Below are 55,022 nucleotides of genomic sequence, written 5' to 3' on the forward strand. Positions count from 1 at the left end.
TTATCTGGCCCGATTTTGTGAACTGGGACAAGGCCATCGACGAAGAGGCCAGCATTTCCGCCGTGGCCTATGCCATGGGCCTGCGCGCCAAGATCGACGAGGAAACGGGCTGGCACAAGACGCTGTCGAACGTCGTCGTCAACGGCCCGACCGGCATCAGCAAGGATGTCTTTTTCGACTTGCAAGACCCGGCCACCGATGCCGGCATGCTCAACGCCAAGGAAGTGACCACCCTGATTAACATGGGCGGCTATCGTTTCTGGGGTTCGCGCACCTGCGAGGCGCCGGGCGGCTTTTTCTACTTTGAAAGCTACACGCGCACGGCCCAGGTGCTGGCCGACACCATCGCCGAGGCGCATTTCGCCTTTGTCGACCTGCCCTTGCATCCGTCCCTGGTGCGCGACCTGCTGGAAAGCATTAACGCCAAGTTCCGCGACCTGAAATTGCAGGGCTACATCATCGACGGCCAGGCCTGGTATGACGAGCAGTACAACGACAAGACAGGGCTGAAAGACGGCAAGCTGGCCATCGACTACGACTACACGCCCGTGCCGCCGCTGGAAAACCTGCGCTTCCAGCAGCGCATTACCGACCGCTACCTGGCCGACTTCGCCTCGCGCATCGCCGCTTAACCGACCCCGTGCCCGCCGTGCGCGGGCGCAACTGACCACTGGAGAACACTATGGGCATGCCCCACAAACTCAAGCAATTCAACGTATTTCAAAACGGCGTGCTGTTCATGGGCATGGTGCCCGAAGTCACCCTGCCGAAACTCAGCCGCAAGATGGAAGAGTACCGCGCCGGCGGCATGAGCGGCCCGGTGTCCGTCGACTTCGGCAATGAGGCGCTGTCACTGGAATGGAGCGGTGGCGGCCTGATCGCCGAAGCCCTGAAACAATATGGTGCCCACTCGCACGGTGCCGTGATGCTGCGCTTTGCCGGCGCGTACCAGAACGACGAAGACGGCAACGTCGCTGCCGTCGAGGTTGTCGTGCGCGGCCGCTACAAGGAAATCGACATGGGAGGCGCCAAGATGGGCGACGACACCACGCACAAATACACCATGGCCTGCAGCTATTACAAACTGATGATCGACGGCGCCACGGTCATCGAACTGGACTTCATGAGCGGCATCGAGAACATCGGCGGCGTCGACACGAATGCCGCCATCCGCAAGGCCAGCGGTCTGTAACCCTTTTTACTTCACCACCCACACACAAGGACAACACCATGAACACCGAAAACAACAATCAAGCCGTCATCGAGCTGGACGAGCCAATCAAACGCGGCGACGGCTTCATCACGTCGCTGACCGTGCGCAAGCCCAAGGCGGGCGCCCTGCGCGGCATTTCCCTGATCGAGCTGGCCAACCTGAACGTGTCGGCCCTGCAGATCGTGCTGCCGCGCATCACCGAGCCGACCCTGACCGCGCACGACATCGCCAACATGGACCCGGCCGACTTGCTGGCCGTGGGCGCCGAGGTGGGCGGTTTTTTGGCGAGCAAAGCCGATCGCCTTTCGGTATCCCCGGCCAAGTAGAAGACGCCATGGCCGACATTGCCGGCGTCTTTCACTGGACGCCGGCAGCGATGGACGGCTTTACGATTGATGAACTGATGGCCTGGCGCGAACGCGCCCGGCAACGAAGCGGAGCGGAATAGATGGCTGGTCGGGATCTGAAATTACAGGTGGTATTTGCGGCACTGGACAAGATTACCGGCCCGCTGAAAAAAATCATGGGCGGCTCCAGCGACACGGCCAAGGCCTTGAAGGCCACCAGCGACCGCTTGCGCGACTTGAACGCCCAGCAGAGAAACCTCGGGAAATTCCGCGAACTGCATAGCGGTATTCGAACAACGGGGGTTGAGCTGAAAGAAGCTCAAAAAAAAGTAAAAGAGCTGGCCGCAAGCATAAAACAGACCGAGTCTCCTACACGCGCCATGACGCGTGATTTAAAGGCGGCGACGAAGGTCACGCAGGCCTTGACGCTGAAAGGCCGCGAACAAAGCCAGCAATTCCGCGTCCTGCGTACCAGCCTCAAGGAAGCCGGCATTGACACGCGCCAACTGGGCAAGGCCCAGGAATGGCTTAAGAACAGTATCCAGTTGACCAACGTTGAGCTGGCGTCGCAACAAAAGCGCCTGGCCGCCTCAAACGCCAAGCAGCAGCGCGTCACCAACGCCACCCAGCACGCCGACAAGCTGCGCAACAAGGCGGGCAATCTGGCCATGGCCGGCGCCGGCGCGACCGCCACGGGCGCCGTCATCGGCGCGCCCGTCGTCAAGGGCCTGAACGAGGCCAAGCACTATCAAACGGAAGTGGGCCGCGTCAACGCGCTGGGCCTGGGCGACAAGGTATCAGCCGAGGCCGTCGCCTTCGCGCGCAACATGAAGACCTATGGCACGAGCCAGCTCGACAACCTGCAGCTCATGCGCGACGGCATGAGCGCCTTTGCCGACGTGCACCACGCGGAAATGGTCGCCCCCACCCTGGCCAAGATGAAGTTTGCCAATCACGCCTTCTTTGGCGAGGCCGAAGGCGCCGATAACGAACGCAAGTTCATGGACATGCTCAAGGTCATCGAGCTGCGCGGCGGCCTGGAGAGCAAGGAAAAGTTTGAAGCCCAAGCCAATATCGTGCAGCAGGTCATCACCGCCACGGGCGGGCGCGTCGGCCCGAATGAATGGCTGAATATGATCAAGACGGGCGGCATCGCGGCCAAGGGTCTGAAAGACGATGCTTTTTACTACCAGATGGAACCGCTGGTGCAGGAAATGAGCGGCAACCGCGTCGGCACGTCCCTGATGAGCGCCTACCAGAACTTGTATCAGGGCCGCACCACCAAACGCTCAGCCAAGAAACTGGAAGAATTTGGCTTGATCGGCGACAAAAGCAAGGTCACGCATGATAAAGCGGGACAACTTTCCTTCCTCAATCCTGGCGCGCTGCTGGGTTCCGAGCTGTTCCGCGAAAACCAGTTCGAATGGATGGAAAAGGTGCTGTTGCCGCAATTGGCCAAGAAGGGCATCACGGAAAAAAAACAGGTGCTCGATGCCATCGGCAGCATCTTTTCGAACCGCACCGCGTCGAACCTGTATTCGCAGATGTATTTGCAGCGCGGGCAGATCCACAAGAACGAAAAGCTCAACCGTGGCGCCGCCGATATCGGTCGACTGGAAAAGCTGGGGCGCGACTCGGCCGCCGGCAAGGAACTGGAGGCGCAATCGAAGCTGGCCAATCTCAAGCTCACCATGGGCGAAAAAATCCTGCCGCTGTATGCGCAGGGGCTGGAAATGGCGATTTCCGCCGTGCAGCGCCTGAATGGTTTCATGGAACGCAACCCGACCGTGGCCAAGGTCATGATTACCGCCTTTGCCGTGCTGGCCGGCCTGCTGCTGGTGCTCGGCCCGCTGATGCTGGGCATTGCCGCCATGATCGGCCCGTATGCCATGCTGCACGTCATGTTCGCCAAGATGGGAGTGACGGGCGGCGTGCTCACGCCCATCCTGCGCGGCCTGGGCGGCGCCTTCATGTGGGCGGGCCGCGCCGTGCTGTGGCTGGGCCGCGCGCTGATGCTCAACCCGATTGGCATTGCCGTCACGGTCATCGCCGGCGCCGCCTTCCTGATTTACAAATACTGGGAGCCGATCAAGGGTTTCTTCACGGGCATCTGGTCGCACGTCAAGACGGCGTTTGCCGGCGGCATTGGCGGCGTCAGCGCCCTGATCGCCAACTGGACACCGCTCGCCCTGTTCTATCGCGCTTTCGCGGGCGTGCTGGGCTGGTTCGGTATCGCGCTGCCGGCCAAGCTCACCGACTTTGCCACCAACATTTGCCGCAGCATTGTCGCGGGACTGGCGCCGCTGGCCGGGTTCGTTGCTAATCTGTGGTCGCGGCTGCAAGCCACATTCAGCGGCGGCATGGCCAGCATCAGCGCCCTGATTATCAACTGGTCACCCGTCGGCGTGTTCTACCAGGCGTTCGCGGGCGTGTTGAGCTGGTTCGGCATCAAGCTGCCGGCCCAGTTCACGGAGTTCGGCGCCAACATCCTGCGCGGCCTGGTCAACGGCATCACCGGTTCCATGGGCGCAGTCAAGGACGCCATCAGCAATGCCGGTTCCAGCACCATTGCCTGGTTCAAGGAAAAGCTGGGCATCCACAGCCCCAGCCGCGTGTTTGCCCAGCTCGGCGACTACACCATGCAGGGCCTGGCCGTGGGCCTGGATCGCAGCGAGGGCGCGCCGATTGCCAAGGTATCGGGCTTGGCGCAACGCCTGACGCAACTGGGCGCCGGCATCGCCATCGGCACGGCCACGGCGTTACCCGCCAGCGCCTTCGACACGCGCGCACCGCTGTCCCAGGGCGGGTTCGGCGCCGGATTGAGCATTCAGGGCGACAAGATCGAAATCACGATCCAGGCACAAGCCGGTTCCGATCCCCAGGCCATCGCCCGCGCCGTGTACGCGGCCATGGAACAGCGCGACCGCGAAAAGGCGGCACGCATCCGCTCGTCCCTGCGCGACCACGATTAAGAAAGAAACACACCATGATGATGATTTTAGGAATGTTCGTGTTCAGCCTGCCCACCTTGGCCTATCACGAGCTGCAGCGGCAAACGGAATGGAAGCACGCCAGCACGGCCCGCGTGGGCCTGCGCGACGCGCACCAGTACGTGGGGCCGGGCGACGACACGATTACCCTGTCGGGCTGGGTGGCGCCGGAACTGACCGGCTCCTTGTATTCGCTCGATGCGCTGCGCATGATGGCTGACACCGGTAAATCGTGGATTCTGATCCAGGGCACAGGCCGCATTCTCGGCTCGTACCGCATCACCAGCATGACGGAAGGGCGCACCATCCTGGACGGCAGCGGCGGCGCACGCCGCGTCGAGTTCAGCATTGCGCTCAAGCGCGACGACGACGGCGTGCTGGCCATGGTCGGCCTGGGCGACATCGGCGACCTGAAAAACATGCTCAGCATCGACGGCATAACCAGCAGCATTGCGGGCGCGGCCAAGAATGCCGTCGGCAGCGTAGTGGGCAATGTGGTCGGCGGCATCACGTCAAAATACGGCGGCGTCGTCAGCGAAATGAAAGACAAGATCGGCGGCAGCATCAGCGGCGCCATCGGCAGCGCGGCGGACAGGTTCAAATGAGCGAGCATATCCCCGCCTTCAAGGTCAGCATCGAGGACAAGGATTTGACGGCCATCGTTTCACCGCGGCTGATCAATCTGACGTTGACCCTGTGCCGTGGCGACGAGAGCGACCAGCTCGACATTTCCCTGGACGACAGCGACGGCAAGCTGGCCATGCCGCCGCGCGGCGCGCAGATCGCCCTGGCGCTGGGCTGGCAGGCGTCCGGCCTGGTGGATATGGGCAAGTTCACCGTGGACGAAGTGGAGCACAGCGGCGCGCCCGATACCATTACCCTGCGCGCCAGGTCGGCCAACCTGATCGACACGTTTAAACAGCAGCAGGAACACAGCTTTCACAAGACCACCCTGGGCGCCATCATCGAGGCCATCGCCTTTCGCAACGAGCTGGCGTCGGGCGTGTCTGCGCGCCTGCGCGACACGGCCGTCGAGCACATTGACCAGACCCACGAAAGCGATGCGGCCTTCCTGCGCCGGCTGGGCAGGAAATACGATGCGGTGGCCACCGTCAAGAACGACACGCTGCTGTTCATCCCCATCAACCAGAGCCGCACCGCCAGCGGCAAGGCGCTGCCCGTTATCCCCATCACGCGCGCCCTGGGCGACGGCCACCGCTACCACAGCGCCGAAAGCGACGCCTACACGGGCGTGCGCGCCTTTTGGCACGACGAGCGCTACGCGCGCCGCCGCAGCGTCGTGGCCGGCGTACCCGGCAACAGCAAGCGCCTGCGCACCACCTTCGCCAACGAAACCGACGCACGCGCGGCGGCCGTCGCCGAATGGCAGCGCATTTTGCGCGGGCTGGCCACCTTTGAAATGAGCCTGGCCTTGGGCAACCCGGCCGTATTTCCGCAGTCGCCCGTGACCGTACAAGGTTTCAAGCCCGAGATCGACGCCACCGAATGGCTATCGGTCAAGGTCACGCACAGCCTGGGCGGCAACGGCTTTACCACACGCGTGGAGTTCGAAACGAAAACGGAGGCGGTCGAGGCCGAGCGCGAGGAAGAGAAAGACCCGGACGAAGGCGTCACGGGTGTGGTGGCCAAGTGGAAGGATGTGGCAGCGAAGAAGAAAAAAGCGGGGCAGGAGCAGGCCGGGGCCACGGGCACGCTCAAGACTCTGGAGCATCTTTACAAGAGCAAGCAGGCCGCGAAGCGGGCGGCCCTGCATGCTTGGAAGCATATTGAAGAAGTGCGAGACATCATCCGAGAGAATAGCGAGGAACCAAGGGCAATTACGTAAAAAATCCGCAATATCGAGAAAACATAAAAAAGGTGCACCATTTATTTACATGAGATAGTGCTAGGCAGAAATAACACTATCTCTGTGGCCAATAGAAACATCGAGAGGGCTTATTTATTGCAAACCAAATGTTTTACTTCCTCTTATTCAAGCCACGTTTGAAGGAAGCCACGCAACGTTGTCAACGCCTCCTTGTGCTCGGGAAAATTTTCAGGGTCTATCGAGTCGCACCTAATCTTTGCCACATCGATGCCAATGAAATCATCGATTGCCGATTTATTGAATATGTTGTGCGATGTGGAAACACGATCACCTGACGTGTGGCTTCTGCCGCAGATCATCAGACGCGTGGACATCGTTGCAAAACCCTCGTCCGTCCTAATCACCTTCATCACCCAATCACGTGCTTCATTAAGCGACTCCGAGTAATCCCTCCATCTGTAGAGCAGAGATAAAAGATCTGGCTCTTTGATCAATGTGTCGCCATCCTCTGCGCGGATTTTCATAAACTGCAACCATTCGCTCTTCATCTCCTTAACGGTGCTGATATCGAGCACCGGATCAATGACAGCACCCTGCCTTTGATCAGAAGTGTCATTCAGATGAATTAAGATCGCAGCGACGGACAGTGCCTTGGTCTTCTTAAACGCATTGAGTACCAGAACACCTCGCTGGAATTCCGATATCTGCGCAATGAAACAGCTCGTCGCTCTCCAGGCCGAATACCAAAATGCATCGAAGGGGCCGAGATCACTTCGACCTGCGAGCTTCTGCGCAATCCCGAACATCGCGGGTAGTATGACACTAGCATTATCAATTGGGAGACGATAGTAGAACTCGTCGAGCCTTGAGACGAGCGAATGTAGAAGGCCATCGGCCTCGATGGAAGTGATTGCCGCAGCTAGACTCGCCTCAGTAACCGTTGCTTCAAGAAATTCGGAGAAGCGGCGCTCCGACAATTCGGCGACAGCCGTTTGGAGTTCGAAATAGCGCGGGAAGTAACGCCCAGTACAAGCCCGTTTTTCAGCAAGCCACGCATTACGAAAGCCGATACCATAGCGCTTCCCCTCATATGCCCATGCAAGAGCGGGAAAAAGGTCCTTAAGCACATCTTTGGCGATATCCCTGCGTTCAACTGACGCGAATTCAAGAAACTGCTCTGCCGCCACCTTGGTTTCCTGTTCAGCTACGGAGCCTGGGGTGTGATACTCGTGGAGAACCAGCTCTCGTTCTCTAAATAACGCTTGGTGGAGGTCGGGTTCGAAGACCCGGAGGGTCTCCAAAAGGAGGAAATCGACTATGTTAATCTCAAACACGTCGCCGTCTACATGCAACGGCAGATGCACGGAAATAGACGAAATCAGTCGGCGCACGTCACGCACGTTACGCAACAGGGGCTGGATGCAACCGATGAAGGCGTTGCCCCAGCGCTTCTCTGAAAACCCATTCGCCTCAATCGCGTAGCCTCCAACCAGCGCAGAGAGCTCCTCCGCGAAAATCCGATGCACAATCGACACAGGGACTGCTGGTAGGTCGAAGTTAGTCTGCACTATTTTCTCAAGAAAGGCTCTTCCGTGACCATGAGCTACCGGATCAAGTGCACGCTCTATAATGCTGGGCTGATACATGAGCACAAAAACGATGTTGGGTAAGTTCGTGTTCGCTTTTACCTGCCTGAGGAGCATCCTGATTTGTTCAGGCTCAAGCCGATCGATATCGTCGATAAATACAACAAGCGGTCGGTCGAGTTCGCGGAGGCGACCTTCCAGCCCCTCTCTCACTTTATCGAGCGGCTCTCCGCTGCGGTCATGCCCGAAATGTGAAAGCACACGTCCCCCTAAGGACGCAGCGACCGAAAGCACGGCAAGAAAAGCCGCCACCTTTGCCACAGTCGGAAGATCGAAACCTATGGCCGAGGCGACCGCGAGTACCGACACGTTCGTCAATACCGTCAGGATTTTGTCACTCGATCCCCCTGCCTCTTTAAGTGGCGCGCTAGCTCCTGTGAGTATGCGGCCATATCGCCGTAAGGCCTCAGCGCGGTCGAGCTCTGCTTTTGAATGTTCTCCACCCAGACGATCCGCTAACTGGCCAAAGAGGGCGCGAGCGATCGCGTCGCCATCGCCCCACTGCCAAGGATTGAAGTCAACCCAGTCCGCTCCGTCAGTCCTCGCGGCTAGTCTCTCGGTGATTAAGTTCTTAAGAGAAGACTTTCCGAAGCCCCAGCCACCGCGAATTGCGAATACTCTTCCTTCGCGCAGGCTGAGTTCCGAGAGCACACTGGCTATGCGCCCTGCGAAATCCGCCCGCCTCATGCGATCTTCTGACGCTTTCCGGATCGGCGCCTCCGCTCCAATCCCAACGTCCTGTCGTTCCGTCCTCGTAGCATCCGATTGCCCCCCCACAACGCGGGCAAGCCACGCCGAAAAACGGGCCACCTGCTGCCTCACCACGCAGTGACTCTCATGTAGTCAACGGTGTTCCGAAACAGGCGGCGCTGTGGAGTCGGGACAGGATGTAACGCCTTATGCATCTGTATAGTTACACTTAAATACCTCCTGCCAACTCTTTCTCCGCGAACACTCCCAATGTTTTTTCGACACATAACTATGTTCCTAATGGCACTCAATCAAGTTAACTTAGGTGAGCCTCAATCCAGCTGGCCGCAGTATCACGGGCAGAGGAGCACTCACACTTAATGCCTGGCGCTGTTTCGATGACAATGCCAACCGTATAGGCTTTCCCGTCGTAAAAGCATGTATTTTTAAGTGACCAAGATAGTAGATCAATCTTGGTGGTACATTTGTAGATTGGCCAGCCATATACAAACGCACACACGATGACGTGCATTAAACTCCAAGTTAGAGCGTGCCCAAAACGCGAGTATTTATCACCCATCAGCCCAGCACGTCGTTCATTTTTTTTTGCGGCCAGCTTTAATAGTCTGAGGAACCACAATATCGCCAGTGACCTGTTGCGCAATATTGCCTTGGAAGATAATTTTCTGCTTTCTCTTAGCTACCGGTTGCGCAAGCTTCAGACCATCTAACATACCAAAGACCCCTGCTTTTCCGCGGTCATCAAGTTTCCGATATGCGGCCAATACAATCTTTTCTTCGGTCGTAATGGGAACCGATGCCGCCTCTCCCGTGAGGATGTAGTGCACATCCATCCCAAGCGCATGAAGACCATTTAAAAAAAAGGCATCAGGTGCCGTCTCGCCAGACTCATACTTTATTAGTGTTCTTGACGACATATCAAAAAGCACTGCTAAAGAGCGCTGTGTATGCCCAGTTTTCAAACGCTCTTCCGCCAATCGGCCGCCGAACAGGAATAAATATTCACTTTTTTCATTTGACATATGCATTATTCTTCACGTATATTTACGCCATTACCATGTGACGTATACAAATCATACCTTATGACAACTATTGCTCCAGTGACGCGGCAGCCAAAGAGTCCACTTTCGCAGCCCATCCCTATTCGCTTGCTCCCTCCTGAGATTGAGCGCGTTAAAAAGTTTGCACAACAAGAGTCCCGCTCACGAGCGTCTTTCATGCGTTTGATGCTACTGCGTGGCCTAAATTCTTATGAGGCCGAACTCGTCCAATTGTCCGTTGTTCATCACGCTTAACTGCAGAGGAGCAGGCCCATGTACCCCGATGCAAAACGTATCCGCAGCCACCGCGTCATGCTGCGCCTCGACGACTATGAGCACCAGCTTGTTTCCTCGATCGCCAATTACCAGGGCGAAGAGCTTGCGGTGCTGGTGCGCCAGATCGTGATGCGTGAAGCCTTGGCCGTGATCGCCTTGGATGACGCCACTATCGACAGCGTACAGCGTCGCAGCGTTTAAACCGAGTCACTTTTGAGCAACTCTAAAGTTACAGAAAATGCCAGACCATCAAATTAACCTCAACGACGAAGAGCGCGCGGTGCTGGAACTCGTGCGTCGACGCCAGGGGCTGGCGAGTATCGATCAGGCGGCTGAATGGCTCGTCAAGTCGCGCTTACGCAAGCAGTCAAAAAACATGACAGGTCGCGGTCGCGCCCTGTACCAAGTGGAAAGAAAGCTGAAATGAGAGTCATCGGCCTGCCCTGCCCGCATTGCGAATACACCGTCCGCGCCGTCAAAAGCCGCACGATGTCCGCCATGTTCAAGGAAATCACCTACATGTGCCAGAACCCTGACTGCGGGCACTCCTTCGTGGCAGGCCTGGAAGTGCTACGCACCCTCTCGCTGTCCGCCATGCCCAAGCCGGATATCCGCATCCCGATGTCCCAGCATGCGCGCGCGGCAGCCACCAGCCAGCTGGCCCTGGACCTGACTGCGGGCTGCTGATGACTATCCCGATCCTCGCGCCGCCGTAAACCGGCCGCCGTAACTCCCCTCTTTTGCTGTGCCCTGCAGCGCTCCCTTTTGAGCGTGCGGGATTCGTTCAACCAAAAATAAGGAAACCGATGGAAACCACGCTGCACGCCACCAGTCATGCCGACCAATCCATGGCATCAAGCACGATCCGCCCGACCTTGCAAAATTGTATTGTCTCCGTGGCGCCAACGTGTTTTCTGCTGCAAGCCGGCGCGGACATCGGCATCGCGGCGCTGACCGCCCACATCCATGAGATTGCCAAGACTTATCACGCCTACGGCGCAGCCAATCTGACCTTCATCGTCAGCGATGCGCAGGCACTGGAGCGTGACGGCTTTTTCGCGCCAGCCAAGCAACGCGCCCTAGTCGGCAAGCTGCCCATCGAGGTGAACTACATTTTCGCCACTGAAGCGGGTTCCCGGCACTGCTGCGGCGCATCGCACACGCTCCCGTACTGGGCAGAACACTTTCTCAAGGCAGGGGCGCGCTGATGCTGCGCCTGGCCAAAACCTGCGGCATCTGGCTGCTGTCGGTCTTGATCCTCATCACCCCCAGCGTGCTGCGGGCCGTCGGCGCCATCAAGGACTGAACTATGCCGGCGTCCCTTATCGACAACCACCTGTCCTTCCAGCCTGCCGCCGAAATTCTGGCCGCGCGCGACAAGGACATGCCGACGCCACCAGGCGCCGGGCATGCGCTGGCCGCCATCGCCGAAGCCAAGGCCCAGCTACGCAGCATCAAGCCGCGCAACCTGGCGCCCTTCATGGCGCAGGCGTGGGGATTGTCGCCGCGCGGCGCGCGCCGTTCCGTGCTGATCGCCGCTGGCATGGACGCCGACCGCTGGGAATCGCCCATCCATTCATTTACCGAGGAAGAGCGCATTGAGTTGCGCGCCGCTACCTCTGCCGCTATCCGTGTGTACGAAAGACTGTTGAATGCCATCTAAAGAAATTCTCAAGCCAGCCCAACGCCACGAGGCGTTTTTGCGATCCCCGTACTTCGCGCCCGAGCTGGCCCGTATCCCGTTCAAGTGGCGCAACCGCGTCATCACGGCGGCCATGGCCAAGATGGCCTGGTCGTCCTGGTACAAGGTCTATGAATCCATCGCCACCAGCTTTGTGCGCGAGTTCGCCGAACAGTACGTGCCGGCCGGCGTCGACCTGTCGCAAAGCGACGCCGACATCGTGGCCACCGCCGAACGCGCGGCGGCCGGCGTGACCAAAATGCTGTGGATGGCAGTATCTGACACGCACGCCCTGCAGATCATGGAAGACGAATGCGCCTCGTATGGCATCGAGCTGCCCGAGTTCGACGCGCTGGCCGACACCATCGCCCGACTGGTCGATGCCCGCTGGTGGCGCCGCCAGTTACGCAAGCGCGTAGGCCGCGCCTTTGAGGCCGGCAATATCCGCCTGGGCTACGTGAACTATCGCGGCGAACCCTACGCCAGCACGGAGGCTGTTCTAGCACGTCTGGCGCAAAACCGTCGCAACGCGGCAGCACTGGCCGCCACCCTGGTGCAGAACGAAAACGGCCAGCAATTCAGCATTGCCGAACTGGCCGAGAAGACGACCGCCAACAAGGCCATCCGGCGTGGCGAACTGATGCTGCGCATCAACGGCTTTGAGCAGATCGCCCGCGAGTGCGGCGACCAGGGAATTTTTATCACCTGGACGTGCCCATCGCGCTTTCACGCCGTGCAGCACAGCGGCAAGCCAAACCCAAAATACGACAACTCGACGCCACGCGAGGCCAACGCCTACCTTGGCAAGATGACAGCCCTGTGCCGCTCCGCACTGGCGCGCCGTGGCATCGGTCTGTACGGCTTTCGCATCGCCGAACCGCATCACGATAGCTGTCCGCATTGGCATCTGCTGCTGTTCGTGCGTCCCACCGCGAAATACAAGACGGCCCACCTGCGCGACGTGGCGGGCCGCGCCATTCGCATCATGAAGCGCTACGCCTGGCGCGTAGACCGTGGCGAACCGGGCGCCTTTAAACGCCGCCTGGACGTGAAACGCATCGACTGGGCCAAGGGCAGCGCCGCCGGCTACATCGCCAAGTACGTGGCCAAGAACATCGACGGCGTGGCCGAGCACAAGACGAAAGAAGGCTATGTCGTCACGGCCGACACCGAAGGCGATGTCGAGCTGACGCCATCGGCGCGCGTCGAGGCATGGGCCGCACGCTGGGGCATCCGTCAATTCCAGCAATGGGGCGGAGCACCCGTCACGGTCTACCGCGAACTACGTCGCATTGAGGAAAACATGCTCAACGAAGCCCCGCCCGCCATGCGTCGCGCCTGGGATGCTGCGCAAAAGATCGAAGGCGAAAAGCGTGCCTGTTGGGCCGAATACCTGCGCGCCCAGGGCGGTGCCCTGGTGCCGCGCAAGGAATTGGTCGTCACGCTGGCCAAGGACGAAAAGACCGTCATCGGCCGTTACGGCGAAACGCTGCGCACCACGCCATACGGCGTGCGCTGCAGCGACCTCATTGGGGTGGTCTTCAAGTCCGTGCGCCATACGTGGACGCCCGTACAGGCCACAGGCGCTCGCGCGGTGGCTGTTGGGGTTGCCGTTCCTCGGACTCGTGTAAATAACTGTACGCACCCTGACCGCCCTGCCCCGGCCACGCCGCCAGCGGCGCCCATACCGAACCTATCGGACGAGGCAAAAACAGCACTGATTGCCGCCTGGGCGGCCGTCAACGCCTGCCCATATCCCCGGCTGATCGTCACAGACAACCCACCCCATGAAGGAAATGGCACATGAGCACCTTTGCCGTGATTGTTCGCACGCAAACCGAACGCTTTGAATGCGCCGCGATTGCCGCTTCCAGCGGCGACGCGATCCAGGCCGCCATCGACCACTTCGGCGTGTGCGGAGTTACCGCCAAACTGAAAGGAGCACCGCAATGCTGAACACCTCGACCAATTCGCCGCGGCAAATCGCCTTGGGCGACCGCGTGACATTCGATACCGACGAAGGCTACCAGGCCGGCACCGTCAACGACTTGCGCCGCGACGTGGGCAATGGCGAGCTGCACGCCTGGGTGGAGCTGGACCACCAGTGGCCGGGCATGTTCCGGGCGGTGCCGCTGGGCGCCATCGAAGCGGTCAAGAAGGCTGTCGCTCCTGTCGGGTGCCCAGCATGACAGCGGAACGCTCATTACCTGCCGTGGCGGCCTTGTTCGTGCGCGCCAATTCGATCTACAAAACCATGCCGGCGGTCGATGCCTGGGATGCGGAGCGCGACGCCCGCGCCTGGCCGGGTGGCGTGCCGGTAGTGGCCCATCCACCGTGCCGCTCCTGGGGTACGCTGCGCCACCTGGCCAAGCCGCGCCCGGACGAAAAGGACCTCGCGGTGTGGGCCGTCGCCCAGGTGCGCAAGTTCGGCGGCGTGCTCGAGCACCCGAAGCGCTCGACCCTATGGCCACACTGCGGCTTGCCAGCGATCGGCGAGCGGGACAAATTTGGCGGCTGGACGTTGCCAATTTTCCAAAGCTCGTTTGGCCACCGCGCCGAAAAGGCTACCTTGCTGTACATCGTCGGCTGTGCGCCTGATCAAATACCGGTCATGCCCATCGTCCTGGGCGACGCCTCACATGTAATCGCCGCGGCTGGCCGCAACCGCGCCGGCGAGCGGCGCCGGAAAGGCGATCCTGGTTGGCGCCCGGAATGCGGCAAGGCAGAACGCGAGCACACGCCGCCCGAGCTGGCGCATTGGCTGGTGGCCCTGGCTCAACGCTGCGCGGTGCAAGCATGAGGAAATCCATATGAGCACGTTCCTGTCCATGGACGAAATCTGCGCCCTGACCGGCCGCAAGATGAAAACGAAGCAAATTGAGGCGCTGCGGAAGATGGGCCTCCCCTTTTGGGTCAATGCCATCGGGCGGCCGGTTGTTGCGGTCGCTGCAGTTGAGGGGCGCAAGGAAGCGCCACGGGAAAAAACATGGGTAATGCCAAGGATCAATAAAAATGGGCCGACGAAACACACGTAATTTGAACATGCCGCCTTGCATGCACCCGCGCACCCAGCGCAGCGGCAAGGTGTACTACTACATGTACACGAAGGACAAGCCGCGCAAGGAAATTCCACTTGGACCAGACTTCATCCTCGCACTTAGGAGGTATGCCGAGCTGAACATCGTGATGGAGCCAACAGCCGGCGCGACGTTTTCCGACGTGCAAAAACGCTACCTAGTCGAGGCCGTGCCAAAGCTGGCCGTCAGCTCAGCCCGCATGTATCGATCAGACATCAAGCATCTGCTGGCCGCCTTTCACGAGGCGCCGCTGGACCAAATTAAGCCGATGCACATTCGTCAGTTTCTTGATGACCATGCAGACAAGCCGACCACGGCGAACCGCTGTAAGCGCGTGTTTTCCACCATGTGGAATCACGCCCGGGGCTGGGGCTATACGGATCTACCAAACCCATGCGAGGGCATCCAAGGCCATTCTTTGGCAAAGCGAACCGTATACATCACCGACGAGGTGTTTGCTGCGGTACGCAAACACGCAAGTGCGCCTCTACTAGATGCGATGGACTTGGCCTACCTGACCGGCCAGCGTCCTGCCGATGCATTGCGCATGACAGTGCGAGACATCGTTGATGGCTACCTGATCATCACGCAGCAAAAGACCAAGCAGCCGTTGCGCATCACGATCACAGGCGAGCTGGCCAAGCTAATGGAACGCATCAGGGCGCGCAAGGCGACGCACAAGGTTTTGACAGGTGCCCTACTGACCAATATGTATGGCAAGCGCCTAACGGCGCCGGCACTGCGCACCCAGTTCGACGCGGCAAAAAAGCAGGCGGCAGTGCACTTCCCCGAACTGGCGCAGGACATCATGAAATTTTGGTTTTACGACCTGCGCGCGAAGGCGGCCGACGATACTTCGGATGACCGAGGCGACCAAGCCGCCAGCGATCTTTTGGGGCACGACAGCGTGAAAACGACCCAGCGGCACTATCTGCGACGAGGGAAGATTGTGGCCCCGACGAAATAGCTCTATGCCCCGTGTATGGTAACGAATCATGGGATTTATTTAAGAACTATCCTACAAGCAGGGTACCGAGACTAAGACAACTTAAAGGTAGACTTCTAATCATCGGCATAAATCTTAGTACCCCACACCAAATAGTCTAATAGATTAAAAATTTCGCATCAACGCATTTTTGGTGACGAAGTACCTTGAATAAGCATTTGGAAGATATAGCAAAGGCCAAATCCAATTCCCACGGAACACAAACCATACACTAACAACGTCCCAACAAATTCGGGCACATAGCTGTAAGAGTAATAAGCAATAAGCAACGCACTAAAACCGGAGCAATAAAATACACCAGTAGCCATAGTTGCAAAGAAATTTAACAAGGAATTATGCTTATGATTTAAACCTGAAATTAATGCAATGGTGAATGCTGCAATGAATACCCACACGAGATATTGCAGAGAAAATAAAAGTAATTTTGGCGAAGACATCGTTTCAATTGGTTTTTGCGCCCAAGGCTTAATTGTTCCATCGTCTGTTAATCCAAACTTCAAGAACACTGCCAGAACACCAACGGCAAGTAGACAAAAACCTATACGAATAGACTCGCGGGACACTGGTGATAATGACCAATACCAACCAAAAAATTTTTTCAAAATTAGTTTCATTTTCGTTATTTTAAATATCCAAGTAATACCATAAATGCAATATAGTTTAGGGCTATACAAATGCGTGCCATCAAGGCTATGCTCCCGGAGAGTCAATACTTATCAAAGCTTGCAACGCAACTCACCGCAATCAGTCTGCGACGACTTAAGAGAATAGCAAATTACTTGGTGGAAATAGTCACACATTGTCACGCCGCAATTGATGGTACTGGCATCTTCTATGCTGAGTTTTCGGTGTTTAAATCAGTGGAGGGTAGCTTTTGGATCAATGCCACTTTGTGCATTCAATCAGATTTTGTGGAGCGGTTTGGCTTTGTGGAGCGGCGAAAACAGTTTTTCGGCCGTTTTTTCACTGGAGCGGGTGAAGGGAATCGAACCCTCGTCGTAAGCTTGGGAAGCTTCTGCTCTACCATTGAGCTACACCCGCGAAGCCTGCATTTTACGCGGGATGGCGAGTACTTGGCAAATTTGTAGAATGCTGCCCATGGCTGCTATATTCCCTCCAGGACTCGGATCAGTGGCAAACATAGATGCCATTTTCAACGATCAGGTCTTCGGACTTCCGGTAGTTGGCCAGCATTCTGTTGGCTCAGCCTGAGCAGCTCGAGACCTGGCTTGGCCCGCTTCTTCAGCTCTACAACAGCCATTATTTTTCTTGCATGATTTATACCCTCAGTCCTGGCATAGCTTCAACGCATCCTGCCAATGCGGCAGTCCGCAGAAGGTCTTCTTCAACCGTTCCGAGGACAGCATCGAATTGGCAGGTCGCCGTGCGGGAACCGGGTAGGCTTGCGCGGGTATCGGTTTGAGACGCGGCCTCTTGGCAACTGAGGCATGCGCCATGATCGCTTCAGTGAAACCAAACCAACTGGTTTGTCCTTGTGCCGTCAGATGATATAAGCCAGAGTGTTTTTCCCACCACACTTGGCGGTTCGCGGCAGCGACACTTTGCGCCACGATATGCGCGGTGGTGTCGGCGATGGTGCGGCTCCAGGTCGGTGCACCGAACTGGTCGGAAACGATACTGAGCTCGTCGCGCTCCTGCGCCAGACGGAGCATGGTCAGCAGAAAGTTCTTTCCATGCGTGCTGTAGACCCAGCTGGTGCGCAGGATCAAGTGCGGGATGCCGGTTGCTTGGATCGCCTGTTCGCCGGCAAGCTTGCTGCTGCCATACACATTGACAGGGCAAGTCGGATCGGTTTCGACGTAGGGGCCATTTTTCGACCCATCAAAGACATAATCGGTGCTGTAATGAATCATTGCAGCACCTACTTTCCTGGCTTCTTCAGCCATGATACCCGGCGCCTCGCCATTGATGCGCATGGCCAACTCTGGCTCGCTCTCCGCCTTGTCGACGGCGGTGTAGGCGGCCGGGTTGACGATCAGTGTCGGCTTGACGCGGCGGATCACGTTGCGTACCTGGTTCAAATCGGCCAGATCCATCTGGCTGCGGTCGAGTGCGATGACTTCTCCCAAGCCTTGCAGGCTGCGTTCCAGTTCGTAGCCAACCTGGCCGGTTTTTCCTGTAATTAAGATACGGCTCATATTTGTTCCTGTGAATGCGACACGGCTGCCTTGCCGTGCTCAGGCGAAGACGTCGGCATTGGCCAGCAATGTCGCGGCTTTGTCCTTGCCCGACAAGAGCGGTTCGCCGTCCAACGGCCAGTCGATGCCGATTGCCGGATCATTCCACAGGATACTACGCTCAAATTCCGGCGCCCAGTAATCGGTGGTTTTGTACAGAAATTCAGCGTTGTCACTGGTTACCAGGAACCCGTGGGCGAAGCCTTCGGGAATCCATAGCTGACGTTTGTTGGCAGCCGACAGCACGACGCCAGCCCAACGACCAAAGGTTGGCGAGTTTTTACGCAGGTCGACGGTGACGTCGAACACTGCGCCGGCGGTGACGCGCACCAGTTTGCCTTGTGGCTGCTGGATCTGATAATGCAGGCCGCGCAACACCCCCTTGGCCGACTTGGAGTGATTGTCTTGCACGAAAGAGCGCGTAATGCCGGTCAGTTCGGCAAAGCGCTTCTGGTTAAAGCTTTCATAGAAAAAGCCGCGGTCGTCACCGAACACGGTCGGCTCGAGTATCAATACATCAGGTATGGCTGTGGTTTGGATTTGCATGGTATATCGGTATCGAATGAACTAGGTGGAACGCGCTGCGCGTCTCAGAATATCTTGTCGTCGAGCAAACGCAGCAGGTATTGGCCATACGCGTTTTTCTTCAACGGCCGGGCTAGCTGCTCCAGTTTGGCGCCATCGATATATCCTTTGCGGTAGGCGATTTCCTCGGGGCAGGCAACTTTCAAGCCTTGGCGGTTTTCAATGGTGGCGATGAATTGGCCCGCTTCGAGCAGGGATTCATGCGTGCCCGTATCGAGCCAGGCCATGCCGCGCCCCATCAGCTCGACGTTCAACTGCCCGCGCTCCAGATAGGTGCGGTTGACATCCGTGATTTCCAGTTCGCCACGTGCTGACGGGGCGATGCCGGCTGCGATATCGCACACCTGGCTGTCGTAGAAATACAGGCCGGTGACGGCGTAGTTCGATTTTGGCTTGAGCGGCTTTTCCTCGATGCTGATGGCGCGACGTTGCGCGTCGAAATCGACGACACCATAGCGTTCCGGATCGTGTACGTGATAAGCGAATACGGTCGAGCCACTGGTGCGTGCCGAGGCTTCGCGCAACTGCGTTTCAAAGTCATGGCCGTAATAGATGTTGTCGCCCAGAATCAGGGCCGATGGCGCATCGCCGACAAACTCTTTGCCGATGATGAACGCCTGTGCCAGGCCGTCCGGAGTCGGCTGCACGGAGTAGCTGAGCTTGATGCCCCACTGGCTGCCGTCACCCAGCAATTCATGGAAGCGCGGTGTATCTTGTGGCGTGGAAATGATCAGGATGTCGCGTATGCCGGCCAGCATCAGCGTGGTCAGCGGATAGTAGATCATCGGCTTGTCATACACGGGCAGCAGCTGCTTCGACACGGCCATGGTGACGGGGTACAGGCGTGTGCCGGAACCGCCAGCGAGGATAATGCCCTTGCGTTCGATGGTGGTTCCCATTATTTTTGCTCCTGGGCCGTGTCGCGTGCCGCGTAGTTTTTCTCTACCCACTTCAGGTAATCGCCCGACTGCACATCGCGTACCCAGGCTTGGTTGTCCAGATACCACTGGACGGTCTTGCGGATGCCGGTGGCGAAGGTTTCGGCCGGCTTCCAGCCCAGTTCGCGCTCGATCTTGCGCGCGTCGATGGCGTAGCGGCGGTCATGGCCTGGGCGATCCTGCACATAGGTGATTTGTTCGCGATAGCTGCCGGATGCCTTGGGATCGAGCGTATCGAGGATGTCGCACAAGGTATGGACGACTTCCAGATTGGCCATTTCATTCCAGCCGCCCACGTTGTAGACCTCGCCCAGGCGTCCTGCTTCCAGGACGCGGCGGATCGCCGAGCAATGGTCGCCCACGTACAGCCAGTCGCGCACTTGCATGCCATCGCCATAGATAGGCAAGGCTTTGCCGGCACGGGCATTGCTGATGATGAGCGGGATCAGTTTTTCCGGGAAATGGAAGGAGCCATAGTTGTTCGAGCAGTTGGTGGTGAGCACCGGCATGCCATACGTATGGAAATACGCGCGCACCAGATGATCGGACGCCGCTTTCGATGCCGAATAGGGGCTGTTTGGTGCATACGGCGTTGTTTCCGTGAATGGCGGATCATGCGGTCCTAAGGTGCCATACACCTCGTCGGTCGAGACGTGCAGGAAGCGGAAACCGTCCTTGGCTTCACCTGTCAGGCCAGACCAATAAGCGCGTGCCGCTTCGAGCAGGCTGAAGGTGCCGTTGACATTGGTCGAAATGAATTCGCCGGGGCTATGGATCGAGCGATCAACATGGCTCTCCGCGGCAAAATGCACGATGGCGCGGGGCTGGTGTTCTGTCAGCAGGCGGGAAATGTGAGCGGTATCGCAAATATCGCCGCGTACGAAGATATGCCGCGGGTCTTGCTCCAGGCTGGCTAGATTGCTTAAATTGCCAGCGTAGGTCAGTTTGTCAAAATTGACCACGGGCTCATCGTTAAGCGCCAGCCAGTCGCGTACAAAATTGGAACCGATGAAGCCGGCGCCGCCAGTCACTAAAATCATATTGCTTTCCTTTGCTCACTTGAACGAATTCACAGGCGTTCCCGAGTGTGCAATCGTCGATGGACGACCTGACTGAACGTGCTAGTACGAGATAGCATTATGTGCTTGGTATTTTTTTGCATATGATGATACTCTCATTCGTGATTAATATGCGCAATCTTTCTTGAAGATGGCTTTAACCGTTTTCAGTAAAATAAAGGCCAATTCTTGACATACCTGGCATCCTCAATGTCAAGATGGCGCGCGACGATTTTAATGAGAAAGTAAATCAGTCGGCCAGCTCCGCCAGACGCTGGCGCACCTGCAGCAAGTCTCCCTCGCGCATGCGCGCCGCCGTCTGGCGCAAGGATTTTTCCGCGCCGGCCACACCGGCCGCCACGGCCATCGACAGCCAGATATACGCCTGCTGCAAATCGAGCGGGCCGCCCTGGCCGCTGGCCGCCATCAAGCCCAGATTCATCTGCGCCCGCGCATGGCCCTGGCGTGCGGCCAGCGCATACCAGTCCCAGGCGGCGGCATAGTCCTGCGGCACGTCCTGGCCATTGTCATGGCGCAGGCCCAGCGCGAACTGGGCCAGGCTGTGGCCCTGGGCGGCGGCGCGGCAGTAACAGGCGCAGGCCTGCTGGCTGTCGGGGGCCGGGCCATCGTCGCGGTCGTGCAGGATGCCCTGCATGTATTGCGCGGGCGCGTAATCCTGCTCGGCGGCGCGCCGGTACCATTCCAGCGCCAGCGACAGATCCTGCGGCACGCCCTGGCCATGTTCGTAACGCAGGCCCAGGTCGAACTGCGCCCGAACATGTCCCTGGTCGGCCGCCTTGCGGTACCAGAAGATGGATTCCTGCGCATCGGCGGGCATGCCCTGTCCATGCTCGTACAACAGTCCCAGTTGATACTGGGCGGCGGGGAAGCCCTGCTCGGCGGCCTGGCGGTAGAACGCTTGCGCCTGCGCGTAATCGTGGGCGCCATGTTCATGGTGCAGGCCCAGGTTGTGCTGGGCCGCCGCATGGCCCAGTCCCGCCGCCTTGACATACCACTCCAGCGCAGCCTGTTTATCGCAGGGCACGCCCTGGCCATTGTCGTAGATCAGGCCCAGATTGAACTGCGAACTGGCGTGGCCCTGCTCGGCCGCGCGCCGGTACCAGGCGATCGCCTGCCGGCTGTCTTGCGGCAGCACATCGCCATTTTCATAGCGCAGCGCCAGGTTGAACTGGGCCGGCGCATAGCCCTGCTCGGCCGCCTTGCGCATCCAGGCCGTTGCCTGCTGGCGGTCCTGGCGCACGCCTTGGCCATTGTCGTAGCGCAGGCCCAGGTTGAACTGCGCGCGCGCATAGCCCTGTTCGGCCGCCTTGCGGTACCAGGCGATCGCTTGCACGAAGTCCTGCGGCACGCCCTTGCCATTGTCATACATCATGCCCAGATTATTCTGCGCACCCGCGTCGCCCTGTTCCGCCGCGCGGCTGAACCACAGCATGGCTTGCCCGCTGTCTTGCGCGAGTCCCTGGCCCTTGGCGTACAGCCAGCCCAGGTTGTACTGGGCCGCCGCGTAGCCCTGCTCGGCCGCCTGCTGGTACCAGTGCGCCGCCTGGGCAAAATCCTGCGGCACGCCCTGGCCCTTCTGGCACATCACGCCCAAGTTGTATTGCGCATGCTCGAGCCCCTGCGCGGCAGCCAGGCCATACCAGTGCAGCGCCTGCGCATAGCTTTGTTCGATGCCCTGGCCATTGAAATACATGAAGCCCAGGCCGTGCTGGGCGTTCGCATTGCCTTTCTCGGCCAGTCCTTTCAGACGTAGGTAGTCAGCCGTGTAGCGGGGATCGGCAAGCAACACTGTCAAGCCTCGATGGTCAGCGTCCGGGACGGCGCGGGCGCGGCTTCGGCGATCAGGCGGTTCTGCTCCTGCAGTACGCCGATGAAACTGCCCAGCGAAATGGGCCGGTGGTACAGATAGCCCTGCATCGTGGTGCAGCCCTTGTCCTGCAGGTAGCGCGCCTGCCCTTCCGTCTCCACGCCTTCGGCGATCAGATGCAGGCCCAGGCCGCGCGCGATCGAGATGATGGCCAGGATGACGGGATAGTGTCCGTGCTCGTCGTGGATTTCCTTCACAAACGACTGGTCGATCTTGATCGTGTGGATGGGGAAGCGGTGCAGGTACGACAGCGAGGAATAACCGGTGCCGAAATCGTCGATGGCCACCGACACGCCCAGCTGGCACAGCGTGTTCAACTGCTCGATCGCATACTGCGGATTGCGGATGCAGATGTTTTCCGTGATCTCCACTTCGATCTTTTCCGGCGCGATGCCGTAGCGCGTCAGCGCGCCGCGCATCTTCTCGAAAAAGTCGCCCCGGTCCAGATATTGCGGCGACAAATTGAGCGACAGGCGCACAGCTTCGCCGCCTGCCGCATCCCATTGCAGCAGGTCGCGGCACAGGGCGCCCAGCATCCAGTCCGAGATCGGCAGCATCAAGCCGTTTTCCTCCGCGAATGGCAAGAATTCGCCGGCCGTCAGCAAGCCGCGCTGCGGGTGGTTCCAGCGCATCAGGCCTTCGGCACCGACGATGCGGCCCGTCATCACGTCCACCTGCGGCTGGTAATACATCTCCAGCTGGTTCAGCTCCAGCGCCTTGCGCAAGCTTTGCTCGAGCGCGATCTTCTGATGCGACACGTCGAGCATGGACTCGTGATAAAAACTGTGGCCGTTCTTGCCCAGCGCCTTGACCTGGTACATGGCAATGTCGGCATGGCGCAGCAGCTCGTCGATGGTCTCGCCATCGCCCGGATAGATGGCGATGCCGATCGAGGCCGAGATATGTACCTGGTTGCCATCGAGGTCGAAGGGCTGGTGCAGGCATTCGAGGAATTTGTCGGCGATCAGGCGCGCATCCTGGCGGTCGCGCAGTTCCGGCAGCACGATGGTGAATTCATCGCCACCCTGGCGCGCCAGGGTATCGCCGCGGCGCAGACAATCCTTCAGGCGCAGCGCCACCTGCTGCAGCAATTCGTCGCCCTTCACGTGGCCCAGGGTATCGTTGACCAGTTTAAAACGATCGAGGTCGATGAACATCACGGCCAGCTCCGTCAGCTTGCGCCGCGCCTGGATCACGGCCAGCCCCAGGCGGTCCTTGAACAGCATGCGGTTCGGCAGATCGGTCAGGATGTCGTGATAGGCCTGGTAGGAGATGACTTCCTCTGCGCGCTTGCGGTCGGTGATGTCGCGCGCCACGCCGTAGGTGCCGAAGTATTCCTGCTTTTTCGCTTCCTGATCGTGGCCGTGCATGCCGATCGAATTGAGCGGAATCGTCATCAAGGTGTTGTTGAAGGTGCGGTCGCTGCCAGTGCCGCTATGGCACTTCAGGCGCAGTTCCACATTGCGCGAGGCGCGCTCGTCGAGGCGACGCTCATTGAAGGCATAGCGCGCCCGCTCCTGGTCTTCATCGTGCACGAGGATGGAATAATGGCTGCCGATCAGCTCTTCGCGGCTAAAGCCCAGCAACTGGTGCACCCTGTCGTTGATGAAGGTGATGCGGCCTTCGTGGTTCAAGGTATAGATGATGTCGGGCGAGCTGTCGACCAGGTAGCGGTACATCTTTTCCGAGTTTTCCAGCTGCAGCGCGATGCGCTCGTTTTCCAGCGCCAGCTTGCGCTTTTGCAGCGCGTTCTCCACCGTCTTGAGCAGCTCTTCGCGGCTGTAAGGCTTGCGCAGATAATCGTAGGCGCCGCGCTTCAGGGCGCCGATGGCCGCCTCGATGCCGACGTCTCCGCTCATGACGATCACGTCGCCCTCGATGCCGCGCCGGTTGATGTGGTCCATGATTTCATGGCCGCTCATGTCGGGCAGGCGCAAGTCGAGCAGGATCAGGTCGAAGCGCAGTTTCGACAACTGCGCCAGCGCTTCGCTGCCGCAGGTAGCCGTGTGCAGCTGGTAGCCGCGGTCTTTCAGCAATTCGTGGAGGGAGGCGAGCAAACGGGGCTCGTCGTCGACCAGCAGGATGCGCGGGCTGTTTTCCAGGTCAAACGGAATGGCGGAGGAGTTCATGGACGTTACGAAGACAAGGCGGTATTGCCGGGCGCGGGCAGCGCGGCTGCAGCGCTCGCCGGCAAGGGAATGGGCAGTAAAATTTCAAACGAGGTGCCGGACTTGCTGCTGCGGCAGCCAATCACGCCATGCAGGCGCGTGACCAGGTCATGCACGATGGACAGGCCCAGGCCGTGATGCGCGCCTTCCTTGCTGCTGCGCACAGGCGAGAACAGATTGGCCAGCACTTCCGGCGCCAGGCCGGCGCCATTGTCGCTGACGCACAGTTCCAGGTACAGGCGGCGGTCGCGGTTGACGTGGCCACGGTTCGCCACTTCGATGCGCCCGCCATCGGGCAAGGCTTCGACGGCGTTCTTCAGCAGATTGAGCAGGATTTGCTTGAGCATGTCGGCATCGGCCTCCACCTCGCATGGCGCATCCTGCATGCGCATGACCACCTCGATCTTGGGCGGCAGGAAGTCGGTGGCGCGGAACAATCGCAGCACATCGTCGACGACGCGCGCGCAATCGGTCACGCCGCTGGCCGCTGCCGGCTGCAGATCGGCCAGGCCGCCGATCAACTGACCGACCCGGTCGATTTCCTCGTTCAGGATCGCCATTTCGCCCGACACCGGCTCCTGCTTTTCCAGCTTGTGATCGAGCACGCTCAGGTAGTTCTTGATGATGGACAGCGGGTTGTTCACTTCATGCACGACGCGGCGCGACGCGGCGCGGTATTCCTCGGCCACGTGATCGAGCTGGCGCCGCGCCAGGCCGCGCGCGCTGATGGCCGTTTCCAGCGCGGTGGCGGCCTGGTTGGCATACGCGCGCAGGAAACCCTCGCGCTTCTGGCAAGCGGGAATCTGCCATGCCGCCACACCGCCAATGAGCACGCCGAGGCTGCGCTGGCCCGACGCCAAAGGCACGCAGACCAGGCTGTCGGTACCGAGGATGCGGAACAGCTGCTCTTCGACGATGCCCAGCGCAGGCATGTCGCGTTTCAGGAACGCCGGCTGGCACTCGAGCGCCGAGGCGGCCAAAGGTCCACCCTTGGCCAACGGGATCGAGAAGCCGGCCAGGCGCTGCTGATGTTCGCCCGCCGCCACGCCGACGAGCGCATGGCCGGTGGCGTTTTGCAGCAGGATGACGGCGGTGTCGAAATCGAACAGGATGCGCGCCGAGCGCGTGATGGCTTCGAGCAGATTGCTCTCGCCCTGCTGCCGGGCGAAGGTCTGTCCCACTTCGGACACCAGCACCATGTTGCGCACTTCGTCGGACAGGCGCCGCTGCACCGGATCGACGGATGGCGGCGCATACGCGGGCGGCGTGGCGATATCGTCGGCGCCGGCCAGGTCGATGCCCAGATGCTGCGCGGCCTGCTCCACCTGGCGCGCGACGCTGCCGGCCAGGTCGTCCAGTGTCTCGACGTCCAGCGCACACAGGCTTGCCGCCTGCGTGATGGACTCGGCCTCGTCCGCATCGTCGGCATGGCAGCACAGCAGGTGCGCCAGGCGCACGATGCGGATCAGGGGATGGCTCGCCTCCAGGCGCGCCAGCGGTTCATGGTGATACAGCACGCTGTCAGCCAGGAAGGAATCGAGATGCCAGCGCTCGATCAGCCAGGCGCCCGCTTCGGCATGCGTGATCTGCAAGGTGCGCTGCTCCACCGCGCACAGGGCGGCATCGTCGCGCGCCGTGAAATTGAAGGCGTATTCCTTCGGCGCCGTGGCCAGCAAGGCCAGGCGGCCCACGTTGTGCAGCAAGCCCGCCAGATACGCTTCCTCGGCGTGCGGATAGGCCATGGCTTTGGCCAGCGCGCGCGCCATGACGGCGGCCGATAGCGAACTTTTCCAGAAGGCGCGCAAATCCGTGCTGCCGGAATGGGGAAAGCTGTTGAAGGTCTGGAAGACAGATTCGCTGATGACCAGGGTCTTGATCATGTCCGTGCCGAGCGACACGAGCGATTGCTCCAGGCTGACGACCTTGCTCTGGCGGTGATAGGCCGAGCTGTTGGCCACACCGAGGATCTTGCTGGTCATGCCCGCATCCTTGGCGATCAGGGCGGCCAGCTCCGGCATGCCGGCATCGTCGGCCTGCAGGTGGGCGATCAGCTTGAGGAGGATCTGCGGCATGGCCGGCAGGCGGGCAATCAGCAGGCGATTGCGTATATCTTGATCAGATTGATGCATCGTATCAGGCATTGCCGGTTCGAAAAGGATGAGCGCTCAGCAGCGAAGCGCGGCCACGTTCAGAGGAATCCTCCACTCCTGTAAGCAAAAAATGTGTTGCCTGAGAGGATGCCGGGAAAGCAGTCATCTTATCATAAGCGCCGGATATTACTTGCAATATAGAAAATTAAGTTGAAATAAATCCAGCGTTCTGCCATGGAAACTTATGCCCTGGAGGAACCCAGCAAACGGTGGCGGAAGCGCCGCGATATCAGCCACAGCGCCAGTGCCAGGCCTGTAAACGCCAGCTGGCCCGAGGCCAGCCACAGCACGGAACCGGACAGCAGCGGCGAGATCACGCCAGCCACCACAGCGCCCAGCAAGGTGCTGGCAAACGACTGGCACGAGGCCACCGTGCCGCGGATATGCGGGAACAAATCGAGCGCCAGCAGGGTCGCGCCCGGCCCCACCAGCGACATGCCGAAGGTGTAGAAGAACAGGGGCAGCACCGACCAGGGCAGCGATGGCGGCAGGAACAGGTGATACACGACATTGACGCTGGCGGCGCACAGCAGGAAGGCAAAGCCGATGCCGATCTGGCGCGCGAACGTGACCTTGCCGGCGATGCGGTTGGCCGCCGCGGCGCCCATGAAGATGCCGCTCACGCAGGGAATGAACAGCCAGGCGAATTGCGATGGCCCCAGGCCCAGCTGCTTGGGCAGCATTTCCGGCGCGGCCGTGATGAACAGGAACAGGCCCGCGAAATTGAGGGCGACAATGCCCGCCTTGATGTGGAACAGGGGCGAGCGCAGGATCTGGCCATAGCTCGACGCGAGAAAACGCGGATTGAACGGCTGGCGCTTGGCCAAAGGCAGGGTTTCGGGCAGGCGCCAGTAGCAGAACGCCAGCAGCACCACCGTGTAAAAGGCGAGGAACAGGAAGATCGAGCGCCAGTCGAACCAGATGACGATCCAGCCGCCGAGAATCGGCGCCACGGCCGGAGCGATGGAAAAGATCATCGTCACCAGCGACAGCAGCCGCGCCGCCGCCGCATCGGCATACAGGTCGCGGATGATGGCGCGGCTGATCACCACGCCGGCGCCGGCCGAGACGCCCTGCATGATGCGGAAGAACCACAGATAGTGCACCGTATGCGCCGAAGCGCAACCCAGCGAGCCGATGGCGAACATCAGCAGGGACACGAGAATGACGTTGCGCCGGCCGAAGGTATCCGAAATCGCGCCATGCCACAGCACCATGCCGGCAAAGGCCAGCATGTAGAACGTCAGCGACTGCTGCACTTCCAGCGGCGACGCCTGCAACGAACCCTGGATCGCGCCAAACGCGGGCAGATACGTATCGATCGACAGGGGGCCCAGCATCGACAGCCCGGCCAGCATCATCGCCAGCGCACCGCGGCTCAGCGGCGCCATGTGGCTCGGCGTGGGAGGCGGAACGGGGGTAACCGGGTCGGGCGGCACATCGGCCGGTGGGGTGGGAAACATGGCGGATCCAAAGTGGCGCGCGGACCGGTTGCCGTCCGCGCGCGGGGTTACTGCGGGTGTCTTGCGGTGAATGCTTACTGCTGTGGCTTCGGTTTCGCTTCTTCGCGGCGGTTATAGCCTGCGACCATATCAAAGCGGAACAAACGGCATTCCAGCGCACCGTTGAAGAATGGCGTTTTGCGCGCTTCCTTCAGGCGCAGCAGCTTGGGCAAGCCCAGGTCGGCCGTAAACAGGAACACGGTCCAGCCGGCGAAACGCTGCTTCAGGGTCGTGCCCATGGCCGAGTAGAAGGACGTCGACAGTTCATCTTCCGGGATGGTGCTGTCGCCGCGCACGCCGATACGCTCGCCGTACGGCGGGTTGGTCAGCATGATGCCCGGCACGTCGCTTGGCGGCTTGACTTCCTGCGCCTCGATCTGTTTCAAGGGCACGTCGAAGCGCACGCCGGCGCAACGCAGGTTGTGGCGCGTCATGGCGACCATGTCGCCCGAGATATCGCTGCCGAAAATCGTCGGTTCGGCCGGCAGCGGATTGACCTTGATAGCGTTTTTCATGGCATTCCATGGCGCCGGATCGAAGTCGTGGAAGTTTTCAAACGCGAACTGGCGCGAGGCGCCCGGAGGTATCCCCTGCAGCATCTGCGCCGCTTCGGCCAGGATGGTGCCGGAACCGCACATCGGGTCGAACAGCACCATGCCAGGCTTCCAGCCCGACACGCGCAGCAGGCCGGCGGCCAGGTTTTCGCGCAGCGGCGCGTCGCCCGTCTCTTCGCGCCAGCCGCGCTTGAACAGGGCTTCGCCCGAGGTGTCGAGGTAGACGGTGAACGTGTGCGCGTCGAGGAAGCCGACGATGCGCATGTCCGGCGTCTTGGTATTGACCGAAGGACGCTCGTTGAACTGGTCGCGGAAGCGGTCGCAGATCGCATCCTTGATTTTCAAGGTCGTGAATTCCAGGCTGCGCAGCGGCGATTTGACGGCCGTGACGTCGACGCGGATCGTGTGGTGCACGCCGAACCAGTCTTCCCAGGATTGCGCCAGGGTCAGGTCATAGATGTCGTTTTCCGTCTTGTAGCCGGAATGGGCCATGCGCATCAGCACGCGCGAAGCGATGCGCGAATGCAGGTTGATGCGGTAGGAATCGAGCAGGTCGCCCGAGCAGTGTACGCCGCCCGGTACCTGGTTGTGGACCTTCATGGTCGCACTATCCTGGGCGATCTCGCCCAGTTCCTCGGCCAGCGCCGCTTCCATGCCGCGCGGGCATGGGCAAAAATATGAAGCCATGGTGTACCTTTTATCCGTTGTAGTGAAGACCCGCAGGCACCTGCTGCGCGGTACGGCGCTCTCCCGGCGATGCTCGCCGTACCTTTGTACGGCTGCGCTTCTCGGACAAGCGGCGATCCGCTCGCGACGGTGCCTGCGGGTATCGTTACTTTTACTACATTAAAAAAACTACTTTGTTAACACTGCTTTTAACTTGCTACCTCGCCAGCCGACATGTGCCGCTGACTGTGCTTGTCGGATTACGCGCGGGGCGCTAATCCGACCTACATCCTTTATTTATTTTTCTTCCAGCGCCCGCTCGACGAAATCGAGACGGTCCTGGCCCCAGTACCCTTCGCCATCGACGATGTACCACGGCGAGCCAAAGATATTGGCGGCGGTGGCCGCTTCCGTATTCGCGTCGTATTCCGCCTGCACGCTGGCCGTCTCCGACGTTTTCAGCAACTGGCGGCCATCGAAACCGGCGTCAACGGCGATCTGCACAAGCGTTTCTTCGTCACCGATGTTGCGCTCTTCGGCCCACAGGCCGCGCATGATGGCGTGCGCCAGGTTCAGCGATGCTTCCACGCCGTGCGCCAGGCGCGTGGCGATGATCAGCTTGGCCGACGCTTCCGGCGACACGGGGAAGAACTTTGGCTGCAAGATCAATGGCACTTGCAAAAAGGCCGACCAGCGGGCCAGTTCGGTCAGGCGGTAGGCCTGGCGCTGCGGCGCGCGCTTGGCCAGCGGCAGGCCGCCGGAGACGCTGAAGACCTTGCCCAGGTCGAAGGGACGCACGTCGATCTGTGCGCCCGTCTTCGCGGCGATGGCCATCAGGCGCGCGTGGCCCAAATAGGTCCATGGCGAGTGGGGGGCGAAGAAATACTGCACGACTTTGTTCTGACTTGCACTCATCTCGACTCCCTTAGAAAGGCTTGACCACGACCAGCACGACGACGGCCAGCAGCATCACCACCGGCACTTCATTAAACCAGCGGAACCAGGTGTGGCTGCGCTTGTTGAGACCTTTTTCAAACTTGCGCAGGATGGAACCGCAGGCGTGGTGATAGCCGAGCAGCAGCACCACGAACGTCAGCTTGGCGTGCATCCAGCCCGGCATCTTCATGCGGCCTTCGCCCCCGCCATACAGCATCCACATCAGGGCCAGCCCCAGCACCATCGCCGGCAGCGCCAGCAACGACATGAAGCGGTACAGCTTGCGCGCCATCAGCAGCAGGCGCTCGGTGGCCACCGTTTCCGTCTCCATCGCCAGGTTCACGAAGATGCGCGGCAGGTAAAACAGGCCGGCGAACCAGGACATGACGAAGATGATGTGGAAGGCTTTGGTCCAGAGAAAGAGCATGGGGTTCCCAGTGTCGGAGGTGGAGAAAAACAGAGCGCGGGCCGCCTTGTGGGCCGCCCGCGAGGAGACTACTTGCGGATTTCGCCGTGGCCGAATACCACGTACTTGAGCGAGGTCAGGCCTTCCAGGCCCACCGGACCGCGCGCGTGCAGCTTGTCGTTCGAGATGCCGATTTCGGCGCCCAGGCCATACTCAAAACCGTCGGCGAAACGCGTCGACGCGTTCACCATCACCGAGGCGGAATCGACTTCGCGCAGGAAGCGCAGCGCATCGCTGTAGTCTTCCGTGATGATCGATTCCGTGTGCTTCGATGAATACTGGTTGATGTGGTCCATCGCCTCATCGATGCCGTCGACGACCTTCACCGACAGGATGGCCGCCAGGTATTCGGTGGACCAGTCTTCCTCGGTGGCGTGTACCAGGTGCGGATAAGCAGCGGCGGCCAGGATCGCATGGCTTTCCGGATCGGCGCGCAGTTCCACCTGCTTGGTCAGGTACAGCTCGGCCAGCTGCGGCAGCACGGTGGCGGCGATGGCGCGCGACACCAGCAGGGTTTCCATGGTGTTGCAGGTGCCGTAGCGGTGGCACTTCGCGTTGAAGCCGATATCGATCGCCTTCCTGATATCGGCCTTGGCATCGATATAGACGTGGCAAATGCCGTCGAGGTGCTTGATCATCGGTACCGTAGCTTCTTCCATCAGGCGCGCGATCAGGCCCTTGCCGCCGCGCGGCACGATGACGTCCACGTACTGCGGCATGGTGATCAGGGCGCCGACGGCGGCGCGGTCCGTGGTGTCGATGACTTGCACGGCATCGGCCGGCAGGCCGGCTCCCTGCAAGCCTTCGGCCACCAGCTTGGCCAGCGCACGGTTGCAGTGTATCGCTTCCGAGCCGCCGCGCAAGATCGTCGCGTTGCCGCTCTTGATGCACAGGCCGGCCGCGTCCACCGTCACGTTCGGACGCGCTTCATAGATGATGCCGATGACGCCCAGCGGCACGCGCATCTGGCCCACCTGGATGCCCGTCGGGCGGAATTTCATGTTCGAGATTTCACCGATCGGGTCGGCCAGCGAGACGATCTGCGTCAAGCCTTCGACCATGGTGGCAATCGCCGCATCGGACAGGGTCAGGCGGTCGAGCATGGCCGGCGCCAGGCCGGCGGCAGCGGCCGCATCGAGATCGCGCTGGTTGGCGGCGCGCAGCAGATCGGCATCGCGCACGATGGCGGCGGCGATCAGGCTCAAGGCGCGGTTGCGCGTGGCGCTGTCGGCACGCGCCATGGCGCGCGAAGCGGCGCGCGCGCGCGTGCCCACGTCCTGCATATATTCTGTGATGTCCATGCTCGTATCCATATAATAAAAAACTAGCCTCGGGCGATCTTCAGACCCAGCTGCAGCATGGCGTCCCAGGCATCGCCCGCGTAGCCCTTGGCGCGCAAGCCCTTGATCATCTTGTCCACCTGCGCCGCCTGCTGCAGCGCCGCTTCCAGCACAGGCAGCGAAATGCGCCGCAGGGCCGGTTCCATCATCCGCTCACGCGGACCCCAGATGCGGTATTCCTTCAGCAGCGCGCCCAATGGACGCCCTTGCGCCATGCCGGCCTTCAATTTTAACAGCGTACGGATTTCCTCGGAGACGGCCCACAAGACCAGCGGCAGCGCCTCGCCCTCGCCTTTCAAGCCTTCGAGCATGCGCACCAGGCGCGCCGGATCGCCGGCCAGCATGGCTTCGGACAGCTTGAAGACATCGTAGCGGGCCACGTTCAGCACCGCGTCCTGCACTTGTTCGTACGTCAGCTTGCCCGCGGCATGCAACAAGCCCAGTTTCTGAATTTCCTGGTGCGCCGCCAGCAAATTGCCTTCCACCCGTTCGGCGATGAAGTCAATGCTGGCCCGTTCGGCGCTTTGCCCCTGCGCTGCCAGACGCTGCGATATCCATGCCGGCAACTGCGCCCGTTCCACATTCGGAATGTCGATATACACGGCCGCCTGCTGCAGGCTGGCGACCCAGGCCGCCTTCTGCGTGGCCCAGTCCAGCTTGGGCAAGGTGATCAGGGTGAGATTATCGGGACTGAGATTTTTGGCGTAGCTTTGCAGCGCCGCGCCGCCATCCTTGCCCGGCTTGCCGGTGGGGATGCGCAGCTCGATCAGTTTTTTATCGCCGAACAGCGACAGCTCCTGGTTCGCCGCCAGCAGTTCGCCCCACTTGAAGCTGCGCTCCACCGTCAGCACGTCGCGCTCGGAATACCCTTGCGCGCGCGCCGCGCGGCGGATCTTGTCGGCCGCTTCCAGCGCCAGCAAGTGTTCGTCGCTGGTGATCACATACAGCTGCGCCAGCGGCTTGGCCACATGCCCATCGAGCGCGTCTATCCGCAATTGCATGGCGTCCCCGTTACTGCTGCGGGGCTGCCGGCGCGACCGGCGTCACGGGCGCCACTGGCGCCACCGACATGGCCGGCAGCACCGGCTTGATGGCGGCCAGGCGGCGCATGATCTGTTGTACCAGATCGTTGCGCATGTCGCGGTACAGCGCCGCTTCCTCGGTTTCCTTGGCCAGCACCTGCCTGTCGTCGAAGGTGATAGGACGCACCAGGCTGATGGTCGTCGGTGCCAGCAACTGGTTGCCGGCCTTGTCCAATACGCGGAAATTGATCGCATAGCCAAGTTGGTACTCTTGTACGCGACCACTGGTATTCAGGGACAAAATGGTCTTGGTACGATTCCTCTCCGGATCGCTGAGCACTTCAAGGACGGCGTCGGCGCCATCCTTGGTATTGACCACCTCCGTGCTGCCAATGGCGCGGATATAGCGTTTCAGGCCGATCGCCAGTGGCGACGAGTCGGGCAAGCCGATGTACATCGTCGCGAACGGCAGCATGAAACTGCCGTTCGAACCGCGCAAATGAAAGCCGCAGGCCGACAGCAAAACGGTCAGGCCCAACGCCAGCACGGCGCGGCGGCCCAACAGCGATACTTGAGAGGAAGTCGTCATGATTACACCACGATGCTGATTAACTTGCCTGGCACGACGATGATCTTCTTCGGCGTGGTCTCGACGTACTTCTGCACACTTTCGCACGCCAGCGCAGCCGCTTCGATGCTGGCCTTGTCCGCATCCTTGGCAACCGTGATCGAGCCACGCAGCTTGCCGTTCACCTGGATCATCATCTCGATCTCGGACTGTTCCAATGCGGCCGGGTCGACCTGCGGCCATGCCACGTTCAACAGGTCGCCGTGCACGCCAGCGTAGCCCAGTTCCTGCCACAGCACGTGGGTGATGTGCGGCGCGACAGGGTTCAGCAGGCGCAGGAAGATGGAGAAGCCTTCGGCGATCAGCGCCTTCGACTGCGCGCTGTCATCGAGCTTGGCCGATTCCAGGGTGTTGAGCATCTTCATGCAGGCCGACACGACGGTGTTGTACTGGATGCGCTTCAAGTCGTAATCGGCTTGCTGCAGCAGCTTGTGCAATTCGCGGCGCAGGTTTTTCTGCGCGTCGCCCGTGGCGGGAGCCGCGCCGCCAGCCAGTGCGGATTGAATCGTGGCCGACTGCGCATAGCCGAAGTTCCACACGCGGCGCAGGAAACGGTTCGCGCCTTCGACGCCGCTGCCCGACCATTCCAGCGTCTGTTCCGGGGGCGAGGCGAACATGGTGAACAAGCGGGCCGTATCGGCGCCATACTGCTCGATCTGCGCTTGCGGGTCGATGCCGTTGTTCTTCGACTTCGACATTTTTTCCGTGCCGCCGATTTCCACCGGCTGGCCGTCGGCCACCAGGACGGCGCTTTGCGGACGGCCCTTGTCATCGAGGGACAGGCGCACGTCGTCCGGGTTGAACCAAGTGGTCTTGCCCGCCGCGTCCTTGCGGAAGTAGGTTTCGTTGAGCACCATGCCCTGCGTCAGCAGGTTGACGAATGGCTCGTCGAACTTGACCAGGCCGAAGTCGCGCATGATCTTGGTCCAGAAGCGCGCGTACAGCAAGTGCATGACGGCGTGTTCGATGCCGCCGATGTACTGGTCCATCGGCATCCAGTAATCGTTGCGCGCGTCGACCATGGCGTCGTTCGAGCCTGGCGAGGTATAGCGCATGTAGTACCACGACGAATCGACGAAGGTATCCATGGTGTCCGTCTCGCGGCGCGCCGGCTTGCCGCACTGCGGGCAGTCGCACTGCAAGAAGGCTTCATATTTGTTCAGCGGATTGCCCGTGCCGTCCGGCACGCAGTCTTCCGGCAGCACCACTGGCAGATCTTTTTCCGGCACCGGCACCACGCCGCAATCGGCGCAATGGATCATCGGGATCGGCGTGCCCCAGTAGCGCTGGCGCGAAATGCCCCAGTCGCGCAGGCGGAACGTGGTTTTCTTTTCGCCCAGGCCCAGTTCGGCCAGGTCGGCGGCCACCGCATCGACGGCGGACGCGAAATGCAGGCCGTCGTATTTGCCGGAGGCGACGCAGACGCCGTCCTTGCTGCCATACGATTCCTGCCAGGCGTCCGTCGAAAATTCCTGGCCCTTGACTTCGATCACTTGCTTGATCGGCAGATTGTATTTCTTGGCAAAGCCAAAATCGCGTTCGTCGTGCGCCGGCACGCCCATCACGGCGCCATCGCCGTAGGTGATCAGCACGTAGTTGCCGACCCAGACTTCCACTTGCGCGCCCGTCAACGGATGGGTGACGAACAGGCCGGTCGGCATGCCCTTCTTCTCCATCGTTGCCATGTCCGCTTCGATCACGGAACCGAGCTTGCATTCGGCGTTGAAGGCCGCCAGCGCAGGATTGCTTTGCGCGGCGTGGATAGCCAGCGGGTGCTCGGCGGCCACGGCGCAGAAGGTCACGCCCATGACGGTGTCCGGACGCGTGGTAAACACATACAGCTTGCCGTCGCCGATCAGGCTACCGTCGGCATCCGCGATTGTGTGCGGGAAGGCGAAGCGCACGCCCGTCGACTTGCCGATCCAGTTGGTCTGCATGATGCGCACGCGCTCGGGCCAGCCCGGCAGCTTGTCGTCCACATAGGCCAGCAGCTCTTCCGCGTAATCGGTGATGCGCGCGTAGTACATGGGGATTTCGCGCTTTTCGATCAGCGCGCCCGAACGCCAGCCCTTGCCATCGACGACTTGTTCGTTGGCCAGCACGGTCTGGTCGATCGGGTCCCAGTTCACGGTACCGGTCTTCTTGTAGATGATGCCTTTTTCCAGCATCTTGAGGAACATCCACTGATTCCATTTGTAGTATTCGGGCTTGCAGGCGGTCATTTCGCGCGACCAGTCGATGGCCAGGCCCATCGATTCCATCTGCTGCTTCATGTGGGCGATGTTCGAATACGTCCATTGCGCGGGCGGCACGTTGTTGGCCATGGCCGCGTTTTCCGCCGGCATGCCGAACGCATCCCAGCCCATCGGCATGAGCACGTTGTAGCCGTTCATGCGCAGGTAGCGGTACATCACGTCATTGATCGTATAGTTGCGCACGTGACCCATGTGCAGCTTGCCCGAAGGGTAAGGCAGCATCGAGCAGGCAAAATACTTGCCTTTTGGGAAACGCGGGTCGTGTTCGACGGCTTTATAGGCGTCGATCGCCTTCCAGTGCGATTGGGCGGCTTGTTCGACGTCGGCGGGACTATATTTGTCTTGCATAATGGATGTGCGACCAGCGTGGCCCGGCCAATAGTGGATATGAACCGAGCATTATACTGGTTGTCGCCGCCCGATAGCGCAGCGCGCTGGCGGCCCGGGCGCGCATATTTTGGCCGGCGCACAATTATGCTGTGTAAGATATACGCAATCTTGTTCTTTGCATCAAAGCCGGCCATGATCGTCTACCAGGAATATCCACCCATCCCCGCCCTGCGGCCCTGGCTGGACTGCGTCTGGACGTGCCGCGTGCAGACGGGCGCCACGCCCTTCACGCACCAGGTCTTGCCCGACAATTGCATCGACATCCTGTGCCAGGACCAGCAGGACGCCAGCTTTGCCGTCGGCATGATGACGGCGCCCATCGCCGTCGTCAGCCAGGGCCTCGTGCAGACGGTGGCGGCCCGCTTCAAGCCGGGCGCGGCGGCGCGTTTCTTCCAGCTGCCCTTGTGCGAGCTCAACGATGGACGCACGGGATTGCAGCAGCTGTGGGGCCGCGAGCTGGCGGCGCGCCTCGGTGACGCGCTATGGTGCGAGCCCTTGACCAATGTGCAACGAGTTTCCATTTTGCAAGAATATCTGCTGCTGCGCCTGCGCACCGCGCCGCCACGGCGTCAGGCTGGCGCGGCCGACCACGCGATCGCGGCCATCGAGGCGGCAGCCGGCCAGGTGCGCGTGGATGGGCTTGCGCAGCAGCTGGGCGTGTCGCGCCAGCACCTGGCGCTGCAATTTCGCCAGCAAGTGGGCATCAGCCCGAAGCTGTTTGCCCGCATCTGCCGCTTTCGCGCCGCCAGCCAGGGCATGCGAAGCCTGGCGGGCCAGCAGGATTGGGCACAAGTGGCCTTGCAATATGGTTATTTCGACCAGTCGCACCTGATCCACGACTTCCAGGATTTCGCCCGCAGTTCGCCCGAGGCGTGGCTGGCGGGCCGGCGCACTTGAATACCTTCCATTTTTACAATCACGCGCCGCGCGCCGGTGGCATGATGACCGTATTCTTCATTCATCAGGAGTAGCACATGATCAAGGGTTTACGCACCGTCACCTATCCTGTCCCCGACCTGGACAAGGCCAAGGCCTGGTACAGCCAGGTATTCGGCACGGCGCCGTATTTCGACCAGCCGTTCTATGTCGGCTTCAATATCGGCGGCTTCGAGCTGGGCTTGCTGCCGGACGGCCAGCCGGGCACGCAGGGCAGCGTGACGTACTGGGGCGTGGACGGCATCGAGCAGGAAGTCGAGCGCATCGTGGCGCTGGGTGGCAGCCTGCACCATCCGATCACGGACGTGGGCGACGGCATCCGCACGATGGAATTGCTCGACCCGTTCGGCAACCAGATCGGCCTGATCGACAATCCCCACTTCGACACGGCCAAGGTCGTCTAGGCCGCCTCGTCTTGCAGCCATTGCCGGAACTGCTGCAAGGCCAGTTTTTCATGCGCCGCCTCGGGCGTGATCAGGTAATACGCGCGCTGGCCGCGCAGTGGGCGCTCGCATGCGATGCGCAGCTCGCCGCGCGCCAGTTCCGCCTCCACCAGCATGCGTGGCAGCAAGACCACGCCCTGCCCTTGCACGGCCGCCATGGCCAGCATGGAAAACAGTTCATAGCGGGCGCCGTAGCGCGCCAGTTCCCCATCGACCTGCATGGCGTCAAACCACTGGCGCCAGGCGCCTGGGCGCGTACTTTGCTGCAACAAGGTCAATTCCAATAAATCCTGCGGCTGCCAGGCGCTGCGCGCGGCCAGCAGACGGGGGCTGGCGACGGGCACGATTTCTTCATGCATGAGCAAGGTGGCGCGCGTGCCGGGCCAGCGCGCCAGCTGCTCGGGCGTGCCCGCGTACAGGGCGCCGTCGTATTCCGTATCGGCAAACATGAACGGTTTCGTGTAGGCGTCGATATGCACGACGATGTCCGGGTGCAAGCCCGCCAGTGAAGCCAGCCGCGGCATCAGCCAGCGCGTGGCAAACGTGGGGACCGAAGCCAGTTGCAAGGCGCCGCCACCGCCTTGGCGCGCCATGGTGTCGAGCGTGTCGCGCTCGAGACCATCGAGACGCGCCGCGATCTGCCGCGCATACGCGGCGCCGGCGCTGGTCAGCAACACGCCATGGCGCGTGCGCTGGAACAGTTGCACGCCAAGAAAGCTTTCCAAGGAGGATATCTGGCGCGACACGGCACTTTGCGTCAGCGACAGTTCGCGCGCCGCATGCGTGTAGCTCTGGTGCCGCGCAGCCGCTTCGAAGCAGTTCAGGGCTTGCAGCATGGGAATTTTGCGTGACATGGGGAGTATCCGGCCGGTGAAAGGCTCCTAGTATGCCGCAAGATATGCGCCACACGCATGTCTGGGTGCGAAAAAATCGTTTGCGCAAGGCTAGGCAAAAACCTACCATGAGCCATATTCAATCTTGCGCCGATCACCGGCGCTCACCTGCGAGGCCTGTGATGAGCAAAACCGTATTCGACTGGAATTCCCCCCTGCTGCTGGAAGAACAACTGACGGGCGACGAACGCGCCGTGCTGGAAGCGGCCCGCGACTATTGCCAGGGCAGCCTGGTGCCACGCGTACTCGAATCGTTCCGCCATGGCCGCACGGACGCGGCCATCTTCCGCGAAATGGGCGAGCTGGGCTTGCTGGGCACCACCATTCCTGAAGAATACGGTGGCGCCGGCCTGAACTACGTCTGCTACGGCCTGGCCGCACGCGAAGTCGAGCGCGTCGATTCGGGCTACCGTTCGATGATGAGCGTGCAATCGTCCTTGGTGATGGTGCCGATCAACGCCTTCGGCAACGAAGAAACCAAACAGAAATACCTGCCGAAACTGGCGACGGGCGAATTCATCGGCTGCTTCGGCCTGACGGAACCGAACCACGGCTCCGACCCTGGCAGCATGGTCACGCGCGCCCGTAAAGTGCCGGGCGGCTACAGCTTGTCGGGCGCAAAGATGTGGATCACCAACAGCCCGATCGCCGACGTGTTCGTCGTCTGGGCCAAGGACGATGAAGGCGCGATCCGCGGCTTCGTGCTGGAAAAAGGCTGGAAAGGCCTGTCGGCGCCGGAAATCCACGGCAAAGTCGGCTTACGCACCAGCATCACCGGTGAAATCGTCATGGATGAAGTATTTTGCCCTGAAGAAAACGCCTTCCCCGACGTGCGCGGCCTGAAAGGCCCGTTCACTTGCCTGAACAGCGCCCGCTACGGCATCGCCTGGGGCGCGCTGGGTGCGGCCGAAGACTGCTACCTGAAAGCACGCCAGTACACAATGGACCGCCAGCAATTCGGCCGCCCATTGGCCGCGAACCAGCTGGTGCAAAAGAAACTGGCCGACATGCTGACGGAAATCACCATGGGCTTGCAAGGCTGCTTGCGCCTGGGCCGCATGAAGGATGAAGGCTCGCCGGCCGTGGAAATCACCTCTATCATGAAACGCAACAGCTGCGGCAAGGCGCTCGATATTGCCCGCGTGGCGCGCGACATGATGGGTGGCAACGGCATTTCCGACGAGTTCGGCGTCATCCGTCACCTGGTCAACCTGGAAGTGGTCAACACCTACGAAGGCACGCACGATGTGCACGCGCTGATCATCGGCCGCGCCATCACCGGCATCGCCGCCTTCAACTAATGGACGCCTTGGCTTCCACCTTGCGGCCCGCGCCGCTGACCGGCTTGCGCGTGCTCGACCTGTCGCGCGTGCTGGCCGGCCCGTGGGCCGGGCAAATGCTGGCCGACCTGGGCGCCGACGTCGTCAAGGTTGAACAGCCGGGCCGCGGCGACGACACGCGCTCCTGGGGTCCACCGTATCTGAAGGATGAAGATGGCCGCGACACGGCCGAGGCCGCCTATTTCCAGTGTGCCAACCGCAACAAGCGCTCCTTGTGCATCGACCTGGCCGCGCCCGAAGGGCAAGCGCTGGTGCGCAAGCTGGCTGCCGAATCGGACGTGCTGCTGGAAAATTTCAAGCTCGATGGCTTGAAGCAATACGGCCTCGATGCGGCCAGCTTGCTGGCGCTCAATCCGCGCCTCGTCTACTGCTCCATCACGGGCTTCGGCCAGGATGGGCCGTACGCGGCGCGCGCCGGCTATGACTTCCTGATCCAGGGCATGGGCGGCTTGATGAGCATCACGGGCGTGCCCGATGGCCAGCCGGGCGCCGGACCGCAAAAAGTGGGCGTGGCGCAGACGGACATCCTGACGGGCCTGTACGCCACCATCGCCGTGCAGGCGGCGCTGGCCGAACGGGAACGCTCGGGCCTGGGCCAGCATATCGACCTGGCCTTGCTGGACGTGCAAGTGGCGGCGCTGGGCAACCAGGCGGCCAACTACCTGTGCGGCGGCAAGGTGCCCCAGCGCATGGGCAATGCACATCCGAACATCGTGCCTTACCAGGACTTTCCTACGGCCGATGGCGACATGATTTTGGCGATCGGCAACGATGGGCAGTTTTCGCGCTTTTGCGCCGTCGCCGGCCACCCGGAATGGGCGCAAGATGAACGCTTCGCCACCAATCCGCAGCGCGTGGCGCACCGGGCGATCCTGATCCCCTTGATGCGCCAGACCACGGTCATGCGCACGACGGCCGAGTGGATCAGCGCGTTCGAGGCGCAAGCCGTGCCCTGCGGCCCCGTCAACCGCATCGACCAGGTGTTTGCCGACCCGCAAGTGGTGGCACGTGGCTTGAAAGTGGAGATGCCGCATCCGACGGCGGGCACGGTGGCGCTGGTGGCCAATCCCGTGCGCCTGTCCGGCTCGCCGGTGCAATACCGCTTTCCGCCGCCGTTGCTGGGGCAGCATACGCAGGAAGTGCTGCAGCAGTGGCTGGGATTGGACAGTGCGGAGATTGACGGCTTGCGCGAGCGCAAGGTGGTGTAAATGTTGGTCGTCCGGACGTAGGTCGGATTAGCGCTTGCGCGTAATCCGACACCGCACCCAGCGCCAACAATGTTGTCGGATTACGGCCCGCAGGGCCTAATCCGACCTACGATGCTATTTACTTGAGTACCAGCTTCAACGCCGGCTTTTCGCCATAATCGTCATAGCGCTCATTGATGCCGGCGATGCAGAAGGTGATTTCTTCCAGCAAGTCGGGCACTTGCGCCTTCATGGACTCCGCATCCTGCACAACAATCTCGAGCACTTCGTTCGGTTTCAAACGGAACTGCGTCATGTTTTCGTCGTCGCGCAAATAGCTGAGGCAATCGACCCAGGCATCCATGCTGTTGCCGTAGAACTCGGGGAAACCGAAGGCTTGCACGCATTGCGCGTGAAAGCTCGCTTCGTCGCTGATGTCTTTTCCATTCAGGATGGCAGTGGCCATGGTGCTCCTCAGTTCTTCAGCGACAGCACATCCTGCATGTCGAACAGGCCGGTCGGCTTGTCGGCCAGGAAACGCGCGGCGCGCAGGGCGCCGTGGGCGTAGGTGACGCGGCTGCTCGACTTGTGGCTGATCTCGATGCGCTCGCCGATGCCGGCAAACAGCACCGTATGGTCGCCGACGATATCGCCGCCGCGGATGGTGGCAAAGCCGATGGTCGACGGATCGCGTTCGCCCGTCACGCCTTCGCGGCCGTAGACGGCGCATTCCTTCAGGTCGCGGCCCAGGGCGCCGGCCACCACTTCACCCATTTGCAGGGCGGTGCCCGATGGCGCATCGACCTTGTGGCGGTGATGCGCTTCGATGATTTCAATGTCGTAACCTTCGGACAGGCTTTTCGCGGCCAGTTCCAGCAGCTTCATGGTGACGTTTACGCCCACGCTCATGTTCGGTGCGAACATGATGGCCGTCTTTTCGGCGGCGGCGGCAATGGCAGCCTTGCCAGCGTCATCGAAACCGGTGGTGCCGATGATCATCTTGATGCCGTGCTCGGCGCAATACGCCAGATGCTGCAAAGTGCCTTCGGGGCGCGTGAAGTCGATCAGGTAATCGGCGCCGGCCAGGCCGGTGGCCAGGTCGGACTCGATCAGCACGCCGGCAGGCTTGCCGAGGAAAGCGGCGGCATCCTGGCCGACGGACGGCGAGCCGGCGCGGTCGAGCGCGCCAGCGAGCACGGCGTCGGGCGCGTTGCTGACCGCTTCGATCAGGATATGGCCCATGCGGCCGCTGGCGCCAGCGATGGCGATTTTCAGTTCAGTCATTTTATTCTCTTACAACAGCTTATTTGGTGGGTTCGGCAGCAGGTGCAGGTGCAGGCTCGGCGGCAGGCGCCGTTGCGGGTGCGGGTGCAACGTCAGGCTTGCTCACAGGAATAGCAGGGGCGGCATCGGCCGGCACCGGCACGGCGCTTGGCGCCACGGGCGATGGCACGACGGCGGCAGGCACGTCAGCCTTGGCGACCTTGGCGAACGGCGACGGACCGGCGATACGATCGATGTATTCTTTCTCCGTCGGCAAGTTGCCGCCTTCGAAACGTTCCACTTTGCCATCCTTGCCGAAGTACACGACCACGCGGCTGCTGGTGGTTTCGCCACTGCCCCGGGCCAGGCGGAATGGGTAATCCCAGCGGTCGGCATGGAAGATATCGGTCAGCAGCGAGGTGCCGAGGACGAAGCGCACCTGGTCGCGCGTCATGCCCACTTTCAGCTGGGCCAGCATCTCTTCGGAGACAAAGTTGCCTTGTTGAATGTCAGGACGGTAGGGCGAAAAAAACCACATGAATTTTTGCAGCGGCGTAATGGTGGTCGTTTGTGCGCCCTGTTCGGGGACCAGTTCCTTGCCTTCTTTTTGAGCAGCTGCCGGCTTTTCGCCAAGGATGCCACGGCTGGCGCAGCCGGACATGGCCAGCGCGACACAGACCATGCCTGCCACGACTGGTGCTCGGAATGAAATACGGTGCCAGAGAGATGGCAATACAGCCGGTGTTACGCGCATAAATGACCTCAATTTGATGAACAAAACGCCAGGAGTGGCCGGCCTGCCAAAAAATGCATATTTTGGCACTCCCCGCTAAAACGCTATATGATAAAGCACCTGACCCACATACGAGCAACAAACATGAGTAACAATCCTAGTGATCTCAAGGCAAGCGGCCTGAAAGCCACCCTGCCACGGCTGAAGATACTCGATATCTTCCAGAGTAGCCCGGTACGCCACCTGACCGCGGAAGACGTCTACAAGATTCTGCTGGCCGACAATATGGATGTCGGTTTGGCAACTGTCTACCGCGTCCTGACCCAATTCGAACAGGCAGGCTTGCTCAACCGCAACCATTTTGAAACCGGCAAGGCGATTTTCGAACTCAACGAAGGCTCCCACCACGACCATCTGGTGTGCCTCGACTGTGGCCGGGTCGAAGAATTCTTTGACGAAGAAATCGAAATCCGCCAGCAAAAAGTGGCTGAAGAGCGCGGCTTCAAGATCGCCGAACACGCGCTGGCCATCTACGGCAACTGTACCAAGACGGCTTGCCCGCACAAAACCGCCTGACATCTGACACATTTCGCCGGCCGTTCCCATGGAACGGCTGGCGCGTCAGGCAGTACGATCAATGATGGCTGAGCGCGCTTGACAGCAACTTGGCCGTGATATCGACAATCGGGATGACGCGCTCGTAAGCCATGCGCGTCGGTCCGATCACTCCCAACGTTCCCACGATCTTGCCGTTGACTTCATACGGCGCCGTCACCACGCTCATTTCATCCATCGGCACCAGGTTCGATTCGCCGCCGATGAAAATCTGCACGCCCGTCGCCTTGCTCGACACGTCGAGCAGCTGCATCAAGCCCGTCTTTTGCTCGAACATGTCGAACATCTGGCGCAGCGAATGCATATTCGATGACAGATCGCTCACGCTGAGCAAGTTGCGCTCGCCGGAAATCACCATGTCGTCGCTATGGTCGGCCATCGCTTCGCTGCCCGCTTCCACGGCCGCCTGCATCAGGCTGCCCATGTCGTCGCGTAACTGGCGCAGCTCGCCCTGCAGGCGCACGCGCACGGCGTCGAACGACAGGCCGCCATAATTCTGGTTGATGTAGTTGGCCGATTGCACTAGTTGCGCCGGCGTATAGTCGGCCTCCGTCAGCAATAACCGGTTCTGCACGTCGCCGCCGGGGGCGACGATGACGAGCAGGATGCGTTTTTCGGAAAGGCGCAGGAATTCGATTTGCTGGAACACGGATTCGCGGCGCGGGCTGAGCACGACGCCGGCAAACTGCGACAGCGATGACAGCATCTGCGCCGCGTTGGCGATGGTTTTTTGCGGCTGCGGCGTCTGCAGGCGCATGCGCGACTCCACCAGATGTTCGTCCAGATGCCGGACAGTCAGCAAGGTGTCGACAAAGATGCGGTAGCCGCGCGGCGTGGGGATGCGTCCGGCCGAGGTATGCGGACTGGACACATAACCGAGCTCTTCCAGATCGGCCATGATGTTGCGGATCGTGGCTGGCGACAGGTCGAGGCCGGAAATTTTCGACAAGGCGCGCGAACCGACCGGCAGGCCGTCGGCGATATATCGCTCGACCAGGGCTTTCAGCAGTGTTTGGGCACGTGTATCGAGTTGCATGGTGTTCTATTTAGAAAGTATTTTGTTAGGCAAGCGGCAACGAAAGCGGCCGAACGTGCATCAACAGCGCCTATTATGCACGTTCGCCCGTCCGGCGGCGATCAATCTTCCAGTTGCTCCTGCAGCCACAGCAGCAATTCATCAAAGTTGGCACAGATGGCGTCGGGCTGCACGCCGGCGGCCAGGTGGGCGTCGCTGCCCTTGCGGTTCATCCATACGGCACGCATGCCCGCCCCTTGCGCCCCCGTCACATCGAAATACAGGTCGTCGCCGACATACACGGCTTCATGCGGCGCCACGCCCAGCGCGGCGCAGCCAGCCAGGAAGATGCTGGCGTCGGGCTTGGCGACGCCGAAATCGCTGGCGGCGATCGATACCTTGAAATGCTGCGCCAGGCCAATAATGTCAAGGTCCGCATTGCCGTTCGAGATGGAGCCGACCAGCATGCGCTGGCCCATCCAGGCCAGGCCAGGCAAGACATCGTCATACGGCTGGACGCGATGGCGCGCCGCCAGAAACTGCGCGATGGCGCCGTCGACCAGGGCGGGATCCTCGCCGGCAGCTTCGAAGGCGGTCAGCAGGCCCGCGCGGCGCAACTCGATCAGATTGCCATGAAAATGCGGTTGTTCATTGAGCATGGCCAGGCGGTGCTGGCGCAGCACCTCGATGGAAAACTGCTGCGCCACCCTGGGCGCATGCGTGGCCAGCCAGTCGTGCAGCAGGGTTTCGGCGGCGGCAATCACGGGCGCGATGGGCCACAAGGTATCGTCAAGATCGAACAGGATCGCCTTGGGCGGCACGGCAGGTTTTACAGTAGCAAGGGACATGGGATTCACGGTGATGCCGCGCCACAGTGCGCAGCCTGCATCTATTGTCGCACCGATCGCCGCCTCCGGCATGGCTGCGCCCCCATGAAATGGGGCCGGGCCAGCGCTTCCCGGCGAAAAATTGTTACAGGGTGATACAAGGCAAGATCATTCAGCTTGCCAGATAGACTAAAATAGGCGCCATTCCAATGCGGCGCCAGCGTCCGCGTTGCGCTACCCAACCTAATTCGTTTTGGAGAATGTATGAAAAATTTGTACCTGCGCTCGATGCTGGCGGCGGCTTGCGCCGTCACATTGGCGGCCTGCGGCGGCAGCGGCGGCAACTTGTATTTGCAAGTCCAAATCAGGGACCTGGCAAAAGATGGCCTGATTCTCCTGAATGACGGGGAACGCTTACCGGTTACTGCGGGCCAGACCTCCGTTGTTTTCACCAAGCTGATCAACACTGATGACCGCTATGACATCAGCATCGCACAACAGCCCAAAGGCGCCGTGTGCACGATTAGCAATGGCGCAGGCAAGGCATCGAGCTATACCGTGACCACTGCCCTGGTGACTTGCACGACCAATACCTATCCGCTGAGCGGCACGATCACGGGCCTGACCGCCGACGGTTTGACCTTGGCCATTGGCAACGCCAGCACCAGCCCGCTGAAAGGCAGCACGAGCTATACGTTCCCGGCTGTCAATGACGGCATCGCCTACAATATTTCCATAGCGACATATCCAGCGGGCCAGACGTGCAGTTTCGTGGGCTCTGCCAGCGCCAACGGCCGTGATGTCGTCGGCACCATGGGTTCCGCCGCCACGACCGGCGCCACACTGAACTGCACGGCGCAGTAAGCCACGCGATTCGTCACCCCTATATTGGATTGGAGAAATACATGAAGTTATCCTGCCTGCGCCCACTCGCCGCGCTGCTGTTGACCCTGGGACTGGCTGCTTGCGGCGGCAAGGCCTCATATGATGTCAGCGGCACCATCAGCAACTTGAACACCGACGGCCTGATCCTGGTCAACGGCGGTGAACCCCTCGCGATCAAAGCCGGCGAGACCTCGTTTACCTTTAAAAAACGCATCGACTACGGCACCGACTACAACATCACCGTGCAGACCCAGCCAGCCCATATGACTTGCACCGTCAGTGGCGGCACCGGTTCGGCTGGCCACTACGTCAGTATCCAGGCATCGGTTTCCTGTTCGCAAAACAGGTATACGGTGGGCGGCACGGTTAGCGGCCTGACGGCGGATGGATTGGTTTTGATCAACGGCAATGCGCAAACCACGGTGGCCAAAGGCAGCACGACCTTTACCCTGGCAGCGCCTGTCGCCGATGGCGACAAGTATGGCATCAGTGTATTTACCCAGCCAACCGGCTTGAAATGCAGCGTGGCGCCCAACACTGGCGTCGGCGTGATGGGCGAAGCGAACGTGACCACCGTGCAGATCGCCTGCAATCCGGGCTAACGCTGTGACGCTGGCAGCCGCCACGCGGCTGCCAGGAAGAGATATCACTGAAATATATAATTGATATTCCAAAGATAAATTGGAGTTATATGTGGCGATGCAGCATAATGCATCTGTCTCCTCCAACTCTTCCAAGAATTGGATTTAGCCCGCTTTTACCAGCGGGCTTTTTTTTGCCCAAAATTCCTCAGGCAGATTTATTCAAGCCCGGCTGCAGCATCTGCACGATGCTGGAGAAATCCTGCTGCGCATAACCGGCTTGCGCATGCATCTGATACAGCTGGCGCACCAGCCCGCCCAAAGGCGTGGGTGCGTTCGCCGACAGGGCCGACTGCTGCGCCAGGCCCAGATCTTTGAGCATCAGCGCGGTGCCGAAGCCGCCCGTGTAATTGCGCGACGCGGGCGTGCCGTCCATGACGCCTGGCCACGGGTTGTACACTTCCAGGGTCCAGTTGCGGCCCGAACTCTTGGCCATGATGTCGGACAACACTTTCGGGTCCAGGCCATGCGCCACACCGAGGTTCAGCGCCTCGGCCGTACCGGCCATCAAGATACCCAGCAGCATGTTGTTGCAAATCTTCGCCACCTGGCCCGCACCCGCCTCGCCCGCATGGAAGATGTTCTTGCCCATCTTTTCCAGCAATGGACGCGCCTGCTGCAAGGCCGCTTCGCTGCCGCCGACGATGAAGGTCAGCGTGCCGGCCGCCGCGCCCGCCGTGCCGCCCGAGACGGGCGCATCGATCATGGCAAAGCCGCGTTCGCTGGCCGCCTGCGCCACCTGGCGCGCCACATCGGCGGCGATGGTGCTGCAATCGATGAACAGGGCGCCGGGCTTGGCCGAATCGAGCACGCCGCCGGCCGCCAGGTACAGCTCCTGCACGTGTTTGTTAGCTGGCAGCATGGTGATGACGGCGTCGGCCGTCTGTACGGCCGCGCTGGCGGACGCAGCCGCCGTGGCGCCCGCTTCAACGAGGGATGCGACGGCTGCTGGCGCCAAGTCGAAGACGGACACGTGGAAGCCGGCGGCCACCAGATTGCGGGCCATCGGCGCGCCCATGTTGCCCAGGCCGATGAAAGCGATATGTTGCATTTTTTAAAGTCTCCTGTTGTTCTTTTAATGCAGGTCGCGCAAAGGATGGCTATCCCATGGCGCCGCGAAATATTCATTCAGATACGCATCGCCGACCTCGGCCAGGCTGGCCGGCTGCCACTGCGGCGCGTTGTCCTTGTCGATCAGCAAGGCGCGCACGCCTTCGCTGAAGTCCGCATGGGCGCAGCATTGCACGGCCACGATCAGTTCCAGCTGGAACACTTGCGCCAAACTCATGTGGCGTGTGCGGTCGCGCATGGCCCAGACCAAGGCGGCCGAGCTGGGCGCACCCTTGGCCAGCGAATGGGCTGCCTTTTGCAGCCAGGCCGAATCGCCGTCATAGGCGGCAATGGCGGCCACCACTTCGGGCAAGGTGGGTGCTTGCGTCAGGGTGGCGATGGCGTCGAAGTTGGCGCGTACTTCCGAGACGGGCAGCATGGATGCGGGCGCCGAGAAACCGCGCAGCAAGCGGTCCAGCTGCTCGCCGTTCGCCTGCGGGCTGGCTTGCCATTGCGCCAGCGCAAGAGCGTCGAGCACCATGGCGCGCTCTTCCTGGCGCAGGAAATAGTCGCCGAGACCCGAGAACAGGGCGTCGGCCGCGTTCATCGGCGCACCCGTCAAGCCCAGGAACAGGCCGCTGCGCCCCGGCATGCGGCCCAGGAACCAGCTGCCCCCCACGTCGGGGAACAGGCCGATCGCGATTTCCGGCATGGCGATGCGCGTGCTTTCCGTCACGACGCGGTGGCTGGCGCCCGCCATCAGACCCAGGCCACCTCCCATGACGATGCCGCCGCCCCACACCAGCAGCGGTTTCACATACGTATGGATGCGGTGGTCGAGCCGGTATTCCTCGGCAAAGAAGGCCAGCGCCTGCGGGTTCGGCACGACATTCGGCTGCTCGGCAACGGCCGAGCGAAGGCTGCGCACGTCGCCGCCCGCGCAAAAGGCCTTGTCGGTCGACGAGTGCAGCACCACGCAGGCGATGGCGTCGTCACTGGCCCAGCGCACGAGGGCGCCATCGATGGCGCGTATCATGTCCAGGGTCAGCGCATGCAGCGACTTCGGCGCATCGAGGGTGATGACACCCAGCTTCATGCCGCCGGGACAGTCGCGCTCTTCCAGTTTTACTGTTTCAACCAAGGTTTCAGCCATTGCGCCACTCCGCCGGACGTTTTTCCAGGAACGCTTGCACGCCCTCTTTCTGGTCTTGCGTATCGAACAGGCCCAGGAACAGGGTGCGTTCATCGGGCAGAGAATTGACGAGCGGATGGCTGCGCGCGCCCTGGATCAGGGTCTTGCACGCCGTCACGCTGCTGGGGCTTTGGCGCGCCACCTTGGCGGCCAGGGCCAGCGCCGTGGCGGCAGCCTTGCCGGTTGGCACGACTTCCTCGACGAGGCCGATGGCCAGTGCCTTGGCCGCATCGACGCGCTCGCCGCATAAAATCATGCGCTTGGCCCAGCCTTCGCCCACCAGCCATGGCAAGTGCTGCGTGCCGCCCGCGCACGGCAGCAAGCCGACGGACGCTTCCGGCAAGGCCATCTGCGCGTGCTCTTCCGCGATGCGGATGTCGCAGGCCAGCGCGCATTCGAGCCCGCCGCCCATGGCATAGCCATTGATGGCGGCGATGCTGACGCCGCGAAACGCGGACAATGCCTCGAACGCCTCGCCAAACGCGGCGGCCATGGCAAACGCCGTGTCCTTGTTACCGTCGGCAAACACGTTCAGGTCGGCGCCAGCCGAGAAGAACTTGGCGCCGCCGCCCGTGATCACGAGCGCGTACACGTCGGGATCCGCATTCAGATCGGCCACCAGCTGCGTCAGCCCGTTCAGGCTGGCCAAGGTCCACGTGTGGGCGGGCGGGTTGTCGAGGGTCACCAGGGCCGTGTGGCCACGGCGTTCCAGCAGTAAATTCGTATACACTTTGCTCATCGTAAGGTCTCCGTGGCGCCGTCTTTCAAAATCGCTCGCGCGACGATCAGGCGCATGATTTCATTCGTCCCTTCCAGGATCTGGTGCACCCGCGTATCGCGCACATGGCGCTCGAGCGGATACTCGCGGATGTAGCCGTAGCCGCCATGCAATTGCAGCGCATCGTTGGCCACATTGAAACCCACATCCGTGGCGAAACGCTTTGCCATGGCGCAATACGCCGTGGCGTCCGGGCTTTCCTGGTCAAGTTTCCAGGCCGCCAGGCGCACCATCTGGCGCGCCGCCACCAGTTCGGTCAGCATGTCGGCCAGCTTGAATTGCAAGGCCTGGAATTGCGCCAGTTCGCGGCCGAACTGCGTGCGCTCTTTCATGTACGCTTGCGCGCGCGTCAAGGCCGCCTGCGCCGTGCCCACCGAGCACACGGCGATATTGATGCGCCCGCCGTCGATGCCCTTCATGGCGATGGCAAAGCCTTCGCCTTCCACGCCCAGCAAATTACCAACAGGAACTTTCACCTGGTCAAAACTGATGATGCGCGTGGGCTGGCTGTTCCAGCCCATCTTTTCTTCCTTCTTGCCATACACGATGCCGGGCAAATTCGCCGGCACGGCAAACGCGGAAATACCGGCCGCGCCCTCGCCGCCCGTGCGTGCCATAACGATCAGCATGTCCGTCTGGCCTGCGCCCGAAATGAAGGCCTTGGTTCCATCCAGCACATAAAAGTCGCCATCCCTGACGGCTTTCGTGCGCAAGGATGCCGCGTCGGAACCCGACTGCGGTTCCGTCAGACAATAGCTGGCCAGCTTCTGGCCGGCGGCCAGGGCAGGCACCCACTCGTCGCACAGGGCTTCCTGCCCCCAGCGCGACAGCATCCATGTGGCCATGTTGTGAATCGTGATGTAGGCCGTGGTCGAGGTGCAGCCACCGGCCAGCTCCTCGAAGACGATGGCCGCATCCTGGCGGCTCAGACCCAGGCCGCCCCAGCGCTGCGGCGTGTACAGGCCGCAAAAGCCCATCTCGCCCGCCTTGGCGATGGTTTCCACGGGAAAGATCGATTCCGCATCCCAATGGGCCGCATGCGGCGCCAGTTCCCCTTCGGCAAACGCGCGCGCCGCCTGCTGGAACTCGCGCTGCTCGTCGCTCAGTTCAAAGTCCATGCCAGCTCCTTATTTGAGGCTGATGGTCGTGTTGACCTTGCCTACCGAGGCCGCGTCCGTGAACCAGCGCTGGGTAATCGTTTGGGTCTGCGTGTAGAACAGCACGACTTGCTTGCCGAACGGGCCCAGATCGCCCAGCTTGGAGCCGCGCGAACCCGTAAAGCTGAACAGGGGAACGGGCACGGGAATGGGCACGTTGATGCCGACTTGGCCCACGTCGATTTCTTCCTGGAAGTAGCGCGCGGCCGCGCCGCTTTGCGTAAACAGCGCCGTGCCGTTGCCGTTCGGATTCGCGTTGACCAGGGCAATCGCTTCGTCCAAGGTGTCGACTTCGACGACGATCAGGACGGGACCAAAGATTTCCTGGTCATACACAACCATGCCGGGCTTCACGCCGGAGAGAATCGTCGGCCCCACGAAGTTGCCGTTCGGGTAGCCATCGACTTTCACGTCGCGGCCATCGAGGGTCAGCACGGCGCCCTGCTCGATGCCCTTGACAACCAGACTGTGCACGCGCTCCTTGGCTGCGCAGGAAATGACGGGCCCCAGGTCAGGATTGTCCTTGCCCGCGCCGACTGTCAAGGTTTGCGCCTTGGCAGCCAGCTCCGGCAGCCAATCGCGCGCCTCGCCCACCAGCACGGCGACAGAGGCGGCCATGCAGCGCTGGCCGGCCGCGCCGAAACCCGCACCCAGCAACTGATTCAAGGTCTGTTCTTTATTTGCATCCGGCAAGACGACGGCGTGGTTCTTGGCGCCCATCATGCATTGCGCGCGCTTGCCGTTCAGGCTGGCGCGCTGGTACACATGCGTGCCCACCTTGCTCGATCCCACGAACGAGATCGCCTTGATGTCCCGGTGGTCGCACAGGGCGTTGACGACGTCTTCGCCGCCGTGGATCACGTTCAGCACGCCGGCCGGGATGCCCGCCTGCAAGGCCAGGCGCACGAGCTTTTCCGTCACGAGCGGGTCTTGCTCCGATGGTTTCAGCACGAAAGTATTGCCGCAGGCAATTGCCATCGGGAACATCCACAAGGGGATCATGGCGGGGAAATTGAACGGGGTAATGCCGGCGCACACGCCCAGCGGCTGCATCACGCTGTAGGTATCGACGCCGCCGGCCACGTTTTGCGCGTATTCACCCATTTGCAGGGTGCCGATATTGGCCGCGTGTTCCACCACTTCCAGGCCACGGAATACGTCGCCTTCCGCGTCGAGCAAAGTCTTGCCCTGTTCCATCGTCAAGGTGGCGGCCAGGTCGGCCATGTTTTCGCGGATCAGCTGCTGCAATTTGAGGAAAATGCGGGCGCGCGCGCCGATCGGCGTCTTGCGCCAGGTTTTGAAGGCGCGCTGGGCCGAGGCGATGGCCGCGTTGACTTCGTCCGGGGTAGCGAACGGCACCTTGGCCAGGACTTCCTGCGTGGCCGGGTTGACGACGTCGCGCCAGACGGTGGTTTGGGATTCAACCCACTCGCCGTTGATCAAGAGGGGAACGGTCGGAATAGCGTTTTGCGTGGTCACTCGGTGTCTCCTTGTGTGGGTATCAGTCTGTTTGCATTATTCGCACAATCGCCGCCGCAAACAAGGCGTGAAAATGCGAGATAATGCAAAGCTGAATCTGTTAATCTGCAAAGATTGTAAATTTGCAGATTCCACAAACCGGGGAAGAGGAAACACGATGGCAAAGGTTTTCATGGGTGTGCGCCTGCAGCGGCTGCGCGAGGAACGGCGCATGACGCAGGTGGCGCTGGCCAAGTCCTTGGGTATTTCGCCCAGCTACCTGAACCAGATGGAACGCAACCAGCGCCCGCTGACGGTGCCTATTTTGCTGCGCATCGGCACGGTGCTGGGTGTCGATCCGCAAATCTTTTCCGAGCACGACAGCGCCAGCCTCGTGGCCGACGTGCGCGACGTGTTCGGCGAATTGCCCGACGCGCCGCCCACGTCGATGGCGGAACTCAAGATGCTGGTGGAAAACATGCCGGAACTGGCCCGCTCGATCTTGCTGTTGCAGCGGCGCTACCGCGTGATGGCGGAGCGGGCCGACACCCTGGCCGCGCGTCTTGACGATGGCAGCCGCGGCGCCAGCTCGGCAGCACCGTCCACGGACGAGGAAGTGCGCGAATACCTGAACCGGCGGCAAAACTATATCGATGAGCTGGACCGGGCGGCGGAACTCGTGGCCGGCGAACTCGATCCCGCCCTGCGCACGCTCGACGCGCTGCAAGGCCGGCTGCTGGAACGCCACGGCATCGAAGTGCGCTTGTCCGATGGCGACGCGGGCATGGTGCGCAAGCACCGCTACGACGCCCAGCAACAGATTTTGTGGCTGCCCGATACCCTGACGGGCGGCCAGCGCGCCTTCCAGATGGCGGCGCAAATCAGCCTGCTCGAGCACAGCGACCTGATCGACGCTCTCGTGCTGGCGGCGGGATTGTCCGGCGCGGCCGCGCAAACGGGCGCGCGCCTGGCGTTTTCGAATTATTTTGCGGGCGCGCTGCTGATGCCCTACCAGCGCTTCCTGCAGGCGGCGGAAACGCGTGCCTACGATATCGAGCGTCTGGCGCACCAGTTCGGCGTGGGTTTCGAAGCCGTGTGCCACCGCCTGAGCACCATGCAGCGCCCCGACGCGGCGGGGCTGCCGTTTTTCTTCGTCAGGGTCGACCGGGCTGGCAATGTCTCGAAGCGCCAGTCGGCCACGGACTTTCATTTCTCAAGAGTGGGCGGCACGTGCCCGCTGTGGATCGTCTACGACGCCTTCAGCCATCCGGGACAGGTGCTCACGCAAGTGGCCAGCATGCCAGACGGCTGCACGTATCTGTGGATCGCGCGCCAGGTCAGCACGGCGTCGCCGGGCTTTCGCGCACCGGGCAAGACGTTTGCCGTGGCGCTGGGCTGCGACATCTCGCAGGCGCACCGCTTGATCTATTCGAAGGGACTCGATTTGCACGACCCTTCCAGCGCCACGCCGATCGGCACGGGCTGCAAGGTGTGCGAGCGCCAAAGCTGCCCGCAGCGGGCGTTTCCGTCGCTGCTGGCACCGCCGCCAGCATCAGCCTGATTTATTCGGCGACCCGGGCGCGCAGCGCGTCGAATTCGCGCGTAAATTCCGCGCGCCAGTCGCGCCGCGTGGACTCGGCTATCCAGGCCGCGTCCAGGCCATTCAACATGAAGCCGCGCATGTCGTCGAGGCCGAAGCCGAATTCGCGCATCATCATCCAGGCGCCCGTCGGCGTTACGTGGTGCAGGGTCGGATCGTCCGTGTTCGGATGCAGTTTCAATCCCAGCTTGGCCATGGCGCGGATCGGATGATCGAGCGCCCAGCGCTCGGGCGCCAGGGTGCGCAAATAATAGGAATTGGTCGGCACCACGGTAAACACGAGACCGCGCTCCACGCAGCGCTGCGCCAGTTCCGGGTTGTCGACAATCGTGTAGCCATGGTCGACCCGGTCCACCTGCAGCTGTTCGATGGCCGTCTCCACGTTCATCCACGGCATGCCGAATTCGCCCGCATGCGCCGTGCATTTGAAACCGGCTGCGCGCGCGGCGC

Annotated in this window: 56 protein-coding genes and 1 tRNA gene (1 of these 57 running past the window's edge); 26 read left to right on the plus strand and 31 right to left on the minus strand. The window is 61.1% G+C overall.

Annotation, left to right across the window (positions count from 1 at the left end; genetic code table 11):
* From MRBLMS1_RS29030 to MRBLMS1_RS29060, 7 genes are all read left to right on the plus strand, one after another.
* On the plus strand, positions 1–632 hold a 632-nt coding region (locus tag MRBLMS1_RS29030; protein WP_485883846.1), incomplete at its 5' end, for a phage tail sheath C-terminal domain-containing protein.
* 50 nt (positions 633–682) lie between these two features.
* A complete protein-coding gene (locus tag MRBLMS1_RS29035; protein ID WP_485883848.1) occupies positions 683–1,192 on the plus strand; it encodes a phage major tail tube protein in 510 nt (169 codons plus the stop codon).
* A gap of 38 nt (positions 1,193–1,230) precedes the next feature.
* Positions 1,231–1,539, plus strand: coding sequence for a phage tail assembly protein (locus tag MRBLMS1_RS29040; protein WP_485883850.1), 309 nt, complete (start codon positions 1,231–1,233; stop codon positions 1,537–1,539).
* A gap of 8 nt (positions 1,540–1,547) precedes the next feature.
* Positions 1,548–1,661, plus strand: coding sequence for a GpE family phage tail protein (locus MRBLMS1_RS29045; protein WP_071650284.1), 114 nt, complete (start codon positions 1,548–1,550; stop codon positions 1,659–1,661).
* Positions 1,662–4,532, plus strand: a complete 2,871-nt coding sequence (locus tag MRBLMS1_RS29050; RefSeq protein WP_485883852.1) for a phage tail tape measure protein — start codon at positions 1,662–1,664, stop codon at positions 4,530–4,532.
* 14 nt (positions 4,533–4,546) lie between these two features.
* Entirely contained in the window at positions 4,547–5,155 is a 609-nt protein-coding gene (locus tag MRBLMS1_RS29055) for a phage tail protein (RefSeq protein ID WP_485883854.1), read from the plus strand.
* Positions 5,152–6,396 (plus strand): phage late control D family protein, encoded by a 1,245-nt coding sequence (locus MRBLMS1_RS29060; protein ID WP_485883856.1) that lies wholly within the window; start codon positions 5,152–5,154, stop codon positions 6,394–6,396. Before MRBLMS1_RS29055 ends, MRBLMS1_RS29060 begins: the two co-directional genes overlap by 4 nt.
* Positions 6,397–6,539: 143 nt before the next feature.
* On the opposite strand, the gene MRBLMS1_RS29065 is transcribed toward MRBLMS1_RS29060, so the two are convergent.
* Both MRBLMS1_RS29065 and MRBLMS1_RS29070 read right to left on the minus strand, forming a co-directional pair.
* The gene (locus MRBLMS1_RS29065; RefSeq protein WP_485883858.1) at positions 6,540–8,711 is read right to left on the minus strand and encodes a KAP family P-loop NTPase fold protein; all 2,172 of its coding nucleotides are present in this window, start codon (positions 8,709–8,711) and stop codon (positions 6,540–6,542) included.
* A 599-nt stretch (positions 8,712–9,310) separates the two neighbouring features.
* Entirely contained in the window at positions 9,311–9,757 is a 447-nt protein-coding gene (locus tag MRBLMS1_RS29070; RefSeq protein ID WP_485883860.1) for a helix-turn-helix domain-containing protein, read from the minus strand.
* Between the two features lie 291 nt (positions 9,758–10,048).
* On the opposite strand from MRBLMS1_RS29070, the gene MRBLMS1_RS29075 reads away from it, so the two are divergent.
* The 11 genes from MRBLMS1_RS29075 to MRBLMS1_RS29125 all read left to right on the plus strand — a co-directional run bounded on the left by MRBLMS1_RS29075 (position 10,049) and on the right by MRBLMS1_RS29125 (position 15,776).
* On the plus strand, positions 10,049–10,252 hold the full coding sequence (locus MRBLMS1_RS29075) for a hypothetical protein (RefSeq protein ID WP_035820909.1): 204 nt from the start codon (positions 10,049–10,051) through the stop codon (positions 10,250–10,252).
* Between the two features lie 37 nt (positions 10,253–10,289).
* Entirely contained in the window at positions 10,290–10,478 is a 189-nt protein-coding gene (locus tag MRBLMS1_RS29080; protein ID WP_485883862.1) for a hypothetical protein, read from the plus strand.
* Complete coding sequence (locus MRBLMS1_RS29085) at positions 10,475–10,738, plus strand: Ogr/Delta-like zinc finger protein (protein ID WP_046682346.1); 264 nt, start codon at positions 10,475–10,477, stop codon at positions 10,736–10,738. The genes MRBLMS1_RS29080 and MRBLMS1_RS29085 overlap by 4 nt, the downstream gene beginning before the upstream one ends.
* 119 nt (positions 10,739–10,857) lie before the next feature.
* Positions 10,858–11,259, plus strand: a complete 402-nt coding sequence (locus MRBLMS1_RS29090) for a hypothetical protein (RefSeq protein WP_485883865.1) — start codon at positions 10,858–10,860, stop codon at positions 11,257–11,259.
* Positions 11,260–11,360: 101 nt separating this feature from the next.
* The gene (locus tag MRBLMS1_RS29095) at positions 11,361–11,714 is read left to right on the plus strand and encodes a hypothetical protein (protein WP_034745810.1); all 354 of its coding nucleotides are present in this window, start codon (positions 11,361–11,363) and stop codon (positions 11,712–11,714) included.
* The gene (locus tag MRBLMS1_RS29100) at positions 11,704–13,539 is read left to right on the plus strand and encodes a replication endonuclease (protein WP_485883867.1); all 1,836 of its coding nucleotides are present in this window, start codon (positions 11,704–11,706) and stop codon (positions 13,537–13,539) included. Before MRBLMS1_RS29095 ends, MRBLMS1_RS29100 begins: the two co-directional genes overlap by 11 nt.
* Entirely contained in the window at positions 13,536–13,688 is a 153-nt protein-coding gene (locus MRBLMS1_RS29105; protein WP_485883869.1) for a hypothetical protein, read from the plus strand. The genes MRBLMS1_RS29100 and MRBLMS1_RS29105 overlap by 4 nt, the downstream gene beginning before the upstream one ends.
* Positions 13,682–13,921 (plus strand): hypothetical protein, encoded by a 240-nt coding sequence (locus MRBLMS1_RS29110; protein ID WP_485883871.1) that lies wholly within the window; start codon positions 13,682–13,684, stop codon positions 13,919–13,921. The genes MRBLMS1_RS29105 and MRBLMS1_RS29110 overlap by 7 nt, the downstream gene beginning before the upstream one ends.
* Positions 13,918–14,532, plus strand: a complete 615-nt coding sequence (locus MRBLMS1_RS29115) for a hypothetical protein (protein ID WP_485883873.1) — start codon at positions 13,918–13,920, stop codon at positions 14,530–14,532. The genes MRBLMS1_RS29110 and MRBLMS1_RS29115 overlap by 4 nt, the downstream gene beginning before the upstream one ends.
* Positions 14,533–14,542: 10 nt before the next feature.
* A complete protein-coding gene (locus MRBLMS1_RS29120) occupies positions 14,543–14,767 on the plus strand; it encodes a DUF4224 domain-containing protein (RefSeq protein WP_298402779.1) in 225 nt (74 codons plus the stop codon).
* A gap of 19 nt (positions 14,768–14,786) precedes the next feature.
* Positions 14,787–15,776 (plus strand): tyrosine-type recombinase/integrase, encoded by a 990-nt coding sequence (locus tag MRBLMS1_RS29125; RefSeq protein ID WP_485883875.1) that lies wholly within the window; start codon positions 14,787–14,789, stop codon positions 15,774–15,776.
* Between the two features lie 158 nt (positions 15,777–15,934).
* Here the strand turns inward: MRBLMS1_RS29125 and MRBLMS1_RS29130 are convergent, their stop codons facing one another.
* The 17 genes from MRBLMS1_RS29130 to leuS form a co-directional block, all read right to left on the minus strand.
* Entirely contained in the window at positions 15,935–16,429 is a 495-nt protein-coding gene (locus tag MRBLMS1_RS29130; protein ID WP_485883877.1) for a hypothetical protein, read from the minus strand.
* A 353-nt stretch (positions 16,430–16,782) separates the two neighbouring features.
* Positions 16,783–16,856, minus strand: a tRNA-Gly gene (locus MRBLMS1_RS29135).
* A gap of 245 nt (positions 16,857–17,101) precedes the next feature.
* Positions 17,102–17,974: a dTDP-4-dehydrorhamnose reductase gene (gene rfbD / locus MRBLMS1_RS29140; RefSeq protein ID WP_485883878.1), complete on the minus strand. Its 873-nt coding sequence runs from the start codon at positions 17,972–17,974 to the stop codon at positions 17,102–17,104.
* 39 nt (positions 17,975–18,013) lie between these two features.
* Positions 18,014–18,559 (minus strand): dTDP-4-dehydrorhamnose 3,5-epimerase, encoded by a 546-nt coding sequence (gene rfbC / locus MRBLMS1_RS29145; RefSeq protein ID WP_485883880.1) that lies wholly within the window; start codon positions 18,557–18,559, stop codon positions 18,014–18,016.
* 44 nt (positions 18,560–18,603) lie between these two features.
* Complete coding sequence (gene rfbA, locus MRBLMS1_RS29150) at positions 18,604–19,497, minus strand: glucose-1-phosphate thymidylyltransferase RfbA (protein WP_485883882.1); 894 nt, start codon at positions 19,495–19,497, stop codon at positions 18,604–18,606.
* The gene (rfbB, locus tag MRBLMS1_RS29155) at positions 19,497–20,576 is read right to left on the minus strand and encodes a dTDP-glucose 4,6-dehydratase (protein WP_485883884.1); all 1,080 of its coding nucleotides are present in this window, start codon (positions 20,574–20,576) and stop codon (positions 19,497–19,499) included. The genes rfbA and rfbB overlap by 1 nt, the downstream gene beginning before the upstream one ends.
* 268 nt (positions 20,577–20,844) lie before the next feature.
* A complete protein-coding gene (locus MRBLMS1_RS29160) occupies positions 20,845–22,404 on the minus strand; it encodes an SEL1-like repeat protein (RefSeq protein ID WP_485884045.1) in 1,560 nt (519 codons plus the stop codon).
* A gap of 2 nt (positions 22,405–22,406) precedes the next feature.
* Complete coding sequence (locus MRBLMS1_RS29165) at positions 22,407–24,611, minus strand: EAL domain-containing response regulator (protein WP_128141712.1); 2,205 nt, start codon at positions 24,609–24,611, stop codon at positions 22,407–22,409.
* A gap of 5 nt (positions 24,612–24,616) precedes the next feature.
* The gene (locus MRBLMS1_RS29170; protein ID WP_485883887.1) at positions 24,617–26,779 is read right to left on the minus strand and encodes an HDOD domain-containing protein; all 2,163 of its coding nucleotides are present in this window, start codon (positions 26,777–26,779) and stop codon (positions 24,617–24,619) included.
* A 203-nt stretch (positions 26,780–26,982) separates the two neighbouring features.
* Positions 26,983–28,263: a multidrug effflux MFS transporter gene (locus MRBLMS1_RS29175; RefSeq protein WP_485883889.1), complete on the minus strand. Its 1,281-nt coding sequence runs from the start codon at positions 28,261–28,263 to the stop codon at positions 26,983–26,985.
* A 74-nt stretch (positions 28,264–28,337) separates the two neighbouring features.
* Positions 28,338–29,543: a THUMP domain-containing class I SAM-dependent RNA methyltransferase gene (locus MRBLMS1_RS29180; protein ID WP_374106838.1), complete on the minus strand. Its 1,206-nt coding sequence runs from the start codon at positions 29,541–29,543 to the stop codon at positions 28,338–28,340.
* Between the two features lie 276 nt (positions 29,544–29,819).
* On the minus strand, positions 29,820–30,437 hold the full coding sequence (locus MRBLMS1_RS29185; protein WP_485883891.1) for a DsbA family protein: 618 nt from the start codon (positions 30,435–30,437) through the stop codon (positions 29,820–29,822).
* A gap of 10 nt (positions 30,438–30,447) precedes the next feature.
* Positions 30,448–30,885 (minus strand): CopD family protein, encoded by a 438-nt coding sequence (locus tag MRBLMS1_RS29190; RefSeq protein WP_034745744.1) that lies wholly within the window; start codon positions 30,883–30,885, stop codon positions 30,448–30,450.
* 68 nt (positions 30,886–30,953) lie between these two features.
* Positions 30,954–32,237, minus strand: a complete 1,284-nt coding sequence (locus tag MRBLMS1_RS29195) for a glutamate-5-semialdehyde dehydrogenase (protein WP_456147891.1) — start codon at positions 32,235–32,237, stop codon at positions 30,954–30,956.
* An 11-nt stretch (positions 32,238–32,248) separates the two neighbouring features.
* Positions 32,249–33,265, minus strand: a complete 1,017-nt coding sequence (gene holA, locus MRBLMS1_RS29200) for a DNA polymerase III subunit delta (protein WP_058048018.1) — start codon at positions 33,263–33,265, stop codon at positions 32,249–32,251.
* A 10-nt stretch (positions 33,266–33,275) separates the two neighbouring features.
* Positions 33,276–33,875 carry an LPS-assembly lipoprotein LptE gene (locus MRBLMS1_RS29205; protein WP_128141709.1) on the minus strand — a complete coding sequence of 200 codons (600 nt, stop codon included), beginning with the start codon at positions 33,873–33,875 and terminating at the stop codon, positions 33,276–33,278.
* 2 nt (positions 33,876–33,877) lie between these two features.
* Positions 33,878–36,517: a leucine--tRNA ligase gene (gene leuS, locus MRBLMS1_RS29210; protein WP_456147892.1), complete on the minus strand. Its 2,640-nt coding sequence runs from the start codon at positions 36,515–36,517 to the stop codon at positions 33,878–33,880.
* A gap of 150 nt (positions 36,518–36,667) precedes the next feature.
* On the opposite strand from leuS, the gene MRBLMS1_RS29215 reads away from it, so the two are divergent.
* Both MRBLMS1_RS29215 and MRBLMS1_RS29220 read left to right on the plus strand, forming a co-directional pair.
* A complete protein-coding gene (locus MRBLMS1_RS29215) occupies positions 36,668–37,456 on the plus strand; it encodes a DUF6597 domain-containing transcriptional factor (protein ID WP_485883895.1) in 789 nt (262 codons plus the stop codon).
* A gap of 77 nt (positions 37,457–37,533) precedes the next feature.
* Positions 37,534–37,899: a VOC family protein gene (locus tag MRBLMS1_RS29220; RefSeq protein WP_485883897.1), complete on the plus strand. Its 366-nt coding sequence runs from the start codon at positions 37,534–37,536 to the stop codon at positions 37,897–37,899.
* Here MRBLMS1_RS29220 and MRBLMS1_RS29225 read toward each other — a convergent pair.
* Entirely contained in the window at positions 37,896–38,792 is an 897-nt protein-coding gene (locus tag MRBLMS1_RS29225) for a LysR substrate-binding domain-containing protein (RefSeq protein WP_189396578.1), read from the minus strand. The genes MRBLMS1_RS29220 and MRBLMS1_RS29225 overlap by 4 nt on opposite strands.
* 161 nt (positions 38,793–38,953) lie before the next feature.
* Here MRBLMS1_RS29225 and MRBLMS1_RS29230 point away from each other — a divergent pair, with 161 nt between their 5' ends.
* Positions 38,954–40,132, plus strand: a complete 1,179-nt coding sequence (locus MRBLMS1_RS29230; RefSeq protein WP_035822683.1) for an acyl-CoA dehydrogenase — start codon at positions 38,954–38,956, stop codon at positions 40,130–40,132.
* Positions 40,132–41,379, plus strand: coding sequence for a CaiB/BaiF CoA transferase family protein (locus MRBLMS1_RS29235; protein WP_485883900.1), 1,248 nt, complete (start codon positions 40,132–40,134; stop codon positions 41,377–41,379). Before MRBLMS1_RS29230 ends, MRBLMS1_RS29235 begins: the two co-directional genes overlap by 1 nt.
* Before the next feature lie 118 nt (positions 41,380–41,497).
* Here the strand turns inward: MRBLMS1_RS29235 and MRBLMS1_RS29240 are convergent, their stop codons facing one another.
* Genes MRBLMS1_RS29240 through MRBLMS1_RS29250 form a run of 3 tightly spaced genes read right to left on the minus strand, consistent with a single transcriptional unit; the run spans position 41,498 to position 43,303 of the window.
* Entirely contained in the window at positions 41,498–41,824 is a 327-nt protein-coding gene (locus tag MRBLMS1_RS29240; protein ID WP_100428423.1) for a barstar family protein, read from the minus strand.
* An 8-nt stretch (positions 41,825–41,832) separates the two neighbouring features.
* Positions 41,833–42,642, minus strand: a complete 810-nt coding sequence (gene dapB / locus MRBLMS1_RS29245) for a 4-hydroxy-tetrahydrodipicolinate reductase (RefSeq protein WP_092711959.1) — start codon at positions 42,640–42,642, stop codon at positions 41,833–41,835.
* A gap of 19 nt (positions 42,643–42,661) precedes the next feature.
* Positions 42,662–43,303 (minus strand): outer membrane protein assembly factor BamE, encoded by a 642-nt coding sequence (locus MRBLMS1_RS29250; protein WP_485884047.1) that lies wholly within the window; start codon positions 43,301–43,303, stop codon positions 42,662–42,664.
* 195 nt (positions 43,304–43,498) lie between these two features.
* Here MRBLMS1_RS29250 and fur point away from each other — a divergent pair, with 195 nt between their 5' ends.
* Positions 43,499–43,930 carry a ferric iron uptake transcriptional regulator gene (gene fur / locus MRBLMS1_RS29255; RefSeq protein WP_034745717.1) on the plus strand — a complete coding sequence of 144 codons (432 nt, stop codon included), beginning with the start codon at positions 43,499–43,501 and terminating at the stop codon, positions 43,928–43,930.
* Between the two features lie 58 nt (positions 43,931–43,988).
* Here fur and hrcA read toward each other — a convergent pair whose 3' ends face one another.
* The gene (gene hrcA, locus MRBLMS1_RS29260) at positions 43,989–45,005 is read right to left on the minus strand and encodes a heat-inducible transcriptional repressor HrcA (RefSeq protein WP_034745713.1); all 1,017 of its coding nucleotides are present in this window, start codon (positions 45,003–45,005) and stop codon (positions 43,989–43,991) included.
* Between the two features lie 101 nt (positions 45,006–45,106).
* Positions 45,107–45,832 (minus strand): HAD family hydrolase, encoded by a 726-nt coding sequence (locus tag MRBLMS1_RS29265; RefSeq protein ID WP_485883903.1) that lies wholly within the window; start codon positions 45,830–45,832, stop codon positions 45,107–45,109.
* A 243-nt stretch (positions 45,833–46,075) separates the two neighbouring features.
* On the opposite strand from MRBLMS1_RS29265, the gene MRBLMS1_RS29270 reads away from it, so the two are divergent.
* Both MRBLMS1_RS29270 and MRBLMS1_RS29275 read left to right on the plus strand, forming a co-directional pair.
* Positions 46,076–46,675, plus strand: coding sequence for a hypothetical protein (locus MRBLMS1_RS29270; protein WP_485883905.1), 600 nt, complete (start codon positions 46,076–46,078; stop codon positions 46,673–46,675).
* 41 nt (positions 46,676–46,716) lie between these two features.
* On the plus strand, positions 46,717–47,298 hold the full coding sequence (locus MRBLMS1_RS29275; protein ID WP_485883906.1) for a hypothetical protein: 582 nt from the start codon (positions 46,717–46,719) through the stop codon (positions 47,296–47,298).
* A gap of 187 nt (positions 47,299–47,485) precedes the next feature.
* On the opposite strand, the gene mmsB is transcribed toward MRBLMS1_RS29275, so the two are convergent.
* From mmsB to MRBLMS1_RS29300, 5 genes are read right to left on the minus strand one after another with little or no spacing between them, the layout of a single operon-like run.
* On the minus strand, positions 47,486–48,388 hold the full coding sequence (mmsB, locus tag MRBLMS1_RS29280; protein ID WP_076565735.1) for a 3-hydroxyisobutyrate dehydrogenase: 903 nt from the start codon (positions 48,386–48,388) through the stop codon (positions 47,486–47,488).
* Between the two features lie 24 nt (positions 48,389–48,412).
* Complete coding sequence (locus MRBLMS1_RS29285) at positions 48,413–49,540, minus strand: enoyl-CoA hydratase/isomerase family protein (protein WP_485883909.1); 1,128 nt, start codon at positions 49,538–49,540, stop codon at positions 48,413–48,415.
* A complete protein-coding gene (locus tag MRBLMS1_RS29290; RefSeq protein WP_034745699.1) occupies positions 49,533–50,318 on the minus strand; it encodes an enoyl-CoA hydratase in 786 nt (261 codons plus the stop codon). Before MRBLMS1_RS29290 ends, MRBLMS1_RS29285 begins: the two co-directional genes overlap by 8 nt.
* Complete coding sequence (locus MRBLMS1_RS29295; RefSeq protein WP_072457242.1) at positions 50,315–51,475, minus strand: acyl-CoA dehydrogenase family protein; 1,161 nt, start codon at positions 51,473–51,475, stop codon at positions 50,315–50,317. The genes MRBLMS1_RS29290 and MRBLMS1_RS29295 overlap by 4 nt, the downstream gene beginning before the upstream one ends.
* A 9-nt stretch (positions 51,476–51,484) precedes the next feature.
* On the minus strand, positions 51,485–52,993 hold the full coding sequence (locus MRBLMS1_RS29300) for a CoA-acylating methylmalonate-semialdehyde dehydrogenase (RefSeq protein ID WP_485883911.1): 1,509 nt from the start codon (positions 52,991–52,993) through the stop codon (positions 51,485–51,487).
* A gap of 157 nt (positions 52,994–53,150) precedes the next feature.
* On the opposite strand from MRBLMS1_RS29300, the gene MRBLMS1_RS29305 reads away from it, so the two are divergent.
* Positions 53,151–54,533: a short-chain fatty acyl-CoA regulator family protein gene (locus tag MRBLMS1_RS29305; RefSeq protein WP_485883913.1), complete on the plus strand. Its 1,383-nt coding sequence runs from the start codon at positions 53,151–53,153 to the stop codon at positions 54,531–54,533.
* 1 nt (position 54,534) lies between these two features.
* On the opposite strand, the gene MRBLMS1_RS29310 is transcribed toward MRBLMS1_RS29305, so the two are convergent.
* Positions 54,535–55,022: the 3' portion of an adenosine deaminase family protein gene (locus tag MRBLMS1_RS29310; RefSeq protein WP_485883915.1), read on the minus strand. 568 nt of this gene lie beyond the right edge of the window; only the last 488 of its 1,056 coding nucleotides appear in the window; its start codon lies beyond the right edge, outside the window; it ends in the stop codon at positions 54,535–54,537.

This window comes from Massilia sp. LMS1-1-1.1 (assembly GCF_040815535.1).
Lineage (GTDB): Bacteria > Pseudomonadota > Gammaproteobacteria > Burkholderiales > Burkholderiaceae_D > Janthinobacterium > Janthinobacterium aestuarii.

What these genes read in the sequence shown, in the direction of transcription:
- MRBLMS1_RS29035 (WP_485883848.1), top strand. Translation starts at nt 683, where the DNA reads ATGGGCATGCCCCACAAACTCAAGCAATTCAACGTATTTCAAAACGGC.
- MRBLMS1_RS29040 (WP_485883850.1), top strand. Translation starts at nt 1,231, where the DNA reads ATGAACACCGAAAACAACAATCAAGCCGTCATCGAGCTGGACGAGCCA.
- MRBLMS1_RS29045 (WP_071650284.1), top strand. Translation starts at nt 1,548, where the DNA reads ATGGCCGACATTGCCGGCGTCTTTCACTGGACGCCGGCAGCGATGGAC.
- MRBLMS1_RS29050 (WP_485883852.1), top strand. Translation starts at nt 1,662, where the DNA reads ATGGCTGGTCGGGATCTGAAATTACAGGTGGTATTTGCGGCACTGGAC.
- MRBLMS1_RS29055 (WP_485883854.1), top strand. Translation starts at nt 4,547, where the DNA reads ATGATGATGATTTTAGGAATGTTCGTGTTCAGCCTGCCCACCTTGGCC.
- MRBLMS1_RS29060 (WP_485883856.1), top strand. Translation starts at nt 5,152, where the DNA reads ATGAGCGAGCATATCCCCGCCTTCAAGGTCAGCATCGAGGACAAGGAT.
- MRBLMS1_RS29065 (WP_485883858.1), bottom strand. Translation starts at nt 8,711, where the DNA reads ATGAGGCGGGCGGATTTCGCAGGGCGCATAGCCAGTGTGCTCTCGGAA.
- MRBLMS1_RS29070 (WP_485883860.1), bottom strand. Translation starts at nt 9,757, where the DNA reads ATGTCAAATGAAAAAAGTGAATATTTATTCCTGTTCGGCGGCCGATTG.
- MRBLMS1_RS29075 (WP_035820909.1), top strand. Translation starts at nt 10,049, where the DNA reads ATGTACCCCGATGCAAAACGTATCCGCAGCCACCGCGTCATGCTGCGC.
- MRBLMS1_RS29080 (WP_485883862.1), top strand. Translation starts at nt 10,290, where the DNA reads ATGCCAGACCATCAAATTAACCTCAACGACGAAGAGCGCGCGGTGCTG.
- MRBLMS1_RS29085 (WP_046682346.1), top strand. Translation starts at nt 10,475, where the DNA reads ATGAGAGTCATCGGCCTGCCCTGCCCGCATTGCGAATACACCGTCCGC.
- MRBLMS1_RS29090 (WP_485883865.1), top strand. Translation starts at nt 10,858, where the DNA reads ATGGAAACCACGCTGCACGCCACCAGTCATGCCGACCAATCCATGGCA.
- MRBLMS1_RS29095 (WP_034745810.1), top strand. Translation starts at nt 11,361, where the DNA reads ATGCCGGCGTCCCTTATCGACAACCACCTGTCCTTCCAGCCTGCCGCC.
- MRBLMS1_RS29100 (WP_485883867.1), top strand. Translation starts at nt 11,704, where the DNA reads ATGCCATCTAAAGAAATTCTCAAGCCAGCCCAACGCCACGAGGCGTTT.
- MRBLMS1_RS29105 (WP_485883869.1), top strand. Translation starts at nt 13,536, where the DNA reads ATGAGCACCTTTGCCGTGATTGTTCGCACGCAAACCGAACGCTTTGAA.
- MRBLMS1_RS29110 (WP_485883871.1), top strand. Translation starts at nt 13,682, where the DNA reads ATGCTGAACACCTCGACCAATTCGCCGCGGCAAATCGCCTTGGGCGAC.
- MRBLMS1_RS29115 (WP_485883873.1), top strand. Translation starts at nt 13,918, where the DNA reads ATGACAGCGGAACGCTCATTACCTGCCGTGGCGGCCTTGTTCGTGCGC.
- MRBLMS1_RS29120 (WP_298402779.1), top strand. Translation starts at nt 14,543, where the DNA reads ATGAGCACGTTCCTGTCCATGGACGAAATCTGCGCCCTGACCGGCCGC.
- MRBLMS1_RS29125 (WP_485883875.1), top strand. Translation starts at nt 14,787, where the DNA reads ATGCACCCGCGCACCCAGCGCAGCGGCAAGGTGTACTACTACATGTAC.
- MRBLMS1_RS29130 (WP_485883877.1), bottom strand. Translation starts at nt 16,429, where the DNA reads ATGAAACTAATTTTGAAAAAATTTTTTGGTTGGTATTGGTCATTATCA.
- rfbD (WP_485883878.1), bottom strand. Translation starts at nt 17,974, where the DNA reads ATGAGCCGTATCTTAATTACAGGAAAAACCGGCCAGGTTGGCTACGAA.
- rfbC (WP_485883880.1), bottom strand. Translation starts at nt 18,559, where the DNA reads ATGCAAATCCAAACCACAGCCATACCTGATGTATTGATACTCGAGCCG.
- rfbA (WP_485883882.1), bottom strand. Translation starts at nt 19,497, where the DNA reads ATGGGAACCACCATCGAACGCAAGGGCATTATCCTCGCTGGCGGTTCC.
- rfbB (WP_485883884.1), bottom strand. Translation starts at nt 20,576, where the DNA reads ATGATTTTAGTGACTGGCGGCGCCGGCTTCATCGGTTCCAATTTTGTA.
- MRBLMS1_RS29165 (WP_128141712.1), bottom strand. Translation starts at nt 24,611, where the DNA reads ATGAACTCCTCCGCCATTCCGTTTGACCTGGAAAACAGCCCGCGCATC.
- MRBLMS1_RS29170 (WP_485883887.1), bottom strand. Translation starts at nt 26,779, where the DNA reads ATGCATCAATCTGATCAAGATATACGCAATCGCCTGCTGATTGCCCGC.
- MRBLMS1_RS29175 (WP_485883889.1), bottom strand. Translation starts at nt 28,263, where the DNA reads ATGTTTCCCACCCCACCGGCCGATGTGCCGCCCGACCCGGTTACCCCC.
- MRBLMS1_RS29180 (WP_374106838.1), bottom strand. Translation starts at nt 29,543, where the DNA reads ATGGCTTCATATTTTTGCCCATGCCCGCGCGGCATGGAAGCGGCGCTG.
- MRBLMS1_RS29185 (WP_485883891.1), bottom strand. Translation starts at nt 30,437, where the DNA reads ATGAGTGCAAGTCAGAACAAAGTCGTGCAGTATTTCTTCGCCCCCCAC.
- MRBLMS1_RS29190 (WP_034745744.1), bottom strand. Translation starts at nt 30,885, where the DNA reads ATGCTCTTTCTCTGGACCAAAGCCTTCCACATCATCTTCGTCATGTCC.
- MRBLMS1_RS29195 (WP_456147891.1), bottom strand. Translation starts at nt 32,237, where the DNA reads ATGGATACGAGCATGGACATCACAGAATATATGCAGGACGTGGGCACG.
- holA (WP_058048018.1), bottom strand. Translation starts at nt 33,265, where the DNA reads ATGCAATTGCGGATAGACGCGCTCGATGGGCATGTGGCCAAGCCGCTG.
- MRBLMS1_RS29205 (WP_128141709.1), bottom strand. Translation starts at nt 33,875, where the DNA reads ATGACGACTTCCTCTCAAGTATCGCTGTTGGGCCGCCGCGCCGTGCTG.
- leuS (WP_456147892.1), bottom strand. Translation starts at nt 36,517, where the DNA reads ATGCAAGACAAATATAGTCCCGCCGACGTCGAACAAGCCGCCCAATCG.
- MRBLMS1_RS29220 (WP_485883897.1), top strand. Translation starts at nt 37,534, where the DNA reads ATGATCAAGGGTTTACGCACCGTCACCTATCCTGTCCCCGACCTGGAC.
- MRBLMS1_RS29225 (WP_189396578.1), bottom strand. Translation starts at nt 38,792, where the DNA reads ATGTCACGCAAAATTCCCATGCTGCAAGCCCTGAACTGCTTCGAAGCG.
- MRBLMS1_RS29230 (WP_035822683.1), top strand. Translation starts at nt 38,954, where the DNA reads ATGAGCAAAACCGTATTCGACTGGAATTCCCCCCTGCTGCTGGAAGAA.
- MRBLMS1_RS29235 (WP_485883900.1), top strand. Translation starts at nt 40,132, where the DNA reads ATGGACGCCTTGGCTTCCACCTTGCGGCCCGCGCCGCTGACCGGCTTG.
- MRBLMS1_RS29240 (WP_100428423.1), bottom strand. Translation starts at nt 41,824, where the DNA reads ATGGCCACTGCCATCCTGAATGGAAAAGACATCAGCGACGAAGCGAGC.
- dapB (WP_092711959.1), bottom strand. Translation starts at nt 42,642, where the DNA reads ATGACTGAACTGAAAATCGCCATCGCTGGCGCCAGCGGCCGCATGGGC.
- MRBLMS1_RS29250 (WP_485884047.1), bottom strand. Translation starts at nt 43,303, where the DNA reads ATGGTCTGTGTCGCGCTGGCCATGTCCGGCTGCGCCAGCCGTGGCATC.
- fur (WP_034745717.1), top strand. Translation starts at nt 43,499, where the DNA reads ATGAGTAACAATCCTAGTGATCTCAAGGCAAGCGGCCTGAAAGCCACC.
- hrcA (WP_034745713.1), bottom strand. Translation starts at nt 45,005, where the DNA reads ATGCAACTCGATACACGTGCCCAAACACTGCTGAAAGCCCTGGTCGAG.
- MRBLMS1_RS29265 (WP_485883903.1), bottom strand. Translation starts at nt 45,832, where the DNA reads ATGTCCCTTGCTACTGTAAAACCTGCCGTGCCGCCCAAGGCGATCCTG.
- MRBLMS1_RS29270 (WP_485883905.1), top strand. Translation starts at nt 46,076, where the DNA reads ATGAAAAATTTGTACCTGCGCTCGATGCTGGCGGCGGCTTGCGCCGTC.
- MRBLMS1_RS29275 (WP_485883906.1), top strand. Translation starts at nt 46,717, where the DNA reads ATGAAGTTATCCTGCCTGCGCCCACTCGCCGCGCTGCTGTTGACCCTG.
- mmsB (WP_076565735.1), bottom strand. Translation starts at nt 48,388, where the DNA reads ATGCAACATATCGCTTTCATCGGCCTGGGCAACATGGGCGCGCCGATG.
- MRBLMS1_RS29285 (WP_485883909.1), bottom strand. Translation starts at nt 49,540, where the DNA reads ATGGCTGAAACCTTGGTTGAAACAGTAAAACTGGAAGAGCGCGACTGT.
- MRBLMS1_RS29290 (WP_034745699.1), bottom strand. Translation starts at nt 50,318, where the DNA reads ATGAGCAAAGTGTATACGAATTTACTGCTGGAACGCCGTGGCCACACG.
- MRBLMS1_RS29295 (WP_072457242.1), bottom strand. Translation starts at nt 51,475, where the DNA reads ATGGACTTTGAACTGAGCGACGAGCAGCGCGAGTTCCAGCAGGCGGCG.
- MRBLMS1_RS29305 (WP_485883913.1), top strand. Translation starts at nt 53,151, where the DNA reads ATGGCAAAGGTTTTCATGGGTGTGCGCCTGCAGCGGCTGCGCGAGGAA.